Raw genomic sequence first — 55,461 nt, forward strand, 5'->3', positions numbered from 1 at the left:
TCCGCCGCGAACGGAGCGATCTTCGCCTCGGCCAGCGAACGCACCGCCTCACGGAGCATCTCGTGCTCCTCGGAGATACGGAAGAGATCGAAGTCAGCCGCCCCTGCGCTGCCCGCCATGATGCCTGCCTCGTCGTCCAGTGACCGAAGTCCAGTGACCGAAGTCGGATCCGGTCCGCTCGATCCGGTCCGATCGACGTCGAATCCGGGGTTAACTACCGTTCAGTAGAGATCCTAGGGCTCCGACCTGCGGCTGCCTAGCGCCCCGGGCGCGCGGGCGACCCCTGCACGCCCGGACCGGGCGGATAGCATCAGGGGCATCCGTACCGGTCGGATCCGCATCCGGACCGGTCGAGTCCGCCTCCAGGGAGAACCCGTGACCCTCCGCATCTCCGTGATCGGCACCGGCTACCTCGGCGCCACGCATGCCGCCGCCATGGCCGAGTTCGGCTTCGAGGTGCTGGGTCTGGACATCGACCCGGACAAGATCGCCATGCTCACCGCCGGCCGCGTCCCGATGTACGAGCCGGGCCTGTCCGAGCTGCTGCTCAAGCACGTGGCCGGGCACCAGGGATCGACCGGGCGACTGCGCTTCACCACCTCCGCCCAGGAGGCCGCCGAGTTCGGCGACGTGCACTTCATCTGCGTCAACACCCCGCAGCGCAAGGGCGAGTTCGCCGCCGACATGTCGTACGTCGACACCGCGATCGACGAGCTCGCCCCGCACCTGACCCGCCCCGCCCTGGTGGTCGGCAAGTCCACCGTCCCGGTCGGCTCGGCGGCCCGGCTGGCCGAGCGGCTGGCGGCGCTGGCGCCGGTCGGCGAGGGCGCCGAACTCGCCTGGAACCCGGAGTTCCTGCGCGAGGGCTTCGCCGTCCAGGACACCCTGCGGCCGGACCGGATCGTGGTCGGCACCCAGAGCGAGCAGGCCGAGCGGCTGCTGCGCGAGGTGTACGCGGAGCCGATCGCGGCCGGAGTGCCGTTCATGGCCACCGACTACGCGACGGCCGAGCTGGTCAAGGCGGCCGCCAACTCCTTCCTGGCCACCAAGATCTCCTTCATCAACGCGATGGCCGAGGTCTGCGAGGCGGCCGGCGCCGACGTCACCCAGCTCAGCAAGGCGCTGGCCTTCGACGAGCGGATCGGCGGCAAGTTCCTCAACTCCGGCCTCGGCTTCGGCGGCGGCTGCCTGCCCAAGGACATCCGCGCGTTCATGGCCCGGGCCGGCGAGCTCGGCGCCGACCAGGCGCTGACCTTCCTGCGCGAGGTCGACTCGATCAACATGCGGCGCCGCTCCCGGATGGTCGAGCTGGCCCGCGAGCAGTGCGGCGGCGGCTTCCTGGGCCGCCGGGTCGCCGTCCTCGGCGCCGCCTTCAAGCCCAACTCGGACGACATCCGGGACTCCCCGGCCCTCAACGTGGCCGCCCAGATCCAGCTCCAGGGCGCCCAGGTCACCGTCTACGACCCGAAGGCCGTGGACAACGCGCGCAAGATGTTCCCCTCGCTCGCGTACGCCGACTCCGCGATGGAGGCCGCTGAGGGCGCCCACGTCGTCCTCCACCTCACCGAGTGGGCCGAGTTCCGCGAGCTGGACCCGGCCGAGCTGGGCGCCGTGGTCGCCGAGCGCCGCCTCCTCGACGGCCGCAACGTCCTGGACGCCGAGGCCTGGCGCGCCGCCGGCTGGACCTACCGCGCCCTGGGTCGCCCCAGCTGACCCCCGCCTCCGGGCGCCCGTCCCCGACCCCGGGGGCGGGCGCCTTTTCCGGGCCCCGAACCGAGCAGGTTCGGATTCCCCGGGAGGATCACGTCGGGCTCCAGGCCTTCGACGCCTGAACCCCGGCCGGAATCCCGCGCCCCCGGCCGTCGTTGGTACCGGCATGACGAGCTACGGCGACGACACGACGGTCCGCGGGATCCTCACCGGCACCGGGGACACCTGGGCCGTGGTCGGCCTCTCCACCAACACCGCCCGCGCGGCCTACGGGGTGGCCCGGGTGCTGCAGCGTTACGGCAAGCGCATCGTGCCGGTCCACCCGAAGGCCGAGACGGTCCTCGGCGAGCAGGGCTACGCCTCGCTCGCCGAGATCCCGTTCCCGGTCGACGTGGTGGACGTGTTCGTGAACGGCGCGCTGGCCGGGGAGGTGGCCGACGAGGCGGTCGCGGTCGGGGCGAAGGCGGTCTGGTTCCAGCTCGGGGTGGTGGACGAGGCCGCGTACGAGCGCACCCGGGGGGCCGGGCTCGCCATGGTGATGGACAAGTGCCCGGCCATCGAGATCCCGCTGCTGGACTAGGAGCCCAACGGCTCAGGAGGTCCTGCCGTCCAGCCGGTCGATGGTGGCGATGGACGGGCGGCGGGTGGTGCGCAGTGTGGCGGCGACCGATTCGGCGTCGCGCAGGACGCGGACGGCGTTGTGCCAGGTGAGCTTGGCCAGGTCGGCCTCCGACCAGTGGCGGCGCAGGAGTTCGGCGAGCAGGTTGGGGTAGCCGGCCACCGAGTCCAGGCCGTCCGGCAGGAAGGCGGTGCCGTCGAAGTCGCCGCCGATGCCGATGTGGTCGATGCCGGCGACCTCGCGCATGTGGTCGAGGTGGTCGGCGACGGTGGCGGGGCTGGCGATCGGGCGCGGGTGCTCCGCCTCGAAGGCGTGCTGGCGCTCCATGGCCGCCGGGGTGGTGTCCAGCGGGTGGAAGCCGTGGGCGCGCATGTTCGCGTCGGCGGCGAGGGTCCACTCGATGGCGGCGGGCAGGATGAACTTGGGCACGAAGGTGGCCATCGCGACGCCGCCGTTGGCGGGCAGCTGGGCGAGCACGTCGTCGGGGATGTTGCGCGGGTGGTCGCAGACCGCGCGGGCGGAGGAGTGCGAGAAGACCACCGGTGCCTCGGTGACCCGCAGGGCGTCCCGCATGGTGTCGGCGGAGACGTGCGAGAGGTCGACCAGCATGCCGAGCCGGTTCATCTCCCGGACGACCTCCTCGCCGAAGCGGGTCAGCCCGCCGGCGACCGGCTTGTCGGTCGCCGAGTCGGCCCACGGCACGTTGTCGTTGTGGGTGAGCGTCAGGTAGCGCACGCCCAGCTCGTACAGGGCGCGCAGGGTGGCGAGCGAGCAGTCGATGGAGTGGCCGCCCTCGGCGCCCATCAGCGAGGCGATCCGGCCCTCCGCGCGGGCGGCCTCGATGTCGTCGGCGGTACGGGCGAGGCGGAGCCGGTCGGGGTAGCGCTCGACCAGGGCGTGGACGAAGTCGACCTGCTCCAGGGTGGCGCTCACCGCGTGGTCGCCGGCCAGCGAGGCGGGGACGTAGACGGACCAGAACTGCGCGCCGACCCCGCCCTCCGCGAGGCGGGTGAGGTCGGTGTGCAGGCGGGCGCTCTGGTCGGCGGCGAGGTCGAGCGCGCCGAGGTCGTACCCGGCCTGCTGGCGCATCGCCCACGGGAGGTCGTTGTGGCCGTCCACGACGGGGGCGGTGCGGAGCAGGGCGCGGGCGCGGTCCAGCGGGGTGGGGGAGTCCGTCGGAGAAGTCATACGGCTTGTTCTACCCCACCCCCACCAGCGGGATTACTTGCCGAAGCCGAAGGAGGTGGAACCGGCCACCTTGGCCCGGAGCTTCTTGCCCTTCTCGGTGGCCTGGCTGTTCAGCTCGGCCTGGAAGTCGGTCATCTTCTCGGCGAGTTCGGTGTCGAAGGCGGCGAGCATCCGCACCGCGAGCAGGCCCGCGTTGCGCGCGCCGGCCACCGAGACGGTCGCCACCGGGACGCCGGCGGGCATCTGGACGATCGACAGCAGGCTGTCCATGCCGTCCAGGTAGCGCAGCGGGACCGGCACGCCGATGACCGGCAGCGGGGTGACGGAGGCCAGCATGCCCGGCAGGTGGGCCGCGCCGCCGGCGCCCGCGATGATCGCCTTCAGGCCACGCTGGTGGGCGTTCTCGCCGTACGCGACCATCTCGCGGGGCATCCGGTGGGCGGAGACGACGTCCACCTCGTAGGGGATCTCGAACTCGTCCAGGGCCTGGGCGGCGGCCTCCATGACGGGCCAGTCGGAGTCCGAGCCCATGACGATGCCAACAACCGGGGATGTCATTCGGTGATCGTTCCTCGCAGGTAGGCGGCCGCGTGGCGGGCGCGCTCGCGGACGTCTTCGAGGTCGTCCCCGAAGACGTTGACGTGGCCGACCTTGCGGCCGGGCTTCACGTCCTTCCCGTACATGTGGATCCGCAGCCCGGGGTCGCGGGCCATGCAGTGCAGGAAGGCGTGGTACATGTCCGGGTAGTCGCCGCCGAGGACGTTGACCATGACGGTCCACTTGGCGCGCGGCCGGGGGTCGCCGAGCGGGAGGTCGAGGACGGCCCGCAGGTGGTTCTCGAACTGCGAGGTGACGGCACCGTCCTGGGTCCAGTGGCCGGAGTTGTGCGGGCGCATGGCCAGCTCGTTGACCAGGATCCGGCCGTCGCGGGTCTGGAACAGCTCGACGGCGAGGTGGCCGACGATGCCGAGGTCGCCGGCGATCCGCAGGGCGAGCTGCTGGGCCTCGTCGGACAGGGCCGGGTCGAGGTCGGGTGCCGGGGCGGTGACCTCGGCGCAGACGCCGTTCTCCTGGACGCTCTCCACGACCGGGTAGGCGACGGCCTGGCCGCTGGGCGAGCGCACGACGTTGGCGGCCAGCTCGCGGACGAAGTCGACCTTCTCCTCGGCCAGTACGGGGACGCCGGCCAGGAACGGGGCCTGCGCTTCCTGCTCGTCGTCGACGACCCAGACGCCCTTGCCGTCGTAGCCGCCGCGGACGGTCTTCAGGACGACCGGGTAGCCCGAGCCCTCCTCGGCGAACGCGGTGACGTCGGCCGGGTCGGCGACGATCCGGTGCCGGGGGCAGGGCACGCCGATGGAGTCCAGCTTGGCCCGCATCACGCCCTTGTCCTGGGCGTTGACGAGCGCGTCCGGGCCGGGGCGGACGGCGATGCCGTCGGCCTCGAGGGCCCGCAGGTGCTCGGTGGGGACGTGCTCGTGGTCGAAGGTGATCACGTCGCACCCGGCGGCGAAGCGCCGCAGGGTGTCGAGGTCGCGGTAGTCACCGAGGACGACGTCGGAGACCACCTGTGCGGCGGAGTCCTGGGGCGTGTCGGCGAGGAGTTTGAACCTGACCCCGAGCGGGATGCCCGCCTGGTGTGCCATGCGGGCCAGCTGCCCGCCACCGATCATGCCCACCACTGGAAAATTCACATTGCCCGGGGAAGTCACCCCGCCAGGATATCCGGGCCGGTGGGGGGCGGTGGAGCCGCCGGCGGGCCGCCGGGAGCGGACGCGCGTAGATGTCAAGTCGGACCCCTCGCGGCTGAGCCGTTCGGCGGAAGCGGGTAGCCTGGACGGCCAGGTCCTGGTCTACGCGGTCCGATCATGTGCGTGCACGCAGGGCTCAAGGGGCGGCCGCGCCGCTGCGATCAGCCCTTTCGACCCGCAGGCACATGGAGGCAGTCCGGTATGGCGACGACCGCAGCTTCGAAACCCTCACTCGCACGGAAACTGCGTGGGCTCAGGGGCGAAGTCGTGAAGTTCGGCATCGTCGGCCTGAGCGGCGTGGTGGTCAACTTCGCCGTCTTCTGGGTCTGCATCAACGGCCTGGGCCTGGCCTCGGTGCGGTCGAACATCGCGGCGACGGTGATCGCGATCGCGACCAACTACCTGGGCTACCGCTACTGGCTGTACCGGGACCGCGACGCCGCCTCCCGCAAGCGGGAGATCACCCTCTTCCTCGTCTACAGCGGCATCGGCATGCTGATCGAGACCGGCGTGCTCGGCTTCTCGGTGTACGTGCTGAAGCTCGACTCGCACTACGAGCAGCTGGGCGCCAAGGTGATCGGCCTCGCGGTGGCCACCGTGTTCCGTTTCGTCTCGTACCGGACCTGGGTGTTCAAGGCCGATCCGGAGCCGGCCGAGCTGCCGGCCCAGCAGCCGGTCGACGCCGCCAGCGGCCAGGAGCTGGCCGCCCAGGCCGAGCTGATGCTCGCCACCGAGCAGATCCGCTACGCCAAGGCCGAGTAGGCGCCCCCCGCGTACCCCCGCAGCCCCGGCAGGCCGACCCGGCCGCCGGGGCTCGCCGTTTCCCGGGCTCTCCGTTTTCCGGCTTGCTGTCCCCGCCACCGCCGGAGGAGAGTGGTTTCCGAGGGCGAGCGCGGTCGGCGAACGATCACGGCCGAGGGGGGTCCAGGAGGCTCGCCATGACGTTCGTCCAGATCATCGACTGCAAGACCGACAGGCTCGACGACCTCAACCGGCTGATGGACACCTGGGTCGAGGCGACCCGGGGCAAGCGGACCGCCTCGCACGCGTTGGTGGGCACCGACCGTTCCGACACCAAGCACGTGGTGGAGATCGTGGAGTTCCCCTCCTACGACGAGGCGATGAAGAACTCCCACCTGCCCGAGACCGATCGGATCTTCCGCGAGATGGTGGCGCTCTGCGACACGCCGCCGACCTTCACCGACCTCGACGTGGTCCGCGACGCGCGGTTCAACAAAACCACCGCGAGCCGGGTCCTGGAGGAGCTGTCCCGCGGCAACCTCGACATCATCGACGAGTGCATGACCGCCGACTACCGCGACCACGACTACGGCAGCGAGAGCGACGCGGTCGGCCCGGCCGCGTTCCGCGAGCGCTGCAGCGGCTACCTGGGCGCCTTCGACTTCACCTTCGACACCGAGGGCCAGATCGCCGAGGGCGACGAGGTGGCCACCCGGTGGACCTGGCACGCCACCCAGAAGGCCGACTTCATGGGCGTGCCGAACACCGGCAAGTCGGTGATCGGCCGCGGCACGACCACCTTCCGCTTCAAGGACGGGAAGATCTGCGAGGGCTGGTGGCAGTGGGACGTGATGGGCCTGATGCGCCAGCTCGGCGTGCTCCCCACCGCCTGAACCCGCGTGAACCCGCCTGAACCCGCCGAACCTCGCCGGACCCGCCTGGCCCGCCTGGCCCGGGGCCCGTCAGTCGTCGTGGCTGCGCCCGAGGAAGAGCGCGAACACCGCGGGCTTCAGCGAGAGCAGTTCGAGCCGCCCGCCGTCCGCCTCCGCGAGGTCGCGGGCGACGGCGAGGCCGATGCCGGTGGAGTTGCGGCCGCTGACCGCACGCTCGAACACCCGGTTGCCGAGGTCCGGCGGCACTCCGGCGCCCTGGTCCTGCACCTCGACCACCACCGAGGTGCCGGACGGCCGGACCCGCAGGGTGATCGTCCCGGCGCCGTGCATCAGGGAGTTCTCGATCAGGGTGGCCAACACCTGGGCGACCGTCCCCGGGGTGCCGACCGCGGTGATCCCGTGCAGGCCCTCCAGGGACAGCACCCGGCCCTTCTCGCGCAGCGTCGGCCCCCACTCCTCGACCTGCTGCTTGATGACCTCGTCGAGGTCGAAGGCGACGGCGGTGGGGCTGCGCGGGTCGCGCTGGGTGGTGAGCAGCCGCTGGACGACGTCGGTGAGCCGCTCGACCTGCTGGAGGGCGATGGCCGCCTCCTCCTTGACGGTCTCCGGGTCCTCGGCCACTGCGGTGATCTCCTCCAGCCGCATGGAGAGCGCGGTGAGCGGGGTGCGCAGCTGGTGCGAGGCGTCGGCGGCGAGCCGGCGCTCGGCGGTGAGCATCCGGGCGATCCGCTCGGCGCTGGTGTCCAGCACCTCGGCGACCCGGTCGAGTTCGGGGACCCCGTAGCGGCGGTCACGCGGGCGCGGGTCGCCGGAGCCGAGCCGTTCGGCGGTCTCGGCGAGGTCGGTGAGCGGGCGGGCGAGTCGCTTGGCCTGCCAGACCGCGAGTGCCACGGCGGCCTGGACGGCCAGCAGGGCGACCACGCCGAGCAGCAGCAGGTTGTTGGCGATCTCGTGGTCGACGTCCGCGCGGGACTGCTCGACGGTGACGGTCTCGCCGCTGTTGCCGCGCTCGACGGCCTTCAGCAGGTGGTCGCCGGCCGGGCGCTCACCCGCCGAGAGGACCGGCTGGCCGGGGACCTGCACCTCGACGTAGCTGCCCTCGGTGACCTGGCTCTCGAAGGCCCGCTCACTGGTGACCGACTCGCCCGCCGCGATCCGGCTCTCGACCAGGGCGAGCACCCGGACGGCGGCGGCGTCGACCCGGTCCTGGGCCGAGTTGACGATGGTGCGCTTCTCGACCAGGGCGAGCGGCACGCAGAACACCACGACCACCACCAGGACGACGCCCAGCAGCGAGTTGATCATCCGGCGTTTCACGCTGCCGCTCCCCGAGGTGTTCCGCTTCACCGGCCGTGGCCCGGTCCTGGTCTCCGTACGGGGCTAATTCTTCTCGAACCGGAACCCCACCCCGCGCACGGTGGCGATGTAGCGGGGGTTGGCCGCGTCGTCGCCGAGCTTCTTGCGGAGCCAGGAGATGTGCATGTCCAGCGTCTTGGTGGAGGTCCACCAGGTGGTGTCCCAGACCTGCCGCATGATCTCCTCGCGGGTGACCACCCGGCCGGCGTCCCGGACCAGGACGCGCAGCAGCTCGAACTCCTTGGCGGAGAGGGTGAGCTCCTCGTCGCCGAGCCAGGCGCGGTGGGACTCGATGTCGATCTTCACCCCGTGCGCGCCGGTGGTGAGCTGGTCGACGTTGCCACGCCGGAGCAGCGCCCGGACGCGGGCGAGCAGTTCGGCCAGGCGGAAGGGCTTGGTGACGTAGTCGTCGGCACCGGCGTCCAGGCCGACCACGGTGTCCACCTCGTCGGCGCGGGCGGTGAGCACCAGGACGGGGCAGCTCTTGCCGTCGGCGCGCAGTCGGCGGCAGACCTCGAGGCCGTCCATCTCGGGCAGCCCGAGGTCGAGGACGACGAGGTCGACCTCCTCGGTGAGGCCGGCGGCCAGTGCGGTCGGACCGTCCTCGCGGACGAGCACCTCATAGCCCTCGCGTCGCAGGGCCCGGGCGAGCGGTTCGGAGATCGCCGGATCGTCCTCGGCAAGCAGCACACAGGTCATGTGGTGATGGTAGTCCGCCGGGGTATACCCGGACGCCCTGTGAGGTAGTTCACAGAGCGTGATCGTTATACAAGCATTCAAGTGATCTCAACAGGGCGTTGCAGTCCGCCGGTTCAGTGCAGAATCCCCTTCTCGATCTTGAATCCGAAGGAAGACAACGCCATCTACCATGGATCGGCCGGGAAGATCTGTTGATCACTTTGCCATTGGCATACCTAATCCATGGCTTTTGTCATCTGATAGAGCCAAATATCGCCACGTAGAGTGGTTTCGTCCACGTCCGCCGCCACCCCCCTAGGCGGACGCTGTCAGGCAAGGAACCACTACTCATGGCGTCTACCACCCGGGCTGCCGACCTCGCGTCGGCCTCCCCCAGCGGCAAGACCTTCCTCGGGCACCCCCGAGGCCTCGCCACGCTGTTCATGACCGAGATGTGGGAGCGCTTCTCCTACTACGGCATGCGCGCCCTGCTCATCTACTACCTGGTCTCCGGCGGTGCCGACGCGGCAGCCGGCAGCCAGGGCGGCGGCCTCGCCATGAAGGCGACGATGGCGACGGCGATCTACTCCGTCTACGTCTCCATGGTCTACCTCATGGCCTACCCCGGAGGCTGGTTCGGCGACCGGGTCTGGGGCGCCCGCAAGACCGTCACCGTCGCCGGTTTCGTGATCATGGCCGGCCACCTCGCGCTGGCCGTCCCGGGCCAGGCGGCGTTCTTCGCCGGCCTGCTCCTGGTCGCGGTCGGCTCCGGGCTGCTGAAGGCCAACATCTCCACGATGGTCGGCCACCTCTACAACGGTCCCGAGGACCCGCGCCGCGACGGTGGTTTCACCGTCTTCTACATGAGCATCAACCTCGGTGCCTTCGCCGCCCCGTTCATCATCGGAACGGTCGGCAAGGAGTACAACTGGCACCTGGGCTTCGCGCTGGCCGCCGTCGGCATGGGCCTCGGCCTGCTCCAGTTCCTGCTGGGCACCCGCCACCTGAGCCCCAAGAGCAGCCTGGTCCCCAACCCGCTCATGCCCGCCGAGCGCAAGAGCCTGCTGACGAAGGCCGGTGCGAGCGTCCTCGCGATCGCCGTCTTCTACGGCGCCGTCGTCGCGCTGGGCGTCTACACGCTGAACTGGGCCCTGGTGCCGCTGACCATCGCCGGTCTGCTCATCCCGGTCGTCGTCCTGACCCGCATAAAGCGCGACAAGGACCTGAACGCCGGCGAGCAGTCCAAGATGTCCGCGTACATCTGGTTCTTCGCCGCGGCCGCCATCTTCTGGATGATCTACGACCAGGGCGGCTCGACCCTCTCCCTGTTCGCGGACAAGAACACCGCGGACACCCTGCTCGGCTTCGGCTTCTCGGCCACCTGGTACCAGTCGCTGAACCCGCTGTTCGTGATGGCGCTCGCGCCGGTCTTCGCCTGGCTGTGGCTGTGGCTGTCCCGCCGGAACAAGGAGCCCAACACCATCGTGAAGTTCGCGATGGGCCTGGTCCTGATCGGCGCCTCGTTCTTCATCTTCATCGTCCCGATGAACATGGCGGGCGACGGCAAGGTCTCCCCGATGTGGCTCGTCTCGATCTACATGATCCAGACCATCGGTGAGCTGTGCCTCTCCCCGGTCGGCCTCTCGGTCACCACCAAGATGGCGCCGCAGAAGTACGCCTCCCAGATGATGGGCGTCTGGTTCCTCGCCGTCACCGCCGGTGACTGCACCACCAGCCTGCTCTCGCTGGCCGGCGTCAACCTCGACGGCACCGGGATCATCGCGCTGCAGGCAGCACTCGCGACCCTGGCGGGCGTCGCGGTCTACATGGGCCGCAAGCGCGTCCAGTCGCTCATGGGCGGCGTCCACTGACGCCCGTCTGACCGGCCCACCGCCTCCGGGGCCGCCGTGGATTCCTGAGATCCACGGCGGCCCCGGTCGTTTTTGGCCTACGGCGCCCGGCAGCACCACCGACTCCCTGCCGCGCCTCCTCCCCCGGACCCGTGGTCCGCCCTGGGTGTGCCCGTCCAACCGGAGCCCTCTGCCGACGGCGCCACCGTGCTGTTCCTGCGCAGCCGCGGCGGCGACACGACGGACGCGCGGGGCCGTCGGCTGCCACGGCGACAGAGCACGAGTATCGCCCTGCCGAGGAACGCCTTCTGGCTGCCCAACGACGGACTGCTTCGTGCACCACTTCTCCGGGGGCTGTGCCGTGGTCGAGGACGAGATCGCGGCGGACCCGACGCCGTGAAACTGTGCGCCGCTGCGTTCGAAGCAGTCGGGAAGCGAGCGCCCCTCACCACGAGCGAACCGGCCGAGAGTGGCTAACGGCCGGCCCGAGGGACGTGTGAAGAGGCCGAGACCCAAGCGAACGAGGCAGGCCTGCGCGGTCTCAGAAGGAGCACAAAAGCCTTGTTTCGCCAGAACAAGACTAATCGTCCGATATTGACTGAGTATCTATACGGATAGGGATCGCTCGATCACCGAAGTAGTCTGCCTGCTGGTCGAACACCCGTTGGAAGGGGAAGGCAGTGGGCGATCTCAAGGTTGACCCGGGAGAGATCTACAAGTCCGCAGGTGTGGCACGGGCCATCGGCGAGGACTTCGCGAAGCCTTGTCAGGCAGCGGTTACCGCTGGCCAGACGGCCGCCGGCCAGCTGGCGGGCTGGTCGGTGGGCTCGCGGCTCGGCCAGGTCGCGACAGACTGGGCGCCCGTGTTGACGAGCGTCGGCGACCGGCTAAAGAAGACGGCCGACAACCTCACCTCCACGGCGCAGGCCTACACGAACAACGAGCACGCCAATGCCGAGGTCTGGCAGAAGCAGCGGATAGGCGAAGTGTGGGAGAAGCCGGGCCAATGAGCAACATGTTCGAGCTGCTGCTCGCTTTCAACCCGACGGGGCTGCACGACGCCGCCAAGGCGTGGCGTGACCTGTCCAACGGCGCCCAGTCTGCCGACAACAGGCATCGCAGCCAGGTGAACGGCCCCCTGCGGCAGGCGAAGTGGGAAGGGGACGACGCCCAGTCCGCTTTCTACGCTCTGGGCCGGACCGAGCAGATCCTGGAGATCGTGCGGGTCGAGTCCGCCGCTGTCGCGCTCACCCTGGACACCGTCGCCGACCGGATCACCCAGGCGCAGACCAATCTGAAGAATGCTGTGCACCGCGCCGAGGAGTGGGGTCTGACCGTCGGCCCCGACGGAACGGTGAATCTGCCGCCGCTGAGCAAGGGCGAGCAGAACGACCCCGAGGCCAGAGACGACCCCGAACGCAAGGCCCTGGCCACCCTGCGTGGGAACGTGCAGGACTGGATCAACAAGGCGCTGACCGACGCGAAAGAGGCGAGCGACAAGGGCGACCTCGCCCTCAGCCGCCTCGATGCCGACATCCTGACCCGGCCACGGGTGTTCGGCTCCACCGCCGAGACCGCCACCGATGTGAAGGACGTGACGAAGGACCTCGGGCTCGCCGATCCGCCTATCCCTGACAACAAGGACCCGCAGAAGTCCGCCGACTGGTGGAAATCGCTGACCCCTGAGCAGCAGAGCAGCTACCTCGCGCTCTACCCGGACAAGGTCGGAGGACTGGACGGCCTGCCCGCAACGGTCCGGGACGAGGCCAACCGGCTCTCCCTCGACCAGCAGCTGGACACACTGAAGGCCGGCGACGCACGCGGAAGCGGCATGACGTCCGGGGAGTACAACGCCCGCGAGCAGTCACTGATGAAGCTGAAGGACCAGCTCGACGCCCACGACACCAAGGCCGAGGACAAGCAGCTGTTCCTCCTCGGGTTCGACGCCAAGTCCTACGACGGTGACGGCAAGGTGGTCATCGCCATGGGGAACCCCGACACCGCCGACCACACCGCCGTCCTGGTGCCGGGGACGGGAACGACGATCGACAGCACGGGCGGGAACCTCGCACGCGTCAACGACATGCAGGAGGCCGCGAAGAGGGCGGCGAAGGGGACGAACGAGAAGGTGTCGGTGGTCTATTGGCTCGGATACGACGCCCCCGAGATCCCGGTTATGCAAGCGCCGAACCTCGCTGTCGGCGGCACCACCCGGGCCGAGGACGGAGCCGAGGCCCTGCGCCAGTTCACCCAGGGCACTCGGGTCGCCCAGGGCGACCACCACAGTCACCTCTCGGTCTTCAGTCACAGCTACGGGACGACGCTCGTCGGTGCGGCCGCCGCGGGTGGGAACGGACTAGGCGCTGACGACATCGTCGCCATCGCGAGTCCCGGAATGACTGTCGACCGTGCCGACCAGCTCCACATCGACCCGAGCCACTTCTGGACCGGCAGGGCGGCGGACGACCCGATCGAATATGCCACGGGACTCACTCTCGGCGACGACCCGATGATCGACCGGTTCGGAGGGAACAACTTCAAGGTCGACACGTCCGGGCACAGCGGGTACTGGGACGGCGGCGAGAGCCTTGCCAACCAGGGCCGCATCATCGTCGATGTGCCGCCGACCACGGTTCCCAAGGTGCACCCCAACGCATCGTCTGTCCGTGACCACTAGCGCCGGGCCGTCCACGGCCCGGCTGTACCGGTCCTCACCCCGTTCCGGCCGCAAGGATCCCACTGTGCCGTTCCCCCTTCAACGACTCGCCGCCAGCCGTCTCGGCGCCCGACACCTGGGCGCTGCCGCCCTGACCCTCTGCCTGCCCCTGATCCTCGGAGGATGCATGTCCACACCCGGCCCCAACGATCCTCTCCCCGTCAAGGCCCGCCAGGACGCCCAGGCCTGGGCCCAACATTTGACCGAGTACATGGCGCAGACCGCCGGAGTCACCCTCGACACCGGCAGCGTCGAACCGGTCTTCAACGACTGCGTCGGCAAACACGACGAGGTCCGGAAGGACGGCCGGTACAAGCTGTCGTACGCGGTCTACAGCTCCGCCCCACTCGAACAGCACCCTGAAGCCGTCCGCAAGGTCCGCGCGATGCTCGAACAGCAGGGCTTCAAGATCGACGGCTATCGGGAGACCGTCAACGACAAGGTGGACACAGTCCTCGACGCATCCCAGACATCGAGCCGATACCTGGTCACCGTCCAGACCACGAAGGGCGGACTTCTCAACTTCCAGGTCAACACCCCCTGCCTGATGCCCCCCACAGCTACAGAGACTCCTCACTGATTCCCGCGCTACCGAACGCCTCAGCCCGGTCACTGTCCACCCGGCTGGTACGCAGAAGGCACCTGGACGCGCAGGAAGTCGGCCCGGCCGACTTCCTGCGCCAGGGCAATCGGGGGCGGGCCTGTCTGTCGTTACGGCCGCCGCAGCGGGCACCCGTGGCGGTGTCTTGCCGTATCCGCACCGCGCCGTCGCCCGTCGCGCGGCCGACTGGTGAGCCAACTCGGCCCGCTCGGCGGGATCTCCGGCCACGTGCTCGTTCGGCGCCGGTCAGGAGGCGGTGAGTGATCGACTGAGGGTCAGTACGGGCGACGACTGATCCGGTGCCGGTACGATTCCTGCACTCCCTCGGGAAGTTCGTCCGGTGAGAGCCATCGAGCCTCCAGGATCTCGAACGACGCCGCCCTGACCTGCCCGGTGACGTACAAGGCCTCGTAGGCGACTTCGACGCGAAGTCGAAGCACGGTGACTGGATGCCGAACTACCGGGTCGTCCTGGAGCAACGGCAGTTTCCGCGATGTCCTCTTCGAGGGCACTCGGACAGGCAGTGCGCTCTTCCGCTACGCGAAGTTCAAGACGTGGTCTTCAGAGAGTGCAATCTCTCCCAGGCTGATTTTCAGTTCGCCGAGCTCCGCGACGTCCGATTCGAGAAGTGCGATCTCACCGGAGCGCAGTTCGCCAACGTCGTCATTCAGCCAGGTGTCAGTTTCGACAACTGGACGCTGGTTGACGTCGGAGGCGCCGCGCACCTCAAGGGCGCCACCGTGCGAGGCCCAGGGGGCTGGAGTTGGCCCTGAGCCTCGCCAGGGAGACCGGCATCGCATTCGAGTCCTAGACGGCGGCGGGCACCTCGTAGTGCGCGAACTCCAGACCCGAGATCGACCGAGTGACGAGATCGAATTCGATCGTCTCGGCGAAGTCCGCGAGTTCGCACACCATCCCCTGACATACGGCGTGAACAAGTCCAGCTTGCCGAGCAGGACATCCGCACGAGGTCCTGCCGATGCCCGGCTCCGGACACCGGTCCACCGACGAGGCGGTGACGGAGAACCAACTGCGGCATGACCTGGCCTTCCTGTGGCGGCTATGGGGCGCGGAATGAGCGGGTGGACCATCGGACGGGTGATGCGCACTTCGCTTGGTCCCGTCAAGCTGGATAGGCTCGACGGGGCGAAGCGACGGAACGATGTGCAGCGGGAATCTGCGGTCAGCCTCGGAGCGACGCCGGGCTCTCCGGACTGTCCAGCCACACGGTTTGGCCCTCGGGTCCGACCGTCAGGCCGAACCGGTCGAAACCGGGGCGGCCCTGGCCGTCCCACCATCGCCAGGCGGCCTCCACCTCGTCCCAGAGGTTCCGGGGGCCTGACATACACCTCAATCACCGGGCTTGTCGGCACCTACACCGACCCCCGGCACGTGATCGCCTACTCGGACGGCGAAGTACGACAGCAGTTCAACGTCTGCTTCACTGCCAGCATCACGGGCGGTGAACTGCGGATCTCGGACGAGTCCACCGACCTTCGGTTCGTCGCTCCAAGCGACGTAGAAGGGTTGCCGATGCACCACACTCAGCGCCTTCGGCTCCAGCACTTCCTGGAGCGCAGGGCGATCCCGTATCTCGGCTGACAGCGGACGCCCGCGAGGCCCTCGCCCGGGGTGGGCGAGGGCCTTCGCGTGTTTCAGTGCCGCTCGTCGGGCTCCTTGGGGTGGGGCATCCTGAGGGTCGCGATGACGCCGAGGGCGACGGTGGCAATCGCGAGGGCGAGGAGGGCGACGAGGACGGCACCGACGAAGAACTTCACCGGTACCACTGCTCGTCCCGCTCCAGGTCGCGAAGCAGGTGGAGGAGGTTGAGCAGAGTGCTGACGGGCGCGTTGCCGAAGTCGATCAGGATGCGGCCGTCGAGGGTGGTCTCCCCCGCCGAGGCGGAGCCCCAGAGGAGCCCGTGCGGCAGGCCGCGACGGTGCAACTCGCCGAGGAGAGCCGTGATGTGGGGCTCGGTGTAGTCGCGCGTCCGGGGGTCGTCCGGCGCGATGGGGTCGCGGGTCACGCGACGGAGTCCAGCTCGTACCAGGTGGTCTTGCCGCGCTTCTGCGGGTCGACCCCCCAGCGGTGGGTGAGGCCCTCCACGAGCTGGAGGCCTCGACCGCTCTCGGCGAGGCCGGAGGACGTTCGCGGCTGGGGCATGGCGTCGCTCTCGTCGGACACCGTGACCCGGAGGGTCCGGTCGAGGATGGAGAACCAGACGACGGGCGCGGGGGTGCCGCCGTGCCGCCAGGCGTTGGTGATGAGCTCCATCAAGGCGAGTTCGGCGTTGAAGATGGTCTCGGCGTCCCAGCCGTTGCGGGTCATGGCGTCCCGCAGGGCCTGCCGGGAGAGGATGAGCGAGGGGGTGTTACGGGTACACACGGGAACCTCCGTGAGGCTGTGGTGTGGGGAGAGGTGAGGACGGTCGTCACCGTGAGCCAGGCCGGGGCGGCGGCTGCTCTTCGGTGCGCGGGCAGCAGGCGCCTACTGCCATGGATGCAGGCATTACTGACGATCCGTCGGATCGAACTGGGGATGACGACAACTCAGATCCATGACAAAGTTTCCATGGAATCCAAATATTCCCTCGATCGTGGCTGCCTGCTTCAGATGGACCCATGTCAGGTCAGCGCGGCAGACTGGGACCACCCTCGCCCTGGAAGGAACCATGGCTCGTACGAACCCCACACTTCGTCAGCGCAGGATGGGAACAGAACTGCGGAGGATGCGAGAGCAGGTCGGCCTCGGCGGCAGCCAGCTCGGCCGAGCGGTCGGCATGAACCCGGCCCAGGTGACGCAGATGGAGGCGGGGAAGATCGGCATCAGCGTGGAGCGGTTGCACACGATCGCCACAACATGCATGTGCTCCAACCAGCCGCTGATCGACGCGCTCGCCGACATCATCACCGAGCGAGGCAAGCCCGGGTGGTGGGAGGAGTATCGGGAGACTCTGGCAACAGACTTCCTCGACATCGCCGAACTGGAGGGTCACGCCCGCCGGCTCTCGGTCTACGGAACCACCTTCGTGCCTGGTCTACTCCAGACCGGCGCCTACACGGCTGCGTTGTTCGCTCAGGCCTACCCGCCACCGCTGCGCCACGAGGTCGATCTCAAGACGGCGTTCCGCATGCAACGACAGCGCATCATCCGCTCTGGAGCAACGCCCTACTCGGCCTTCATCCACGAGGCAGCCCTGCGCATGCAGTTCAGCGATCCGAAGGTCAACATCGAGCAGATCGACGCACTCATCGCCGACTCGGTGCAACCCAGCATCTCGGTCCGAGTCGTACCGTTCGGTGCCGGCGCTGTACCAAGCCCGTGCGAGAACTTCACCTACGCTGATGGGCCGATAACGGACCTGGACGCTGCGCAGATGGACACAGGCCATGGCGGCCAGCTCTTCGACAGCCCAGCCCACCTCACAAGGTTCCGTGCCCTCCTTGCCATGATGGACTCCACGGCGCTCTCCGAGGAGAAGTCACGTGCCCTCATGCAGTCGATCAAGGATGAAATGGCAGGCCAGCATGTCTAGCTCCGCGTGGCAGAAGTCCAGCTACTCGGCCTCAAGCGACAACTGCGTCGAGGTGCGTTCCATCGACGGTTTGCTCGAAGTACGCGAGTCCGACGACGCAGACGTCATCGTCCGCACCACCCGCCCCAAGTTCGCCGCGTTTCTCCAAGGCGCCAAGGCCGGCGAGTTCGACCACCTGATCACCGGCACCTGAGCGAATCGTTCCGGCGGCCTCTTGCTTCCCGCAAGAGGCCGCCGTTGCCTAGCCTGAGTCCCATGACCAGCTCCGCGTGGCAGAAGTCCAGCTACTCCAGCTCGAACGACGAGTGCGTCGAGGTCCGTACGGTGGACGGCTTGGTCGAACTCCGCGAGTCCGACGACGGCGAGGTCACAGTCCGCACCACCCGCCTCACCTTCGCCGCGTTCCTCCAAGGCGCCAAGGCCGGCGAGTTCGACCACCTGATCACCGGCACCTGAGCGAATCGTTCCGCTAGCTTGGCTTCATGACCTGCACCGAGTGGCAGAAGTCCAGCTTCAGTGAGGCGAACAACAACTGCGTCGAGGTGCGTTCGATCGACGGTTTGCTCGAACTCCGCGAGTCCGACGACGGCGAGGTCACAGTCCGCACCACCCGCCTCACCTTCGCCACCTTCCTCCAGGCCTCCAAGGCCGGCGAGTTCGACCACCTCACCACGAACGCCTGAGCGGGAGGCCCCTGCGCCCGCCACCCCGGGGGCGCGGGGGCCTCCCGCCGTCCAAATGGGTCAGACCTCGCGGATGCCCGCGCGCCAGACCGCCGCCGTCAGCGGCACGCCCGGCCGGTAGGCCAGGTGCACGTGCGAGGGCGCGTCGAGCAGCAGCAGGTCCGCCTGCGAGCCGACCGCGATCGTGCCCACGTCGGTGCGCCGCAGCGCGTGGGCGCCACCGGCCGTAGCCGCCCAGACGGCCTCGTCCGGCGTCATCCCCATCTCCCGGACCGCGACCGCGATGCAGAACGCCATCGAACTGGTGAAGCTGGAGCCCGGGTTGCAGTCGGTCGAGAGCGCCACCACCGCCCCCGCGTCCAGCAGCCGGCGTCCGCTCGGGTACTCGGCCCGGGTGGAGAACTCCGCCCCCGGCAGCAGGGTCGCGACCGTCGCCGAGCCGGCCAGCGCCGCCACGTCCTCGTCCGTCAGGTGGGTGCAGTGGTCCGCGGAGGCGGCCCCCAGCTCGACGGCGAGCTGCACGCCGGGCCCGTACGTCAGCTGGTTGGCGTGCACCCGGGGGGTGAGGCCGCGCTCGATGCCGGCCGTCAGTACCGCCCGCGCCTGGTCGCCGTCGAAGGCGCCCTTCTCGCAGAACACGTCCACCCAACGGGCGTGCGGGGCGCAGGCGTCCAGCATCTCGCCGGTCACCAGGTCGACGTACCCCGCCGGGTCCTCGGCGTACTCGGGGGCGACCACGTGCGCGCCCAGGTACGTCGTCTCCGGGGTGTGGGCAGCGGCGATCCGCAGCGCCCGGGCCTCGTCCTCGACCGTCAGCCCGTAGCCGGACTTGCACTCGATGGTGGTGGTGCCCTGCCGCAGCGCCTCCCGGATGAACCCGGCCACATTCGCGTCGAGTTCGGCATCGCTCGCGGCCCGGGTGGCCGCCACCGTCGTCCGGATCCCGCCCGCCGTGTACGCCTGCCCGGACATCCGGGCATTGAACTCGGCCGTACGATCCCCCGCGAACACCAGGTGGGCGTGCGAGTCGACGAAGCCGGGCAGCAGCGCCCGGCCCTCGGCGTCGAAGCGCTCGTCCGCGGCCGGGGCGGCGGCGGCCGGACCGACCCAGGCGACGGTGTCGCCGTCCAGCACCACGGCCGCGTCGGTGAGCAGGCCGAGCGGCCCGCCGCCCTGCCCGGGGTCGTTGGTGACCAGGCTGCCGATGCCCGTGATCAAGGTGCTCAAGACAACGCCTTCCGAAGAGAGTCGAACAGAGGAATCAGCAGTCCAGCGCGCCGATGGCGGACCGCAGCGCGCCGGGCACGTCGGCCACCAGCTGGTGCGCGCCGTCCCGCACGACGTGCCGGCCGCCGACCACCACGTGCCGCACGTCCGCCGCCGAGGCGGCGAAGACGGCGATCTCGGCGCCGAGCCGGGGCGGCGGGCCCGCGGTGCGAACCGTGTTCAGCGCGATCACCGTGAAGTCGGCCAGCGCCCCGGCCTCGACCCGCCCGGCCTCCGGCCAGCCGAGCGAGGCGTGCCCGTCCTCGGTGCCGGCCCGCAGCAGCGCGTTGGCCGTCCAGTGGCCGCGGGTCCGGGTGCGCAGCCGCTCGTCCAGCTCCAGCGCGCGGGCCTCCTCGAACGGGTCGATGACCGCGTGGCTGTCGCTGCCCAGGGTGATCGGGCAGCCCGCCGAGGCGAGCCGGCGGGCCGGGCCGATGCCGTCCGCGAGGTCCCGCTCGGTGGTGGGGCACATGCAGACGGTCGTGGAGGAGTCGGTGAGGAGCTTGACGTCCTCGTCGGTGAGGTGGGTGGCGTGCACGACCGAGGTGCGCGGGCCGAGCGCGCCGTGGTCGGCGAGCAGCCGGGTCGGGGTGACGCCGTGCGCGGTCAGGCAGGCGTCGTTCTCGGCGGTCTGCTCGGACAGGTGGACGTGCAGCGGCGCCTTGCGCATCGCCGCCCAGTGCGCGACGGTGCCCAGCTGCTCGGCCGGGACGGCCCGGACCGAGTGGATGGCGGCGCCGATCCGGGCGTGCTCGCGGGGCTTGAGCGCGTCCGCCCGCTCGGCCCACGCCTGCGCGTCACCGTCGCTGAACCGCTGCTGCGGCTTGGTCGGCTCGGCGCCGAAGCCGGCCGACAGGTAGCAGGTGTCCAGCAGGGTGATCCGGATGCCGGCCCGGGCGGCGGCCTCGATCAGCGCCTCGCCCATCGCGTTCGGGTCGGTGTAGCGGGCGCCGCCGGGCGCGTGGTGCAGGTAGTGGAACTCGCCGACGGCGGTGATCCCGGCCAGCGCCATCTCGGCGTAGACGGCGGTGGCGAGCTCCAGGTAGGTGTCCGGGTCGAGCGCGCCGGCGAACCGGTACATGGTGTCGCGCCAGGTCCAGAAGGTGCCGGAGCCGACCTGCACGTGCCCGCGCAGCGCCCGGTGGAAGGCGTGCGAGTGGGCGTTCGCCTGGCCGGGCAGCAGCAGCCCTTCGAGCCGGACGGCGCCGGGCGGGCAGGGCCCGCTGTCCGGCGTCACCGAGGTGATCAGGCCGCCGGGGCCGGCGGCGATCAGCACGTCCCGCTCGACCACCGGCCCGTTGGGGTGCGGCAGCCAGGCGTACTGCGCCCAGTAGGTCACTGCGGTCACTGACACGCGAGGTCCTCCAGTACGTCGGCGAGGGCGGTGACCCCGGCCAGGCAGTCGTCCACCTCGGCGTGTTCGGCCGGGGAGTGGGAGACACCGCTGGGGTTGCGCACGAACAGCATGGCGGTCGGGATCGCGGACGCCAGGATCCCGGCGTCGTGTCCCGCGCCGGTGGGCAGCACCGGGGCGTCCAGCAGCTTGGCGAGCCGGTCGCGCAGCGGCCCGTCGAAGTCCACCACCGGGGTGTAGGACTCGCGGGTCAGTTCGACCCGGACACCGTCGCGCCCGCCGCGCTCGGCGGCGGCCTGCTCGATCTCGGCAACCAGCGCGGTGAGGGTGCGCTCGTCGGCCGCCCGGGAGTCCAGCCAGCCGCGCACCAGCGAGGCGATCGCGTTGGTGCCGTTGGGCTCGACGGCGACCTTGCCGAAGGTGGCCAGCGCGCCCGCCTGCTTCGCCTTCTTGCGGGCGGCGAGCACGGTGTTGGCGTAGGTCAGCATCGGGTCGCGGCGGTCCTCGATCCGGGTGGTGCCCGCGTGGTTGGCCTCGCCGTGGAAGTCGAACCGCCAGCGGCCGTGCGGCCAGATCGCGCCCGCCACACCGACCGGCTGCCCCTCGGCGAGGTAGCGGCCCTGCTCGACGTGGAGTTCGACGAAGGCGCCGATCCGGGCCAGCCGGTCGTCGTCCGCGCCGATCCCGGTCGGGTCGTAGCCGGCCTTCTCCATCGCGTCGGGCAGCCGGACGCCGGCGGCGTCGCGCAGCTCGTACGCGGCCTCGGGGGAGAGCACGCCGGCGGTCAGCCGGGAGCCGATGCAGGCCACGCCGAACCGGGCGCCCTCCTCGTCGCCGAAGTTGACGATCGCCAGCGGCCGGGTGAACTCCGTTCCCCGGGCGCGGAGTTCGTCCAGCGCGGCGAAGGAGGAGACCACCCCGAGCGGGCCGTCGAAGGCGCCGCCGTCCGGGACGGAGTCCAGGTGCGAACCGGTGACGACGGCCCCGCCGGCCTGCGGATCGCCCAGCCAGGCCCACTGGTTGCCGTTGCGGTCCAGCTCGTACGCCAGACCGCGGTCGCGGGCCTGCTGCTCGAACCAGGCGCGGCACTCGGCGTCGGCGGAGTTCCAGGCGAAGCGGCGGTAGCCGCCGGAGGAGGCGGAGCGGCCCACGGGGAGCAGCTCCGCCCACATCTCTTCGAACGACGAGGTCACAGCTCACCCATGGGGACGCGGACGCCACGCTCGGCGGCGACCTCGTCGGCGCGGTCGTAGCCGGCGTCCACGTGCCGGATGACGCCCATGCCCGGGTCGTTGGTGAGCACCCGGCGGATCTTCTCCCCGGCCAGCGCGGTGCCGTCGGCGACGGTGACCTGGCCGGCGTGGATCGAGCGGCCGATGCCGACGCCGCCGCCGTGGTGGATGGAGACCCAGGAGGCGCCGGAGGCGACGTTGACCATGGCGTTGAGCAGCGGCCAGTCGGCGATCGCGTCCGAGCCGTCCAGCATCGCCTCGGTCTCCCGGTACGGGGAGGCGACCGAGCCGCAGTCCAGGTGGTCACGGCCGATGACGATCGGCGCGGACAGCTCGCCGGAGGCGACCATGTCGTTGAAGCGCTCGCCGGCCTTGTCGCGCTCGCCGTAGCCGAGCCAGCAGATGCGCGCGGGCAGGCCCTGGAAGTGCACCTTCTCCTGGGCCATCTTGATCCAGCGGTGCAGCGACTCGTTCTCCGGGAAGAGGTCGAGGACGGCCTTGTCGGTCTTGTGGATGTCCTGCGGGTCGCCGGACAGCGCGGCCCAGCGGAACGGGCCCTTGCCCTCGCAGAACAGCGGGCGGATGTACGCGGGGACGAAGCCGGGGAAGGCGAAGGCGCGGTCGTAGCCGGCCAGCTGGGCCTCGCCGCGGATCGAGTTGCCGTAGTCGAAGACCTCGGCGCCGCGGTCCATGAAGCCGACCATGGCCTCGACGTGCCTGGCCATCGACTCGCGGGAGCGCTGGGTGAACTCGGCGGGCTTCTCGGCCGCGTAGGTCGCCATGTCGTCGAAGGCGACGCCGACCGGCAGGTAGCTCAGCGGGTCGTGGGCGCTGGTCTGGTCGGTGACGATGTCGATCGGCGCGTCCATCGCGAGCAGCTGCGGGAAGAGCTCGGCGGCGTTGCCCAGCAGGCCGATGGAGAGCGGCTGCTTCTTGTCGCGGGCGGCGGTGGCCAGCTCCAGCGCGTGGCTGAGGTCCTTGGCCTCGACGTCCAGGTAGCGGTGCTCGATCCGGCGGGAGATGCGGGACGGGTCGCAGTCGATGCAGATCGCCACGCCGCCGTTCATGGTGACGGCCAGCGGCTGGGCGCCGCCCATGCCGCCGAGGCCGGCGGTGAGGGTGATCGTGCCCTCCAGCGTGCCGTTGAACCGCTTGTTGGCGACGGCGGCGAAGGTCTCGTAGGTGCCCTGGAGGATGCCCTGGGTGCCGATGTAGATCCAGGAGCCGGCCGTCATCTGGCCGTACATGGTGAGCCCGAGGCTCTCCAGTCGGCGGAACTCCTCCCAGTTGGCCCAGTCGCCGACCAGGTTGGAGTTGGCGATCAGCACCCGCGGCGCCCACTCGTGGGTCTGCATCACGCCGACCGGGCGGCCGGACTGGACCAGCATGGTCTCGTCCTGCTTCAGGCCCTGCAGCGTCTTCACCATGGCGTCGAAGGAGCGCCAGTCCCGCGCGGCCTTGCCGGTGCCGCCGTACACGACCAGCTTCGACGGGTGCTCGGCCACCTCGGGGTCGAGGTTGTTCATCAGCATCCGCAGGGCGGCCTCCTGCTGCCAGCCCTGCGTCGTGAGCCCCGTGCCACGCGCCGCACGTACCTCGCGCGGCCCGCTCGCCTGCTGCTGCACCATAGTCCCGGCCTCCCTGCGGATGGATTCATTCAAGGTCTGTTCGACTGAATATAACTAAACAAGAGGGTTTCGACCAGACCCCGGAACAATCCGATCAGCCACGGCACCGGCTGACTCGGCGCGCTAGCCTGAACCCGGCGAACACCAGCCACTCGGCCCAGCGCCAAGGAGCGGAGGAGACGATGACGGCCATCACCGTGCGGCCCGGCAGACTCCGGGATGTGGCGGAGGAGATCGAGCAGTGCACGGGACTACGCGTCCAGATCATCGGCGGAACCCTGGTGATGCCCCCGACCCCCCGCGGCAAGCACGCGGGGACCGTGCGGCGGCTGCGCATCCAGCTGGACCCGAAGCTGCCGGCCGACCTCGGCGCCTACGAGGTGTCGTCCGTCTACATGCCGGGCAACGACGAGGACTACGCCACACCGGACCTGATCGTCCTCCCCGTCGACTGGGAGGACGACGACAGGTGGCTCGCCGACCCGCACGAGGCGGCCCTGGTCGTCGAGGTGATCTCCAACTCGGAGGGCGTGAAGGCCGTCGCCACGAAGACGGACTGGTACGCCAGCGCCGGCGCGCCCGTCCTGCTCGCGCTCGACCCTCGCAACGGCACCTGGACCCTCCACACCCACCCCCGCGACGGCGCGTACCAGGGCGTCCTGCACGGCAAGTACGGCGAGGCCGTTCCGCTGGCCCCGCCACTGCCCGCCGAGTTGGACACCTCCGGGCTTCCGCTGTACGCACCCCGCAGCTGAGTCAGGCCGCCGCGCCGCCGTCCCAGTCGATGCCGATCTCGGCGAGCCAGCGGCGGTCGTCGGCGTCGGGGGCGGGCGGGGACGGCGGGCGGGGGATGTTCTGGACGGGGCCGAGGCCGTACTTCTCGGCGGCCGCGGCGGCGCGGGCGTCGGGTTCGATGACGCCGACGTGGACGGCGGACTCGTCGCCAGGGTCGAGGACGGTCAGTTCGGGCTCGGGCAGGCGCCGCAGGGTGACGCGGCGTCCGCAGGCGGGGCAGGACCATTCGTCGGCACCCGAGGACAGGCGGGCGACGAACTTCATCTCGTGGATGACGCGCATGGGTGACACCCCCTGCAGGAGGGGATGCCCGGGTTTGTGACGGCTACTCCCCCGCCGCCACTTCGAGCCGCACCTGTTCCGAGCGGCCGCTACTCCAGGAACAACCCGCGCGCCGCCGCCGATTGTTCGATCGCCTCCAACCGGGCTTCCGCTCCCGGGAGTTCGTCGCACATGGCCTGCAGCAGCACCCGACCGAGCATCATCGGCGCGCACGCGGTGTCGAAGACCAGCCCGGTGCCGACGGCGGCCGGCAGCATCAGGTCGGAGAGCTTGGCGACCGGCGCGAAGGCGCTGTCGGCGACGGTGAGCACGGTCAGCCCGCACTCGCGGGCCACCGCCAGCGCGTCCATCAACTCCCGCGGGTAGCGCGGCAGCGCGAAGCAGAGCAGTGCGGAGGCCCCGGCCGCGGCGGCCTGCTCGACGCGGTCGGCGAGCATGCTGCCGCCCTCGTCCAGGAGCCGGATGTCCGGGTGCACCTTGGCGGCGAAGTAGGCGAAGCCGCGGGCCTGCGCCGAGGCGGCCCGCAGGCCGAGCACGGGCAGCGGGCGGGAGGCGGCGAGCAGCCGGGCCGCCCGGATGATCGGCTCCGGGTCGGCGAGGAGTTCGGCGAGGTGGCGCAGGTGCGCGATCTCGGCGAGCACGGCCTGCTGGTGCTCGTTGCGCACCGCGTCGTCCGGGGTCTCCGGCGCGGCCGGCTCTCCCCCGCCGAGTTCGCGCAGCTGCTTGCGCAGCGCCGGGTAGCCGTCGTACCCGAGGGCGACCGCGAAGCGGGTGACGGAGGGCTGGCTGACGCCCGCGAGTTCGGCGACCTCGACGCTGGACAGGAACGGCGCCTCGGTGGCGTGCCGCACCAGGGAGTGCGCGATCCGGCGCTGGGTCGGCGTCAGCCGGTGGCCCTCGAAGAGCTGGAGCAGCCGGGCGGAGGGGCCGACGCTGCCGGTGTCGTCGGTGGCGGTCATCAGCGGTACCTCCGGGTGCGAGCGGTTCGGACGACGACTGTGCAGCAGCGGGCCGCGCCTGGCAAAGACGTCTCGTACGGCGGGACGCCCCGTGAGACGTCCCGCGGATCGGACCGGATCGAACAGTATCCGGACGCTTCCGAGCCGGGTCCGGCGGTCACCGGGTCCGGCTCGGGACCGGGTCCGGCTCGGGGTAACCCTGATTTGTCCCTGAGCCCGCCCGGATTCCCCCCGCGAACGGATGGACCGGGTGTCACCGCGGCGTCACGCTTACCCCATGGACACTCGCCAGGACGAACTGCGGCGCGACCTCGACGCCACCCTGCAGGCCCGCAAGGAGCTCGGCAAGGAGTACGAGGACGAGCTCGTCGACTCCTTCATGAAGCGCCTCGACGCCCGTCTGGACGCGCGGGTCGAGCGCTCCGTGGCCCAGCGGATGGACGACCACGAGCCGGGCCCGTACCGCGAGCGCCACCAGCGGTCCCGCCGCCAGGGCTGGACCAAGCGCTCCGGCAGCGGGCTCGCGGTGGTCTCGATGGCCTTCGGCATCCCGTTGACCGCGATCGCCAGCAACCCGACGAACGGCGGCTTCGCCGGCCTGCTGGTCTGCTGGGCGGGCATCGTCGGGGTCAACTTCGCCGCCGCGTTCGGCGAGCGCCGCAGCCGCGAGGACCGACGGCCGCGGAGCGACTGGGACTGAGCCCCGGTCGCCCCGCGTCGGCGGTGCGTCAGGCCAGCGGGCCGGTGACCTGCTCGACCGCGCGCACCAGCTCGCCGGAGGCGACCAGCGCCGCGGCCGCCTCCAGGTCCGGCGAGAGGAAGCGGTCGCGGCCGGCGCCGCCGACCCCCGCCTCCCGGGCGACGGCCAGCGCGGCCGCACTGGCCGGGGCGATCCGGCCGGCCGAGTCGGCCTGCTGACGGATCTCCAGCGCGCGGGCGGCGGCGGTGAGTTCGACGGCGAGGATCCGGCCGAGGTTCTCGACGGCCTGGCGCAGCTTGCGCGCGGCCGACCAGCCCATCGACACGTGGTCCTCCTGCATCGCGGAGGACGGGATCGAGTCGACCGAGGCCGGGACGGCGAGCCGCTTGTTCTCGCTGACCAGCGCCGCCTGGGTGTACTGGGCGATCATCAGGCCGGAGTCCACGCCCGGGTCGTCGGCCAGGAAGGCCGGCAGACCGTGCGAGCGGGCCTTGTCGAGCAGGCGGTCGGTGCGGCGCTCGGAGATCGAGCCGAGGTCGGCGGCGGCGATGGCGAGGAAGTCCAGCACGTACGCGACCGGGGCGCCGTGGAAGTTGCCGTTGGACTCCACCCGGCCGTCCGGCAGCACCACCGGGTTGTCCACCGAGGCGGCGAGCTCGCGGGAGGCGACCAGCTGGGCGTGCGCCAGGGTGTCGCGGCCGGCGCCGGCCACCTGCGGGGCGCAGCGGATCGAGTACGCGTCCTGGACGCGCGGCGCGTCGTCCTGGTGGTGGCCGGTGAGGCCGGAGTCCTTGAGGACGGCCAGCATGTTGGCGGCGCTCAGCGCCTGGCCCGGGTGCGGGCGGATCGGGGCGTGCAGCTCGGGGGCGAGCACCTTGTCGGTGCCGAGCAGCGCCTCCAGGGTCATCGCGGCGGTGATGTCGGCGGTGGTGAACAGCCGCTGCAGGTCGGAGATGGCCATCACCAGCATGCCGAGCATGCCGTCGGTGCCGTTGATGAGGGCCAGGCCCTCCTTCTCCAGCAGCTCGACCGGCTCGATCCCGGCGGCGGCGAGCAGCTCGGCGGCGGGCTTCTCCACGCCGTCCGGGCCGGTGGCGGTGCCCTCGCCCATCAGGACCAGCGCGCAGTGCGACAGCGGCGCGAGGTCGCCGGAGCAGCCGAGCGAGCCGAACTCCCGGACCACCGGGGTGATGCCGGCGTTGAGCAGGGCGGCCATGGTCTGGGCGACCAGCGGGCGCACCCCGGTACGGCCGGAGGCCAGCGTCTTCATCCGCAGGAAGACCAGCGCGCGAACCACCTCGCGCTCGACGGCCGGGCCCATGCCGGCGGCGTGCGAGCGCACCAGCGACCGCTGCAGCTGCGCGCGCAGCTCGGGGCTGATGTGCCGCACGGCGAGCGCGCCGAAGCCGGTCGACACGCCGTAGACGGGACGCGGCTCGGCCGCGAGGGCGTCGATCCGCGCACGGGCGGCCGCCATCTCGGCCTGCGCGTCGGGACCGATCTCGACCCGGGCGTTGCCCCGGGCGACGGCCAGAACGTCCTCGGCACTGACGTCGGCCTTGCCGACCAGGACCAGCGGAGCGTCGGGGGCCACAGCACTGTGCATATCCATATACACCATCACATCAGGTGAATGAAGATATGACAACAGGTGCTCGCCATTCGGATTCTCCGGCTTCGGGATCCGCACCGCACGCCGCGCCCCCGACTCCCCCGCCCCCGCACCCCCTGGCTCCCCCAACCGGCGCTCCCCTACGACCCCAGCTCCGCCTCGATCAGGTCGACCGCCCGGCCGGTGCCGCCCTCGGCCCGTCCGGCGGCGGACAGCCCCCGCAGCCGCTCGGCCACCGCCGGGTCGCCGACCAGTTCCAGCAGTGCCGCCCGCAGCGCCTCCGGGGTGGCCTCTTCGGTGTCCAGCCGGCGGGCGACGCCGAGGCCCACCAGCGCGTCCGCGTTGGCGAACTGGTCGACGGCCTGCGGCACCGCGATCATCGGCACCGCGTGGAACAGCCCCTCGCTGGAGCCGCCCATACCCGCGTGGGTGACGAAGGCGTCCGCCTGGGCGAGCACCGACAGCTGCGGCACCCACCGGTGCACCTCGACGGTGTCCGGCACCTCGCCGAGCTCGGCCGGGTCGGTGTGCGCCCCGATCTGCAGCACCGTGTGCCAGCCCGGCAGGTCGCCGAAGGCCCGGACGCAGGACCGGTAGAACGCCGGGTGGTGGGTGAACGCCGAGCCCAGCGAGACCAGCAGCACCTTCTCGGCGTCGGCCGGCCGCTGCCACCGCCCCTGGTGGGCGCGGTCGCCGAAGCAGGGCCCGACGAAGCTGATCCGCCGCTCGTCGACCCGCTCGGCATTGGGCTGCAGGGCGCGCGGGACCAGCGCGATCGCCCGCTCCGGGCGGTTCTTGAAGGCGTCCACGTCGCGCTGCACCGCACCGGCCTCGGCGAGCCAGTCGGCGAACCGGCGGTAGTGCTCGGCGCCGCCCGGGCAGCTGCGGATCGCCTCCAGGGCCTCCGCGAGGTCCTGCTCGAAGCCTTCCCAGCCGACGAAGGTGGACGACAGCTGCACGACCGGGACCCCCAGCCGCTCGCCGAGCGCCCGGCCCGCGAAGCCCGCGATGTCGTAGAGCACCAGGTCGGGCCGGTCGTCGGCGAAGGCCTCCAGCAGGACGGGCCACATGGAGAGCGTGTCGTCCAGGAACAGTTCCTGGATCGCGACCGGGTCCTCCGCCCAGCCGTCGGGATCGTCGGCGAGCGGCAGCTTCGTCGGGTACGGGACGAAGGCGGCGCCGGTGGACTCGACGACGTCCCGGAAGGAGGCGTCGTTGACGTAGCTGACCCGGTGCCCCCGGGCGACCAGCTCGGTGATCACGGCGAGGCTCGGGTTGACGTGCCCGTGGGCCGGGACGGAGACCATCAGGATGTGGGCGGGGCGGTTCACGGGCACCTCCGGGTGCAGCGATTGAGACGAGACGTACCGTCTCGCTTCGACATGAGAAGACAATACGTCTCGTCTCGCAATTTCGCCTAGGATTTTCTCCATGACCTCCAGAACCGCCGCCGACCCCGCCCGCCGCAGCGAACGCTCGCGCACCGCCGTCCTCACCGCCGCCGCCGAACTCGTCGCCGAGATCGGCTACGGCAAGCTGACCATCGAGGCGATCGCCGCCCGCGCCGGGGTCGGCAAGCAGACCATCTACCGGTGGTGGCCGTCGAAGGGAGCCGTGGTCTTCGACGCCTTCCTCGCCGCGAGCGGGCAGGAGGGCACCCTCGCCCTCCCCGACACCGGCGACCTCGCCGCCGACCTGCGGACCGTCCTGCGCGCCAGCTCCGACGAACTCGCCGACCCGGCCACCGACCGCACCTTCCGCGCCCTCGGCGCCGAGATCCTCAACGACCCCGCGCTGCACGCCGAGTACCGCACCCGCCTGCTGGACCCGTTGCTGGAGATCACCCGCGACCGCCTCCGCAGCGCCCGCGAGGCCGGCCAGATCGCCCCCGACGCCGACCTCGACCTGGCCCTCGAACTCCTCTACGGCCCGCTCCACTACCGCTGGCAGTACCGGCTCGGCCCGCTCGGCCACGACCACGCCGACCGCCTGGTCGACGCCGCACTGCGCGCCCTCGACCCGTCTGCCGCTAGCGGCGGTTCGAACGCCTGACCCAGAGGACGACCAGGACCGTCACCAGCAGAGCGACGAGCAGGGCCGTGGTCAGCCACCCGAGGAAGCCGTGGAAGAACCCGTGGAAGAAGCCCTTCTTCACCTTCTTCTTCGTCTTCGACTTCGACTTCGACCCGGCGAGCTGGGCGATCCGGTGCGCCCCGACCCCGTCCCGCACCTGCGGCGCCCGCTGCGGCGCCGTCCGCGCCGCCCCCGCCGTCCGCACCACCGGCACCGCCGACGCCGGAGCGGCCACCGCCACCCCGCCCCCGAGCACCAGCACCCCGGCCACCGCCGCACCCACCAACCGTCTGCCCACGCCCCGCCCCGTTCCCGCTCGACCGGCCACCCACCATCCCACCGCCGCACCCCCGGCGACACCCCCGGCCCCCGAACGCGACCCACCCGCGACACACCGGTCACCGAACCGGAACACGCCCGCGGCCGACCGCCGATCGCGCGCTCACACCGCCAGGGGGCGCGCTCACACCACCGGGGGCGAGGCCGCGCCCGCCAGGGCGACGGCGGCCAGGGCGCGCATGGCGCAGGCGGCCTGGCCGAGGGGGAGGGTGGCGTCGTCGGCGAAGAGTTCGACGAGCCAGCCGCCGGCCGCGTTCTGGCCGCCGGCGGCGACCATGCCGCGGTAGCCGGAGACGACGAGCATGGCCTCCTCCGCCGGGTCGTTGCCGGCGGCGCCGGCCCGCAGGGCGAAGGCGCCGCCGCGGACGGCGCGGCGGGTCATCGGGTAGTGGCGCAGGTCGAAGACGGCGTCGGGGGCCTCGATCTGGGCGCGCTGGGTCTCGGCGCGGGTGCTGCTGGGGCCGCTGGTCATCCGGTAGACGGCGTGCTGGGCGGTGCGCATGAGGTGGGAGCCGGGCGGGACGTACGAGACCCACCAGCCGACGGCGTCGAGCAGCCGGGCGGAGGTCTCGGCGACGACGACGAGCTTGCCGAGGGTGTCGGCCGGGTGGACGGCCCGGGCCGCGGCGGCCTGGTCGAGGGCGGCGAGGACGGCGGTGAGCAACTGGCCCGGGTCGGCGCTGTGGGCGGCGCCGCGGAACCGCCGCCGGTCGCCCGTACCGGCCCGGCCGTTCGGCCCGCGCCGTCCGTCGGCCCGGTGGTGCGGGTCGGCGGCGTCGGCGAGCAGCACGGTGGGGTCGGGCGAGAAGCCGGGGCCGTGGCTGCGCCCGGCGACCACGGGGTGGGCGGCGCGGGCGGCCTTGGCCCGGTACTGGGCGGCGTCGGCGAGCCGGAAGAGCCGGTCGGGGGTGGTGACCGGACCGATGGAGTCCCCGGTGGAGGCGACGCCGCAGGCCACGCCCTCGCCTTCGGACAGCGCGAGCGCCCGGGCGCACAGCTCCTCGGCGACGGCGACCACCTCGTCGGCCTTCTGCCCCTCCACCAACAGGCAGAACTCGTCGCCGCCGAGCCGGGCGGCGAGGCTGCCGGGGAGTTTGGCGGCGGCCAGCGAGAGCTGGTGGGCGAACCGTTCCAGCAGCCGGTCGCCCATCTCGTGGCCGAGCTGGTCGTTGACCCGCTTCAGCCCGTTGACGTCGCAGACGACCAGCGAGACCACGGTGTTGTGCCGGTTGTGCGCCTCCAGCGCGCTCTCCAGCCGGGCGTCGACGGCGCGCCGGTTGGCGAGCCCGGTGAGCGGGTCGGAGAAGGCGAGCCTGCGCAGGTCGGCGAGGCGCTCGGTCTGGGCGAGCCCGGCGGAGACCTGGGCGGCGAGCAGGGTCGCGTAGTCGGCGTCGGCCTCGGTGAACTCGGGCATCCCGACCGACCGGGCGAGGTACAGCTCGCCCCAGGCCTGCCCGTGCAGCACGATCGGCGCGACCACGCAGCAGGCCCGTCCGCGCCGGCGCAGCGCCGCGGCGCGTTCCCGGCAGTACGCGCCGGCGGTCGGGTGCGTGTGACCGGCGTGCGGTTCGCTGTCCTCGGCGCTCTGCAGCCAGGCACGCGGCAGCCGCCCGGTGGTCCAGCGCTCCTCCAGGTACGTGACGATCTCGGGAAAGTCGGCGACGGGGTACGACTCGTCCTCTGGCAGTTCCTCCTCGCCGGGGGCGAGTTCGCCGTGGTTGACCAGGACCCGCAGCCGACCGGACTCGCGGTCCCAGACCGAGACGGCCGCCATGGTGGCGCCGAGCGCCTCGGTGGCCCGGGTGGCGGCGGCCCGGACGGCCTCCAAGGGAGTGAGCGCGCCGGCCATGTCCTGGGCCAGCTCGACCACGGACTGCAGTCTCAGGTCGGGCAGCGGGTCGCGGTGCCGCGAGCCGCCGCAGTCGCAGCCGCGGTCCGTCACGATCGCCTCACTGCTCACCGGCTCGCCTCGCTCCCTGTGCTCGGTCCTGCCAGACCCCCGTCGCCCGGTCGCACCCGACCGGCCGCTTGCACCAAGACTATGGCGGTTTCGTTCGGTTATGCCCCGTTTGCCCGGATGGACCATGGCAGAGCCGTACGGGTTTCAACCGTTCGGCACCTGCAGACCGACGACCGAATCCCGCACGACGGAACCCGACGGAACCCGACGAACCGATGAACCCGACGCCCCCGGCCGAACGGCTCCTACGCTTCCGGCTACCCCGGCTCTCCGCCGCCTACTCCGCCTTCCCGGTGCCGCGCACTCCGCCGCCCCGCCACCCCGCCGCTCCGCTACTCCGCCTTCAGCCGCCGGGTGAGCAGCCACGGCTCGACCAGCCCGAGCCCCCGCACCGGCCGCCGCCACATCGGCTGCAGGTGGAAGCGGGCGCCGGCGTCCGGCCCCGGCATCGGCAGCCCGGAGGCGGGCATCCCGGCGGCTGCCGACAGCGCCTCGGCCAGGCCCGGCCCCTCCGAGTCGGCCGGGGCGACGCTGCCGTTCTGCTCCAGCGCGGCGGCGAACTCGCCGTCGATCAGCACCGCGTCCTTGGGCGCGATCGAGGTCAGCCGGCTCGCCAGGTTGACGGTGGTGCCGAAGACGTCACCCATCCGCGAGGTGACCGTGCCGAAGGCCATCCCGACCCGCAGCGGCGGGATGGCGTCGTCCCCGGCCAGCGCCTCGATCAGGCTGAGCGCGATCTCGGCGGCGGTCGCCGGGTCCTCGGAGACGTAGAGGATCTCGTCGCCGAGGGTCTTGATCACCCGGCCGCCCTGTCCGGCGATCAGGTCGGAGCAGGTGTTCTCGAAGGTCTCGACGAGTTCGCCGAGCTCCTCCTCCTCCAGCCGCCGGGACAGCCGGGTGAAGCCGACCAGGTCGGCGAAGCCGACGGCGAGCCGCCCGCTGGTGATCTCGTGGTCCTCGGCGGCCTGCACCACCCGGCCGGTGACCGCGGCCAGCTGGCGCCGCCAGACGTACACCAGGAACTGCTCCAGCTCCGGCAGCAGCAGCTCGACCAGCGGGTAGGCGACATCGGCGCGGGTCAGCCCGGGTTCGACGGACTGGGTGAGGTTCTCCAGGAAGGTGTCCATCTGCCAGCCGGCCAGCCGGGCCGTGGTCTGGCCGGTGGACCGGGCCACCTGGATCGCCATGGACTCGCTCAGCAGCCCCGACTCGACCAGGCCGGCGAGGCGCCGCAGCGCGATCACGTCGCCGTCGGTGAGCGCCCTGGACTGGCCGATGTCGGGGAAGCCCATGGCCCGCCAGAACCGGGTGGCCAGCTCCATCGGGACGTCGGCGGCGCGCGCGGCCTGGTACGGCGTGTAACGGCGCGGCGCGTCCAGGATCAGGCGTTCCAGTTCGAGCGCGACCGTGGGGTCGTGGCTGCCCGCCGTCGTGCCGCTGCTGCCGTCCTCTGCCACCGGTCCGTCCCCGTGCGGTCGCCGCACTCGCCTCGTGTCCTACCTGTCCGGGCGCACCGCCCGCCACCCAGGCGGGCAGTGGCGCGCCTCACACCGCTGCCAGGTGGAATGTTCGCACGGAATCGCCGGATCCGGGGCATCAGCCCGGGTCAAGGAGAGGTGAAGACTGCCGTTCAGCGGGGCTCGAGGCGCACGTGGACGACGTCGCCCGCACCGACCGCCCGGCGTACGCCGTCGGGCGTACGAACCACCAGCCGGCCGTCGCCGTCCACCGCCACCGCCTCGCCGGCCAGCTCGGTGTCACCGGGCAGGTGGACCTTCACCTGGCGGCCGAGCGTGGTGCAGCGGTCCACGTAGGCGCGCAGCAGGTCGCTGGCGTGTGGGTCGCCGGCGGCGGCCGTCCACTCGCGGTACAGCTCGGCGAGCTCGCGCAGCAGGGCCCGCAGCAGGGTGCCCCGGTCGGTGGTGGCGGCGCCGGCCAGCGCGAGCGAGGCGGCGGTGGGGACGGGCAGCTCGTCGGCCCGCAGCGAGACGTTGAGGCCGAGGCCGACCACCACCGCGCCGCCGGCCAGTTCGGTGAGGATGCCGCCGACCTTGCGCTCCGCGCCGTCGATCTCCACCTGCAGGTCGTTGGGCCACTTCAGCCCGACCTCGACCTCGGCGATCCGGCCGAGCGTGCTCGCCGCGGCCACCCCGACCAGGATCGGCAGCCAGCCGTAGCGCTCGACCGGCACCTCCTCGGGCCGCAGCAGGACGGACAGGAACAGTCCGGAGCGGGCCGGGGCGGTCCACTGCCGGTCCAGTCGGCCGCGCGCGGCGCTCTGCGCCTCGGCCACCAGCACCGCGCCCTGGGCGGCACCGGCCTTGGCCCGGGCGGCGAGGTCACTGTTGGTGGAGCCGGTCTCGGTGACGACGTCCAGGGAGGTCCAGAGCCCGCCCGGGACGAGCAGGTCGTGGCGCAGCGCCTCCTCGTCGAGCGGCGGACGGTCCAGGTCGGTCCACGGCGACGGCCCGGTGTGGCCGAAGCCGCGCAGTCCGCTGCGGCGGGGGGTGTCGGACGCGCTCATGCGCCCACCTCGCTGCGCTCGGCGAGGGCATTCGCCCACGCGCACCCCTCAACGACTCGCTCGCTCCACTCGCTCATGCGGGCAACCCTAGGGCGTGGCTCGTGGATTTCGCGGACCCGGCGGGGATTCGCAGGACGCGGCTCCGGTTGGTGGGCGCGGCCGGGGTGTAGGCCGCCCCATCGTCCCGCAGAACGGCCGTCAACAAAACTGTGTCGATGGCCATAACGCCAGGACGTGCCGGATTGCCCTCCGCGCTGGCTACGCTACCCAGCGGTAGTTCGTAGCGCCGCCCTGCCCTCATGCGCGGGCCCACCACCCGGCCCGCGCGCACTCGAACAGGTCGCGGCCAAGGATCAGGGAGAGCCACCGGATGACCGAGGCGCCGTACGACCCCCACACGACCGCCGGCAAGCTCGCCGACCTGCGGCGCAGGCTGGACGAGGCGGTGCACTCCGGCTCGGCCAAGGCCGTGGAGAAGCAGCACGCCAAGGGCAAGCTGACCGCCCGCGAGCGGGTCGTGGAGCTGCTGGACGAGGACTCCTTCGTGGAGTTCGACGAGTTCGCCCGGCACCGCTCGACCAACTTCGGCCAGGAGAAGAACCGCCCGTACGGTGACGGCGTGGTGACCGGCTACGGCACCGTCGACGGCCGTCAGGTCGCGGTCTTCGCCCAGGACTTCACCGTCTTCGGCGGCTCGCTCGGCGAGGTCTTCGGCGAGAAGATCGTCAAGGTGATGGACTTCGCGCTGAAGACCGGCTGCCCGGTCATCGGCATCAACGACTCCGGCGGCGCCCGGATCCAGGAGGGCGTGGTCTCGCTCGGCCTGTACGGCGAGATCTTCCGCCGCAACGTGCACGCCTCGGGCGTCATCCCGCAGATCTCGCTGATCATGGGCCCCTGCGCCGGCGGCGCGGTGTACTCCCCCGCGATCACCGACTTCGTGGTGATGGCCGACCGGACCTCGCACATGTTCATCACCGGCCCGGACGTGATCAAGACCGTCACCGGCGAGGACGTCGGCATGGAGGAGCTGGGTGGCGCGCGCACCCACAACACCAAGTCCGGCAACGCGCACTACCTGGCCGCGGACGAGAAGGAGGCGGTCGAGTACGTCAAGAGCCTGCTCTCGTACCTGCCCTCCAACAACCTGAGCGACCCGCCGGCCTACCCCGAGCAGGCCGACCTCACGGTCACCGACGAGGACCTCGAACTCGACACGATCGTGCCGGACTCGGCGAACCAGCCGTACGACATGCGCAACGTGATCGAGCACATCGTCGACGACGGCGAGTTCCTGGAGACCCAGCCGCTGTACGCCGGCAACATCATCACCGGCTTCGGCCGGGTCGAGGGCCAGTCGGTCGGCATCGTCGGCAACCAGCCGATGGACCTGGCCGGCTGCCTGGACATCAACGCCAGCGAGAAGGCCGCCCGCTTCATCCGCACCTGCGACTCGTTCAACATCCCGGTGCTGACCTTCGTGGACGTGCCCGGCTTCCTGCCCGGCACCGAGCAGGAGTGGGACGGCATCATCCGCCGCGGCGCCAAGCTGATCTACGCCTACGCCGAGGCCACCGTCCCGCTGATCACCGTGATCACCCGCAAGGCCTTCGGCGGCGCCTACGACGTCATGGGCTCCAAGCACCTGGGCGCCGACCTCAACCTGGCCTGGCCGACCGCCCAGATCGCCGTCATGGGCGCGCAGGGCGCGGTCAACATCCTGCACCGCCGGGAGATCGCCGAGGCCGAGGCGGCCGGGAACGTCGAGGAGAAGCGGGCCGAGCTGATCGCCTCGTACGAGGACACCCTGCTGAACCCGTACCTGGCGGCCGAGCGCGGCTACGTCGACGCGGTCATCGCGCCGAGCGAGACCCGCCGGCACATCGTCCGGGGCCTGCGGGCGCTGCGCGGCAAGCGCGAGGTGCTGCCGCCGAAGAAGCACGGCAACATCCCCCTGTAGGCCCCATCCCTGTCGGGAGAGAACCAGCCATGTCCCCGATCCACGTGCTGCACGGGCAGCCGACCCCCGAGGAGCTGGCCACCGTTCTGGCGGTGGTCCAGGCCCGGGCCGCCGCCGCGCAGGCCGCCGCCGAGGCGGCGCGTCAGGCCGGCGCCGGCCCGGCCTCCCCCTGGAACGACCGCTCCCGTCTGCTCCGCCCCGCTCTCCGTCCGGGCGTCAACGCCTGGCGGACGTCGGGCTGGGCGCGCTGAGCCGAAGCTACCGCACGCGGAGCAGGAAGTCGGCCCGTCCGACCTCCTGCTCCGCCGTCGTCTGCCGTCCGCCTGCCCCGGAGCGGGCGGAGCGGCGCAGCGCGCCCGAGCAGCGCACACGCCGGAGCACGGGACGCGCCGGAGCGGCGGACGCGCCCGGATCGCCGTCAACCTGAGTACGGATACTCAGGCGTCCGGGCCCGGCGCGGCGCACTCTGGACGGGTGCTCTGGTCAGACCCCCGTGACGAGCCCTCGCCCGAGGCCCGTCGAATGCAGGAACGGATGCAGCGGGCCGGCAAGGTGCTCGCCGCCATCGTGCTGGTGGGCTCCGTCCTGATCATGATCGCCCGGTTGTTCACCTGAACGGCGGACACCGGCATCCCCGGGACCGGCACCCCCTACGCTGGTGGCCATGACCGCCCAGCGCACCCTCGTCCTCGCCTCCGCCTCCCCCGCCCGCCTCGGGCTGCTGCGCCAGGCGGGTCTCGACCCGCGCGTGGTGGTCAGCGGCGTCGACGAGGACGCGATCAGCGCCGCCTCGCCCGCCGAGCTCGCGCTCGTCCTGGCCGAGGCCAAGGCGAAGGCCGTCGCCGCCGACCTCGCCGAAGGCGAGCTGGTGATCGGCTGCGACTCCGTCCTGGAGCTGGACGGCCGGGCGCTCGGCAAGCCGGCCGACGCCGCCGAGGCGGTGGCCCGCTGGCAGTCGATGCGCGGCCGCGCCGGGGTGCTGCGCACCGGCCACTGCGTGATCGACACGGTGACCGGCCGGCAGTCCTCGGCCACCGCCTCCACCACCGTCCGCTTCGGCACCCCGGACGACGACGAGATCGCCGCGTACGTGGCCTCCGGCGAGCCGCTGCACGTGGCCGGGGCGTTCACCCTGGACGGCCGCTCGGCCCCGTTCGTCGACGGCATCGACGGCGACCCCGGCAACGTCATCGGCCTCTCCCTGCCGCTGCTGCGCCGCCTGCTCGCCGACCTCGACGTCCGGATTGTCGACCTCTGGGCCTGAGTCGCCCTCCGGGCCGGACGCCGCGCGACCAGCCTGCCGCCCGATCCGTGGATCAACCGACCTGCCGCACCCGCCCGTTGGCCCTCTAAGCTGACGGGCATTTCGAGCGGGGAGGGACGCGGCGATGAACGACAGCGTGCTCAACGTGGTGCTGGGCCTGGTGGCCAGCGCCATCAGCGCCGGCCTCGGCTGGCTCGCGCAGGCCCTGCGGCGGAGACGACGGCTGGAGCGGGTCCGCGCGTTCTTCGGCATGCCGCCCGGGGGCGAGTGCCTGCTGGTGGTGAACCGGCACACCGCCTCGGCCAGCGGCAAGAGCGTCTCGCGCAACGACGTGTTCGCACTCATGGAGTTGGCCTCGCTGGTCAAGGAGTGCGGGGCCCAGGCCGACCTGGTCGGCCACGAGGACGTCCGCCAGGGCCTGGGCCACAAGGCCGAGTTCTGCATCGGCGGCCCGTCCAGCAACGACCGGACGGCGGCGCACCTGGCCTCCTGGCTGCCCGGGGTGACCTTCACGGATGTGGGCGGTAGCGCCCCGGAGCTGTCGCTCGCGGTGGGCGCCGAGGAGTACCGGTACGAGCCGGGGGCCGCGCCCTCCGGCGGCCAGGCCTTCGCCCTGCTCGCCCGGCTGCACCCTTCGCCTGACGGCCGGCCCGCCTTCCTGGTGTCCGGGCAGACCGCGGTCTCCAACCACGCCGCCGTCCGCTACCTGGTCGCCAACCACCGCCGACTCGCCCGGCGGTACGGTGAGACCGGCACCTTCGCCCTCGTCCTGCGGGTCGTCAACCCCAAGGCGTACGGGCCGGACGTGGTGGAGCTGGTGGCCGACGTGACGGCCGAGGCGAAACAGCGGCCCGCCGCCCGCTCAGGCGTCGCTTGAGCGGTCCGGGCGAGAGTGTGGCCCATGCCACCGTCCCGCCACGCCGCCGCTCCGTCACCCCCCGTGGCCCCCGGCGCTCCGGCCCCACCCGGCGCGACCTGCGGAGTCTCCGTACCGGCCGGTATCGGGGGGTCGAAAGCCATCACCGAGCGTGTGGGATAGTTCACAACCCGGGGCTACTCGCCGGTACTGCCCAGGAATCCATAAACTCAACGAGGTTCAAGAAGGGAGCCACAGTGCGCAAGGTGCTCATCGCCAACCGCGGGGAAATCGCAGTCCGCGTCGCTCGGGCCTGCTCGGACGCCGGTATCGCCAGCGTCGCCGTCTACGCCGAGCCGGACCGGGATGCGCTGCACGTCCGCGCGGCCGACGAGGCTTACGCGCTGGGCGGTGACACCCCCGCTACCAGCTACCTGGACATCGCCAAGGTCCTGAAGGCGGCCGCCGACTCCGGCGCCGACGCCGTCCACCCCGGCTACGGGTTCCTGTCGGAGAACGCCGACTTCGCCCAGGCCGTCCTCGACGCGGGTCTGATCTGGATCGGCCCGCCGCCGCAGGCCATCCGCGACCTCGGCGACAAGGTGACCGCCCGGCACGTGGCGCAGCGCGCCGGTGCCCCGCTGGTCGCCGGTACGCCGGACCCGGTCTCGGGCGCCGACGAGGTCGTCGTCTTCGCCCGGGAGCACGGCCTGCCGGTCGCCATCAAGGCGGCCTTCGGCGGCGGCGGCCGCGGCCTCAAGGTCGCCCGCACCCTGGAGGAGATCCCGGAGCTGTACGAGTCCGCGGTGCGCGAGGCGGTCGCCGCCTTCGGTCGCGGCGAGTGCTTCGTCGAGCGGTACCTGGACAACCCGCGGCACGTCGAGACCCAGTGCCTCGCCGACAAGCACGGCAACGTGGTGGTCGTCTCCACCCGTGACTGCTCGCTGCAGCGCCGCCACCAGAAGCTGGTCGAGGAGGCGCCCGCGCCGTTCCTGACCCCCGAGCAGAACGCCGAGCTGTACCGGGCGTCCAAGGCCATCCTGAAGGAGGCCGGCTACGAGGGCGCCGGGACCTGCGAGTTCCTGGTGGCGCTGGACGGCACGATCTCCTTCCTGGAGGTGAACACCCGTCTGCAGGTGGAGCACCCGGTCACCGAGGAGGTCACCGGCCTCGACCTGGTCCGCGAGATGTTCCGGATCGCCGACGGCGAGGAGCTCGGCTACGGCGACCCGGAGGTGCGCGGCCACTCCTTCGAGTTCCGCATCAACGGCGAGGACCCGGGCCGTGGCTTCCTGCCCGCGCCCGGCACCGTGACGCTGTTCGCCCCGCCGTCCGGCCCGGGCGTGCGCCTGGACTCCGGCGTGGAGACCGGCTCGGTCATCGGCCCGGCCTGGGACTCCCTGCTGGCCAAGCTGGTCGTCACCGGCCGCGACCGCAAGCAGGCCCTGGAGCGGGCCCGCCGCGCGCTGACCGAGTTCAAGGTGGAGGGCATGGCCACCGCCATCCCGTTCCACCAGGCGGTCGTCACCGACCCGGCGTTCGCGCCCGAGGTGCACGGCAGCGACGAGCCGTTCAAGGTCTTCACCCGGTGGATCGAGACCGAGTTCGACAACACCATCCCGCCGTTCGCCGGTGCGGCCGGCGACGGCGAGGAGGCCGAGGGCCGGGAGACCGTCGTGGTCGAGGTCGGCGGCAAGCGGATCGAGGTCTCGCTGCCGTCCTCGCTGGGCGTCTCGACGGCCCCGGCGGCGGGTGCGGCAGGTGCCGCCAAGGCCAAGCGCCGGGTGGGCGCCAAGAAGGCCGGCTCGGCCGTCAGCGGTGACACCCTCGCCTCGCCGATGCAGGGCACCATCGTCAAGGTCGCCGTGGAGGAGGGCCAGGTCGTCGCCGAGGGCGAGCTGATCGTGGTCCTGGAGGCGATGAAGATGGAGCAGCCGCTGAACGCCCACAAGGCGGGCACCGTCGTCGGCCTCAAGGCCGAGGTGGGCGCGAGCGTCAGCAGCGGTGCCGCGCTCTGCGAGATCAAGGACTGACCCTGATCGAGGACTGACCCGCCCTGTCGGGCAGCGACCGGTCCGTACACCCCTCGGGGTGTGCGGACCGGTCGCTTTCCGTAGGCGGCCCGGGGCGGGCAGGTCGCGTTCCGCAGGGCCGGTCGCCCTCCGCGGGGCCGGTCGCCCTCCGCGGGGCCGGTCGCTCTCCGCGGGGCCGGTCGCTCTCCGCGGGGCCGCTCAGCGCCCGCGCGGCAGGCCCAGCTCGGCCAGCCGGACCGGCAGCCCGCCGGGGCCGACCGGCCCGCCCGGGCCACCGTGGGCACCGGGGCGGCGCTGGCCGGGCAGCGGGGCGCCACCGGGCGGCGGGCCGGCGCGGCGGGCCATCGGGCCGGGCTGGGTCTGGTGGACGGGGCCGCTGCCGGTGCCGTGCACCGGGGCGTCGCCGCTCGGGGCCGCCCCGATCGGCGCCAGGTCGATCTGCACCCCGCAGTCGGCGAGCGCGTCCAGCTCGCGGGCGGTGCCGTCGTCCGCGGTGGCCTGCTCGTCGGTGACCAGGCGGGTGATCGTGTCGGTGGCGACGGTCTGGAACATGCCGGCCGCGCCGAGCTTGGTGTGGTCGGCGAGGACGATGACCTCGGCGGCCGCCAGCACCATGGCCCGGTCCACGCTCGCGGACAGCATGTTCGCGGTCGACAGCCCCCGCTCGGCGGTCAGCCCGCTGCCGGAGATGAAGGCCTTGGTGACCCGAAGCCCCTGCAGCGACTGCTCGGCACCACTGCCCACCAGGGCGTAGTTGGAGCCGCGCAGGGTGCCGCCGGTCATCACCACCTCGACCCGGTTGGCGTGCGCCAGCGCCTGGGCCACCAGCAGCGAGTTGGTGACCACCGTCAGGCCGGGCACCCGCGCCAGCCGGCGGGCCAGCTCCTGGGTGGTGGTGCCGGCGCCGACCACCACCGCGTCGCCCTCCTCCACCAGGCCGGCGGCGAGGTCCGCGATGGCGCTCTTCTCCGCCGCGGACAGGTGGGTCTTCTGCGGGTAGCCGGGTTCGCGGCTGAAGCCGCCGGGGAGCACCGCGCCGCCGTGCCGGCGGTCGAGGAGCCCTTCTGCCTCCAGCGCCCGCACGTCACGGCGCACGGTCACTTCGGAGGTCTGGACGACGCGGGCCAACTCCCGGAGCGAGACGGCTCCGTTGGCGCGCACCATTTCGAGGATCAACTGGCGACGTTCTGCAGCAAACACAGAACCGACGGTAACCTGCGTGACCGTCTGCTTTCAGGCGTTTGCAGCTAGTAGCGGGAATTGCTCGCGCACGAGCGGCGCGTGACCGTACAATACGCGCCGTCAATAGCCCGGGACTGCGCCCGCCGTCCGGGTGACGGTCGATCATGCGCGAGGGGCGGTCGCCGATCGGCGACCGCCCCTCAACTGTGCGCCGGACGCTCAGGATTCGCCGTCGGCCCGCTTGCGGATGTGCAGCTGCCGGGCGGCCTCGGCAGTCGAGCCGGAGACGGACGGGTAGACGGTGAAGGCGCTGGCCACCTGTTCGACCGTCAGATTGGCGTCCACCGCGAGCGAGATCGGGTGGATCAGCTCGCTGGCGCGCGGGGCGACGACCACGCCGCCGACCACGATGCCGGTGCCCGGGCGGCAGAACAGCTTCACGAAGCCGTCCCGGATGCCCTGCATCTTCGCCCGAGGGTTGCCGCGCAGCGGGAGCTTGACCACGACGGCGTCCATCTTGCCGCACTCCACGTCGGCCGCGGTGTAGCCGACGGTGGCGATCTCCGGGTCGGTGAAGACGTTGGAGGCCACGGTCTTGAGGTTCAGCGGCTGCACCGCGTCACCGAGCGCGTGGTACATGGCGATCCGGCCCTGCATGGCCGCCACCGAGGCGAGCATGAAGACGCCGGTGCAGTCGCCGGCCGCGTACACGCCGGGAGCGGTGGTGCGGGAGACCCGGTCGACCTGGATCTGGCCCCAGTCGTTGAGCTTGACCCCGGCCTCCTCCAGGCCCATCTCGGCGGTGTTGGGGATCGAGCCGACCGCCATCAGGCAGTGCGTGCCCTCGATCACCTTGCCGTCGGCCAGGGTCACCTCGACCCGGTCGCCGATCCGCTTGACGCTCTCGGCCCGCGAACGGCCCATCACGTTCATGCCGCGGCGGCGGAAGACGTCCTCCAGCACCTCGGCGGCGTCGGGGTCCTCGCCCGGCAGCACGCGGTCGCGGCTGGAGACCAGGGTGACCTTGGAGCCGATCGCCTGGTACGCACCCGCGAACTCGGCGCCGGTCACACCGGAGCCGACCACGATCAGCTCGCGGGGCAGCTCCTCCAGGTCGTACACCTGGGTCCAGGTCAGGATCCGCTCGCCGTCCGGCTGGGCGTCCGGCAGCTCGCGCGGGTGGGCGCCGGTGGCGATCAGCACCGCGTCGGCGCGCAGCGAGTGCACGGTGCCGTCGGGCGCGTCCACCAGGACCTCGCGGGAGCCGTCCACGGCCTGCCCGCCGGTGCCGAGCCGGCCGCGGCCGCGCAGCACGGTGACGCCGGCCCGGGTGACGGACTGGGTGATGTCGTGGGACTGCGCGATCGCCAGGCGCTTCACACGGCGGTTGACCTTGCCCAGGTCCACGCCGACGACCCTGGCTGCCTGCTCGTTGGGGGGCGTGTCGTCGGCGACGATGATGCCGAGTTCCTCGTACGAGCTGTCGAAGGTGGTCATCACCTCCGCGGTCGCGATCAGCGTCTTCGACGGAACGCAGTCCGTGAGCACCGCCGATCCGCCCAGACCGTCGCGGTCGACGACGGTCACCTCCGCGCCGAGCTGTGCGGCGACCAGGGCCGCCTCGTAGCCGCCGGGTCCGCCACCGATGATCACGATCCGAGTCACGCTCCCCATTGTCCCGCACGCCCGGAGCGCCGCCACGCCGGGGTCCGGGCTTCCGTACCTTCGTCCAGTAGCCCGGTCCGACCGCCGCCCCGGCTACGCTGGCCCCCATGCCCCTTTACGCCGCGTATGCCACCAACCTCGATGCCCGGCAGATGACCCGCCGAGCCCCGCACTCCCCGCTGCGCGGCACGGGGTGGCTGGACGGCTGGCGGCTCACCTTCGGTGGCGAGCAGCTCGGTTGGGAGGGCTCGCTGGCCACCGTCGTCGAGGACGAGAAGGACCAGGTCTTCGTCTCGCTGTACGACGTCTCGCCGATGGACGAGGACGGCCTGGACCGCTGGGAGGGCGTCCAGCTCGGCATCTACCGCAAGATCAAGCTGCGCGCGCAGACCCTGGACGGCTCCATCCCGGTCTGGACGTACGTGCTCAACGACTACGAGGGCGGCCTGCCCGCGGCCCGCTACCTCGGCCTGGTCGCCGACGCCGCCGAGAGCGCCGGCGCCCCGCACGACTACGTCATGGACCTGCGCCGCCGCCCCTGCTAGCCCCTCCCTGCTGGTCCCCCGTCAGGGCCGCACGCCGCCCCAGCTGCGCGCGGTCTCGGCCAGCACCCCGGCCACCACCGCGCGCCGGGCCGGCTCGGTGCGCAGCCCGTTGCCCAGTTCGACGTGCAGCCACGGCACCCCGACGCCGGCCGCGAACCGGCCCTCGACGTTGGTGGTGCCCTCCAGCTGCCCGCACTTGTCCCGCCAGGCCCGGCAGACCGCGTACCCGGCCCGGCCCAGCCCGGCGGCGGTGAGCTCGGCGGCCGGTCCGGCCGGTCCTGTGCCGCTGGAGACCACCGCGTCCTGCCCGGGCAGGCTGCCCTCGTCGAAGCCGTGCACCTGGATGCCGGGCAGGCCACGGCCGGTGAGCGCCTCGACCACGGCGGCGAAGACGGTGTCGGAGCGGTGCGCGACGTCCGAGGAGCCGTCCGCCCCGGCCCGGCGGTGCGCCCCGGCGAGCACCAGCACGCCGCCCGGCGCGGCCCGGAACAGCTCCACGCCGAGCGCCTCGGTGCGGGCGTCCGACACCGGGTGGGGCACCTGCACCGACCAGTTCGGCCGGGCCGAGAGGTCCAGGTAGACCCGGCCCCAGCCGCGGGCCCCGTCCGCCGTGCCGTCGGCGATCTCGGCCACCCGTCGGCCGGTCGCGGCCTCGGTGAACTCGGTGAGCCGGTAGCCGACCCGGGCCAGCGCCCGGCCCGCCTGCTCGGACTGCCCGTCCAGTGCGCCGAGCACGCCGTCGGCCACCGCCCGGCGCTGCGCCGCGTCCGGCGCGGCGTACGGACCGTCGGACGCGAAGTCGGCGGTGTACTCGTCCACCCGGGCCGCCAGGTCCACCGGCGCCGGGCCGGAGGGCGCCGGCCGGACCGCCCGCGGCCGCCCGGCATCGCCGCGCGCGGCGAGGGTCAGCACCCCCGCGAGCGCCGCCAGCACCAGCAGCACCGCCACCGGCAGCAGCAGTGAGCGTCGCGAACCCCGAGTCTCCATGGCGGTCGAACCTACCGTGCCCGCCGCCGCGCCCATGATCCACGCCGTGACCGGCCGGATCGACACCCAAGCGGCACCGGATCGCAACCGATATGTGACAGCTTTCCGCGAACCGCTTCGTACGCTGGTTCGGCTTGACCAGTTCTTGATCATCGCTTGACCGGGAAAGGCCTGCCACCGCCTCCCGGAGCCGGCACGGCGAGCCCGGAGGAGAACGAGGCCCCTCGTGAGCACGGCACCCAACCCGCCGCGGCAGCACCGCTACCGCCGCCGGGCCGACATGCCGCTGCTCGGGGGCATCCGCCCGCCCATCGCGCTGCTGCTGGTCCTGCTGCTCGCGGTCGCCGCGATCACCGCACTGGCCGTCGGCGGACTGCGCGTCGACGACACCCCGCAGGCCGTCCGCGAGTCCCACCAGTACGCCGCCGAGGACACCGCCGCCTCGCTGCGGGCCGGACTGCACGAGAGCGCCACCGACCTGCGCCGGGCCGCCGCCCGCTACGAGAACGCGCCCGCCGAGCCCGCCGCCGTGCTGACCACGCTCGGCCAGGCGTACCACAAGTGGCGCGGCACGGTGGTGGTCCGCCCCGACACCGGCCGGCTGCTGGCCGCCCGCGGCGAGACCGTCCCGCTGGCCGGCCTGGACCTCACCAAGGTCACCGACACCGCGCCCGCACCCGTCCTGGTGCCCTCCACCGCCGGCACCCGGCTGCTCACCTTCGCGCTGGTCGCCACCAAGGCCGACGGACGCGCCCTGCTGGTCGCCTCCGACAACCTGCGGCTGCCCGGCATCTCCACCCGCAAGGAACAGACGATCCAGGTCCTGGACGCGACCGGAGCCGTCCTGGACACCACCGGCGCGGCGCTCACCGCCGACGGCGACCGCAAGGTGGTCACCACCGCCCGCGAGCGCGCCGCCCGCCAGCACCCGGCCCCCGGCGAGACGGCCTCCGGCAGCCTGGCCGGCAGCCCGGACGCCAAGGGCGAGCGCCGGGTCGCCGGCTGGGCCGCCGTCGCCACCCCCGGCGGGCACGACCCGGCCACCCCGCTCGGCCTGACCGTGGTGTCCACCAGCACCGTCGACGGCAAGCCCGGCAACCTGCGCCACCCCATGCTCGGCCTGGCCGCCGCCGGCGCCCTGATCGTCCTGGCCCTGCTGCTCGCCTGGTACCTGATCCGCAGCCTCCAGCGCCCGCTGCTGGGCCTGTTCCTGGAGTCCCGCCGGCTCACCCGCGGCGACCGCCTGGAGCAGCCGATCCGCGGCCCGAAGCGGGGCGAGGCCGGCCGGATCGCCCGTGCCCTGGAGGAGCTGCGGCTCCAGCTCCTGGACCCGGCCCGCCCGCCGGCCGCCGCCCCCGCCCGCGGGCGTCGCCCCGGCACCGCGCTGCCGCTCGCGCTCTGCGCCGTCCTGGTGCTCGGCTGGTCCGGCCCGCTGCTGTTCCTCGGCGGCAACGACCCGACCGTACGGGTGCCCACCCAGGTGGTGGCCGGCCAGCGCGACCGCACCGACACCGCCGCCGACCGGATCCGCCAGGCGCTCAACGAGGGCTACGCGGACCTGCGTTCGATCGCCCCCTCGCTCACCGAGACCTCCGTCGGCAAGGCCGAGACCCTGCTGCGCGACACCCTCGCCGAGCACGACCGCTACCGCTCGCTCTACGTCCTCGGCGCGAACGGCGAACTCCTCGCCCACGCCGGCGAGACCCCGCACCGCACCGGCCCGGAGGCCCTCGGCCCGAGCGGGGTGCTGCTGCTCAACAGCTCCGGCAAGGAGCCCCGGATCGCCGCCCGCGCGGCCCTCACCGCCGCCCCGGCCGACGCCGAGGCGGACGGCGCGCCCGAACCCAAGGGCCCGGTCCTGGTCGGCGAGTTCAAGACCGACTTCCTCAGCGGCCTGCTGGTCCGCCCCGGCCTCGGCCGGGTCTGGCTGGTCGACGACCGGCAACGGGTGCTCGCCGCCAACGAGGGCTACAGCTCCTTCGGCGAGCTGCCGGACGGCCGCGGCCGGACGATCCTCGACGGCGCCAAGAAGTCCGCCGCCGCCGACGTGCTCCGCGACGGCGGCGCCCCGGCCCTGCTCGCCGCCGCCCCGCTCGGCGGCAACGGCAGCGTCGCCAAGCTCGGCTGGTCCGTGGTCACCGCCAACCAGGTGGCCTGGCTGCACCTCGACCAGAACCGGGCCGACCGGCGCGCGATCCTGGCCGGCATGCTCGGCCTGGCCGCCGCCGCGCTCTGCCTCGGCTGGCTGTACATCGCCGTCGGCCTGCCGCTGCGCCGCCTCGCCGCGAGCGCCGAGGCGCTGACCGCCGGGGACCGCCGCACCGTGCTCTACCCCGTCCACCACGACGAGGTCGGCGCCGTCGCCCGCAGCCTGGAGCTGATCCGCCAGGAACTGGTGCGCGCCGAACTCGCCGAGCGCGCCGTCCGCCGCACCCCCGCAACCGCCCACTGAGCCCCGCCCGAAGGACCTCCCGTGCTCTTCCTCTACGTCGTGCTACTGGTGTGCTGCACCGTGCTGCTGGTGGCCGGCATCGTCGAGCAGCGCCGGCACTTCACCGCGCTGGAGCAGATCCCGACCCGGGTCCTGGTCAACGGCATCCGCGGCAAGAGCTCGATCACCCGGCTGTGCGCGGGCGCCCTGCGCGGCGGCGGGCTGGTGACGGTCGCCAAGACCACCGGCACCGCGGCCCGGTTCATCCACCCGGACGCCACCGAGGAGCCGGTCTACCGCAAGTTCGGCATCGCCAACGTGGTGGAGCAGATCGGCATCGTCCGCCGCGCCGCCACCTACCGGCCGGACGCCCTGGTGATCGAGTGCATGGCCGTCATGCCGGCGCTGCAGGAGGTCAACCAGACCAAGCTGATCCGCTCCACCATCGGCGTGCTCTGCAACGTCCGCGAGGACCACCTGGCCGAGATGGGACCGACCCTGGACGACGTCGCGCGCTCGCTGTCGCGCTCGATGCCGGTCGGCGGGGTGTGCGTCACCGCCGAGCAGGAGCGGGTGCACATCCTGCGCGAGGAGGCGGCCAAGCGGGACTGCCGGCTGATCGTGGTGGACCCGGAGACGGTCTCCGACGAGGAGCTGCGCGGGTTCAGCTGGTTCACCTTCAAGGAGAACGTGGCGATCGCCCTCGCCGTCGCCGAACTCCTCGGCGTGGAACGGCAGACCGCGCTGCAGGGCATGTGGGCGGCCCCGCCGGACCCGGGCGTGCTGTCCGTCGAGCGCTACCTCACCGCGGACGGCAAGCGGCTGCGCTTCGCCAACGTCTTCGCCGCCAACGACCCCGAGTCCACGCTGATGAACGTCCGCCAGCTGGAGGACCTCGGCGCGATCCACCGCCCGCTCAACGTGGTGATCAACTGCCGCCCGGACCGGGTCGAGCGCAACGGCCAGATGGGCCAGATCGTCCCGGACCTCGACCCGGACACGGTCTTCCTGATCGGCCACCCCACCAAGAGCGCCCGCGACGGCATCCCGGCCGGCTGGTCGGGCCGCGTCGTCGACCTCGGCGGCGACAAGCGGGACCCGGAGCGGCTCACCGCCGAACTGCTGGCCGAACTCGGGCCGGACTCCTCGCTGGTGGCCGTCGGCAACATCCACGGCCAGGGCGAGCTGTTCCTGGAGGAACTCGCCCGGCTCGAACCCGACGAGGCCCCGGACGCGCCGGGGACCCCGGAGTACGCGTACCACGAGCCCGAACCGCTCTACCCGGAGCCGGACTACCCCGAACCCGCGTACGACGCCAGCCTGTACCCGTACCCCGACCCGACGCCGTACCCCGACCGGCACGCGTACCCGGCCCGGTCCCCGTACGCCTCAGGGCCCCCACCCACCGAGTCGGTCTACCGCCCCGCACCGCTCCCCGACTCCTGGTACGACGCCCCCCACCGCACCACCGCCCCCTACGGAGACCAGCAGTGATCCCCACCGAGCTCACCCCCGAGATCGCCGCCATCGGCATCGCGCTCGGCCTGGTCTTCTCCCTGGTCTGCTACCTGACCACCAACCTCTCCCCCGGCGGCATGATCACCCCCGGCTGGCTGGCCCTCACCCTGGTCGAGTCCCTCCAGCGGGTGGCCATCGTGATCGGCGTGACGGTGCTGACCTACCTCGCCATCCGGGTCGTCCAGAAGCTGGTGATCCTCTACGGCAAGCGGCTGTTCGCCGCCGTGGTGCTGATCGGTGTGCTGCTGCAGGCCACCGTGATGCTGGTCCTGCAGCGCGAGCTGCCCACCCTGTACGCCAACCAGACGCTCGGCTTCATCGTCCCCGGCCTGATCGCCTACCAGCTGGTCCGCCAGCCCCGGGCGGCCACCTTGATGGCCACCAGCACGGTGACGCTCGCCAACTACGTCGTCCTCACCGCCGGCGTCCTGCTCGGCGCCCTGCCCGGCACCTGATCCCGACGGGAACCCCCATGCCAGTGACCCGCAAGTCCCTGCTCAGCGGCGGCCTCGCCGTGACCCTGCTGGCCGCCAGCGGCTACCTCACCGTCCAGTTGCGGGACCGCGGCGGGCAGCCGGCCGCCGGCAGCAGCGCACCGCTGATCACCGCCGCCGTGCCGTCCCCCACCGCGGACGCCGACACCGCCCGGGCCGCCTCCCCCGCCCAGTACCGCTACGAGCGGCTGGCCGGGCCGGACCGCACGGTGGTCCGGGACGCCCGGGGCGGCGTGGTCGCCACGCTGACCGACAGCGCGCGCACCGCCGTGCTGGCCGGCCCCAGCCGGACCTTCGCCGAGCCGGGCACCACCGCCGCCACCGTGGTGACGGACAGCTGGGTCCGGCTGATGCCGCAGGCCTGGAAGCCGGGCGCCGAGCAGGAGGCCTGGTTCCGCACCTGGTTCCAGCAGGCGCTCGGCTCCACCGCCGACGACGTCCTGGCGGCGGCCACCCAGTACGTGGCCGGGGCGCCGGCCGAGAAGGACGCCAAGGGCGTGCGCTTCAAGGGCGACGCCTCCTTCGGCCCGCTCAATCCCAACGGTTCGGTCGGCAACGACCTGCGGCTGGAGCAGACCGACTTCTTCGACTACCTCGGCGTTCCGTACACGTTCGCCGACAAGGTCACCCGGCAGCCCGACAAGACCCGCTACGGCGCCTTCGACTGCTCTGGCTTCGTCCGGATGGTGTACGGCTACCGCTCCGGCTACCCGCTGCTCTCCAAGGACGCGGCCGGACCGGGGCTGCCGCGCAGCGCCAACGGCCTGGCCCGGCTCGGCCCCGGTGTCCCGGTGATCCCGCTGACCACCGCCGCCGGCTCGGACACCACCCTGCGCCCGGCCTCGATCGACCCGCTGCAACCCGGCGACCTGGTGTTCTTCGAGATCGACGCCCGCACCGGCGCCCGCCTCGACCACACCGGCATCTACCTGGGCCTGGACACCGACGGCCACCCCCGGTACATCTCCAGCCGGGAGGAGGCGGACGGCCCGACCTTCGGCGACAAGGGCGGCACGGCACGGCTGGACGACAACGGCATGTACGCGAAGGGGTTGCGCAGCGCGAAACGGCTCTGATCGGCCGTGTGTGTGGAAACCGACAAGGAGGGTCACCCGGACAGCGCCACCCAGCTGTGCTTTCGGGTCAACCGGGTAACGATCCGGCATGCCGCGGCGGTTTTTCTACGCGCGTAGTCGAATCCCGTCTATCCTCGGACCCGTGAACGCTTCTCCTCAGTCGGTCGTCTCCGCCGACCCCTACGCCGCCGCCCAGGCCGCCGCCGAGCGCCTGCGCGAGCTGACCGGTGCCGAGCGGCACGACGTCGCCCTGGTGATGGGCTCCGGCTGGGTGCCGGCCGCCGACGCCCTGGGCGAGACCGTGGCCGAGTTCCCGGTCACCGAGCTGCCCGGCTTCCCCGCCCCCGCCGTCGCCGGCCACGCCGGCAAGATCCGCTCGGTGAAGATCGGCGACAAGCGCGCCCTGATCTTCCTCGGCCGCAACCACTACTACGAGGGCCACGGCGTGGCCACCGTCGTCCACGGCGTGCGCACCGCCGTCGCGGCCGGCTGCGGCATCATCGTGCTGACCAACGGCTGCGGCGGCCTGCGCCAGGGCTGGACCCCGGGCCAGCCGGTCCTGATCAGCGACCACATCAACCTGACCGCGGACTCCCCGATCGTCGGCGCCAACTTCGTCGACCTCACGGACCTGTACTCCAAGCGCCTGCGCACGCTGTGCCGCGAGGTCGACCCGACGCTGGACGAGGCCGTCTACGTCCAGTTCCGCGGCCCGCACTACGAGACCCCGGCCGAGGTCAACATGGCCCGGGTGATCGGCGGCGAGCTGGTCGGCATGTCCACCACCCTGGAGGCCATCGCCGCCCGCGAGGCCGGCGCCGAGGTGCTCGGCATCTCCCTGGTCACCAACCTGGCCGCCGGCATGACCGGCGAACCGCTCAACCACGAAGAGGTGCTGGAGGCCGGCAAGGCCTCCGCCGAGCGCATGGGCGAGCTCCTGGCGAAGGTCCTTGAGCGGATCTGACGCCCACCAGGCGCAGAATCATGAGTGACGGGGCCCGCAGGCGGTCGTGATCCGCTGATCACACCCGCCTGCGGGCCCCGTCCGCATGTGCACACCTCTTCTCCCTTCGCGCGGAACCCTCCGGCCGACACACCGACGCACTTCCCGATGGAGCAGGCACTATGACGCAGGCACCCACCACCGACCTCCTCACCCGGGCCCGGGCCTGGCTGGCCGAGGACCCCGACCCGCAGACCCGCGACGAGCTCGGCGCACTGCTGGCCCGCGCGGAGGGCCCGGAGGCCGAGTCGGACAGCAAGCTCGCCTGGTCGGAGCTGGCCGAGCGCTTCGCCGACCGCCTCCAGTTCGGCACCGCCGGCCTGCGCGGCGAACTCGGCGCCGGTCCGATGCGGATGAACCGCGCCGTGGTGATCCGGGCCGCCGCCGGCCTGGTCTCGTACGTCAGGCAGCAGGGCCTGGGCGACCTGGTCGTCATCGGCTACGACGCCCGCCACAAGTCGTACGACTTCGCCCGTGACACCGCCGCCGTGGTGGTCGGCGCCGGCCTGCGCGCCGCCCTGCTGCCGCGCCCGCTGCCGACCCCGGTGCTCGCCTTCGCCGTCCGCCACCTGGGCGCGGCCGCCGGTGTCACCGTCACCGCCAGCCACAACCCGCCGCAGGACAACGGCTACAAGGTCTACCTGGGCGACGGCTCGCAGATCGTCCCGCCGGCCGACGCCGCGATCGCCGCCGAGATCGACGCGATCGGCTCGCTGGACGAGGTCCCGCGCGCCGAGGACGGCTGGGAGGTGCTCGGCGAGGACGTCGTCGACGCCTACCTGGCCCGCGCCGTGTCCATCGTGGACCCGCACAGCCCGCGCGACCTCGACGTCGTCTACACCCCGATGCACGGCGTCGGCCGTGACACCCTGGTCGCCGCCTTCCGCCGGGCCGGCTTCCCCGCGCCCACCGTGGTCGCCGAGCAGGCCGAGCCCGACCCGGACTTCCCGACCGTGGTCTTCCCCAACCCGGAGGAGCCGGGGGCGATGGACCTCGCCTTCCGCACCGCCGCCTCGGTCGGCCCGGACATCGTGATCGCCAACGACCCGGACGCCGACCGCTGCGCGGTGGCCGTGCCCACCAACGGCAACGCGGCCGGCAGCGGCAGCGACGCCGTCGGCTGGCGGATGCTGCGCGGCGACGAGGTCGGCGCGCTGCTCGGCTCGGCCCTGGTCGCGAAGAAGGCCGAGGGCACCTTCGCCACCACCATCGTCTCCGCCACCCTGCTCGGCCGGATCGCGGAGGCGGCGAACCTGGGCTACGCCGAGACGCTGACCGGCTTCAAGTGGATCTCCCGCGCCGAGGGCCTGCGCTACGGCTACGAGGAGGCGCTCGGCTACTGCGTCGACCCGCAGGGCGTCCGGGACAAGGACGGCATCACCGCCGCCCTGCTGGTCGCCGAGCTCGCCGCCACCCTCAAGAAGTCCGGCCGCACCCTGTCCGACCTGCTGGACGACCTGGCGCTGGAGCACGGCCTGCACGCCACCGACCAGCTGTCCGTCCGGGTCCAGGACCTCTCGCTGATCGCCGACGCCATGCGCCGGCTGCGCGAGCAGCCGCCGACCGTCCTGGCCGGCCTGACCGTCACCCGCGCCGACGACCTCGCGGCCGGCTCGGCCGAGCTGCCGCCCACCGACGGCCTGCGCTACTACCTGGCCGGCGAGGCCGTCCGCTCGGCCCGCATCGTGGTCCGCCCCTCCGGCACCGAGCCCAAGATCAAGTGCTACCTGGAGGTCGTCCTCCCGGTCGCCTCGGCCGCCGACCTCGCCGCCACCCGGGAGCGCGCCGCCGCCCTCCTCGCCGGCATCAAGCAGGACCTCGCCGCGGCCGCCGGCATCTGATCGCCGCACACGCGGACGGGCCCGCCGGTCGGCCGACCGGCGGGCCCGTCGTCCTACGGGGGCGCGGGCTCAGGCCGCGATGACCGCGATCAGCGCCACCAGGCCGACCAGGGCGGGGGCGATCACCCACCAGCACCAGCGCACCTCGACCGGGCCGGCGGCCTCGGGTCGGCGGGCGTTGCGTTCGGCCATCTGCGTCAGCACCTCGGTCACCTGGTCGGACCAGGCGCGGGTGGGGTCCGACGAGCCCTGGACGACCGGGTTGGTCCGGGAGGCGAGGCCCATCCCCAGCCCGGTCCGGGAGGCGTGCTCGGCGTTGCCGCGGCTCTGGGCGCGGTTCGCGCGCTTGCGCTGGCGCAGCGACACCGGCACCGCCCAGACCTGGTACTTCTTGTCGCCCGCGAGCAGTTCGACCGAGTACCCGGCGCGCAGCGCGTCCACCGAGGCCCACGGCGCGGTGATGGTCCGCCACGGGTTGCGGACGACCAGCCCGCTGCTCGACGCGCGCACCACCGGGCGCAGCGTGTAGGCGATCACCGGGAAGGCGAACACCGGGAAGGCGGCGAGCGCGACGTACGGGGTCTTGCCGGTACCGGTCACCGCCGCGTCGCCGATCAGCCAGGTGGCGAGGGCGAGCAGGAGCACGCCGGAGATCACGCCGGGGACGGAGCGGTACACGCGGTCCGCGTACGCGGGTTCCCCGTCGGGGGCGGCCGGGCCCCGGGGGGGCGTACCGTCGGAATCGGTCATGGCGTCGATTCTGCCCCATGCCCCGTGCGGCGAGGTCTCGGTCCGGCCACGAAAGGTGGCCGCTCTGGCGGACTACTACGCGCGTAGATATGCTGGTCTGGTGACTATGTCCACTGTTGCAGCCAATGCCCTCGGCGTTGCGGGCAGCGGCCTTCAGGACGTTGCGGCGTCCGAGGCCTCGCTCCGCCGCTTCCTGCACGGCCTGCCCGGCGTCGACCAGGTCGGCCTGGAGGCGCGTGCCGCCACCCTCGGTACCCGCTCGATCAAGACCACGGCGAAGGCGTACGCCATCGACCTGGCGATCTCCATGATCGACCTGACCACGCTGGAAGGCGCGGACACGGTCGGCAAGGTGCGCGCGCTGTGCGCCAAGGGCAGGACCCCCGACCCGACCGATCCGAGCACCCCCCGCGTCGCCGCCATCTGTGTCTACCCGGACATGGTCGCCACCGCGAAGGACGCCCTGCGGGGCACCGACATCCAGGTCGCCTCGGTGGCCACCGCCTTCCCGGCCGGCCGCGTCGCCCTCCCGGTCAAGCTCGCCGACACCGCCGACGCGGTCGCCGCGGGCGCCGACGAGATCGACATGGTGATCGACCGCGGCGCCTTCCTCTCGGGCCGCTACTTCGACGTCTACAACGAGATCGTCGCCGTCAAGGAGGCGTGCAAGCGCCCCGACGGCAGCTACGCCCACCTCAAGGTGATCTTCGAGACCGGCGAGCTGCAGACCTACGACAACGTCCGCCGGGTCTCCTGGCTGGCGATGCTGGCCGGCGCCGACTTCATCAAGACCTCCACCGGCAAGGTCGCC

53 protein-coding genes and 4 pseudogenes (1 of these 57 only partly in view) are annotated in these 55,461 nt (G+C 72.2%); 31 read left to right on the forward strand and 26 right to left on the reverse strand.

Annotation, left to right across the window (positions count from 1 at the left end; translation table 11 throughout):
* Nucleotides 1-119 (reverse strand): annotated as a pseudogene (locus ABTY56_RS25015) (acyl-CoA dehydrogenase); the annotation flags it as partial.
* A 256-nt stretch (nt 120-375) separates the two neighbouring features.
* Here ABTY56_RS25015 and ABTY56_RS25020 point away from each other — a divergent pair.
* Both ABTY56_RS25020 and ABTY56_RS25025 read left to right on the forward strand, forming a co-directional pair.
* Nucleotides 376-1,713: a UDP-glucose dehydrogenase family protein gene (locus ABTY56_RS25020; protein WP_350631367.1), complete on the forward strand. Its 1,338-nt coding sequence runs from the start codon at nt 376-378 to the stop codon at nt 1,711-1,713.
* 163 nt (nt 1,714-1,876) lie between these two features.
* A complete protein-coding gene (locus ABTY56_RS25025) occupies nt 1,877-2,290 on the forward strand; it encodes a CoA-binding protein (RefSeq protein ID WP_350631369.1) in 414 nt (137 codons plus the stop codon).
* A gap of 12 nt (nt 2,291-2,302) precedes the next feature.
* Here the strand turns inward: ABTY56_RS25025 and ABTY56_RS25030 are convergent, their stop codons facing one another.
* Genes ABTY56_RS25030 through ABTY56_RS25040 form a run of 3 tightly spaced genes read right to left on the reverse strand, consistent with a single transcriptional unit; the run spans nt 2,303 to nt 5,211 of the window.
* Complete coding sequence (locus ABTY56_RS25030) at nt 2,303-3,517, reverse strand: dipeptidase (RefSeq protein ID WP_350631371.1); 1,215 nt, start codon at nt 3,515-3,517, stop codon at nt 2,303-2,305.
* A gap of 33 nt (nt 3,518-3,550) precedes the next feature.
* The gene (purE, locus tag ABTY56_RS25035) at nt 3,551-4,075 is read right to left on the reverse strand and encodes a 5-(carboxyamino)imidazole ribonucleotide mutase (protein ID WP_350631373.1); all 525 of its coding nucleotides are present in this window, start codon (nt 4,073-4,075) and stop codon (nt 3,551-3,553) included.
* Nucleotides 4,072-5,211 (reverse strand): 5-(carboxyamino)imidazole ribonucleotide synthase, encoded by a 1,140-nt coding sequence (locus tag ABTY56_RS25040; protein ID WP_350631375.1) that lies wholly within the window; start codon nt 5,209-5,211, stop codon nt 4,072-4,074. The genes purE and ABTY56_RS25040 overlap by 4 nt, the downstream gene beginning before the upstream one ends.
* Nucleotides 5,212-5,535: 324 nt before the next feature.
* On the opposite strand from ABTY56_RS25040, the gene ABTY56_RS25045 reads away from it, so the two are divergent.
* A complete protein-coding gene (locus tag ABTY56_RS25045; RefSeq protein WP_350631376.1) occupies nt 5,536-6,030 on the forward strand; it encodes a GtrA family protein in 495 nt (164 codons plus the stop codon).
* A gap of 176 nt (nt 6,031-6,206) precedes the next feature.
* The gene (locus ABTY56_RS25050; RefSeq protein ID WP_350631378.1) at nt 6,207-6,902 is read left to right on the forward strand and encodes an ester cyclase; all 696 of its coding nucleotides are present in this window, start codon (nt 6,207-6,209) and stop codon (nt 6,900-6,902) included.
* 69 nt (nt 6,903-6,971) lie between these two features.
* On the opposite strand, the gene ABTY56_RS25055 is transcribed toward ABTY56_RS25050, so the two are convergent.
* Together ABTY56_RS25055 and ABTY56_RS25060 are read right to left on the reverse strand one after the other, a co-directional pair.
* The gene (locus ABTY56_RS25055; protein ID WP_350631380.1) at nt 6,972-8,219 is read right to left on the reverse strand and encodes a sensor histidine kinase; all 1,248 of its coding nucleotides are present in this window, start codon (nt 8,217-8,219) and stop codon (nt 6,972-6,974) included.
* A gap of 63 nt (nt 8,220-8,282) precedes the next feature.
* Nucleotides 8,283-8,957: a response regulator transcription factor gene (locus ABTY56_RS25060; protein ID WP_030058577.1), complete on the reverse strand. Its 675-nt coding sequence runs from the start codon at nt 8,955-8,957 to the stop codon at nt 8,283-8,285.
* A gap of 329 nt (nt 8,958-9,286) precedes the next feature.
* Between ABTY56_RS25060 and ABTY56_RS25065 the strand changes: the two genes are divergently transcribed.
* The 5 genes from ABTY56_RS25065 to ABTY56_RS25085 all read left to right on the forward strand — a co-directional run bounded on the left by ABTY56_RS25065 (nt 9,287) and on the right by ABTY56_RS25085 (nt 14,876).
* Complete coding sequence (locus tag ABTY56_RS25065) at nt 9,287-10,807, forward strand: peptide MFS transporter (RefSeq protein ID WP_350631382.1); 1,521 nt, start codon at nt 9,287-9,289, stop codon at nt 10,805-10,807.
* A 659-nt stretch (nt 10,808-11,466) separates the two neighbouring features.
* Nucleotides 11,467-11,796, forward strand: a complete 330-nt coding sequence (locus ABTY56_RS25070) for a hypothetical protein (RefSeq protein ID WP_350631384.1) — start codon at nt 11,467-11,469, stop codon at nt 11,794-11,796.
* Nucleotides 11,793-13,463 carry an alpha/beta hydrolase gene (locus tag ABTY56_RS25075; protein WP_350631386.1) on the forward strand — a complete coding sequence of 557 codons (1,671 nt, stop codon included), beginning with the start codon at nt 11,793-11,795 and terminating at the stop codon, nt 13,461-13,463. The genes ABTY56_RS25070 and ABTY56_RS25075 overlap by 4 nt, the downstream gene beginning before the upstream one ends.
* Nucleotides 13,464-13,527: 64 nt before the next feature.
* On the forward strand, nt 13,528-14,082 hold the full coding sequence (locus ABTY56_RS25080) for a hypothetical protein (RefSeq protein WP_350631388.1): 555 nt from the start codon (nt 13,528-13,530) through the stop codon (nt 14,080-14,082).
* 470 nt (nt 14,083-14,552) lie between these two features.
* Entirely contained in the window at nt 14,553-14,876 is a 324-nt protein-coding gene (locus tag ABTY56_RS25085) for a pentapeptide repeat-containing protein (protein WP_350631390.1), read from the forward strand.
* 410 nt (nt 14,877-15,286) lie between these two features.
* Here ABTY56_RS25085 and ABTY56_RS25090 read toward each other — a convergent pair.
* A pseudogene (locus ABTY56_RS25090) lies at nt 15,287-15,445 on the reverse strand (methyltransferase domain-containing protein); the annotation flags it as partial.
* A gap of 11 nt (nt 15,446-15,456) precedes the next feature.
* Between ABTY56_RS25090 and ABTY56_RS25095 the strand changes: the two are divergent.
* A pseudogene (locus tag ABTY56_RS25095) lies at nt 15,457-15,705 on the forward strand (NUDIX hydrolase); the annotation flags it as partial.
* 53 nt (nt 15,706-15,758) lie between these two features.
* Here ABTY56_RS25095 and ABTY56_RS25100 read toward each other — a convergent pair.
* Genes ABTY56_RS25100 through ABTY56_RS25110 form a run of 3 tightly spaced genes read right to left on the reverse strand, consistent with a single transcriptional unit; the run spans nt 15,759 to nt 16,488 of the window.
* The gene (locus ABTY56_RS25100) at nt 15,759-15,881 is read right to left on the reverse strand and encodes a hypothetical protein (RefSeq protein ID WP_350631391.1); all 123 of its coding nucleotides are present in this window, start codon (nt 15,879-15,881) and stop codon (nt 15,759-15,761) included.
* A complete protein-coding gene (locus tag ABTY56_RS25105; protein ID WP_350631393.1) occupies nt 15,878-16,129 on the reverse strand; it encodes a hypothetical protein in 252 nt (83 codons plus the stop codon). Before ABTY56_RS25105 ends, ABTY56_RS25100 begins: the two co-directional genes overlap by 4 nt.
* Nucleotides 16,126-16,488, reverse strand: a complete 363-nt coding sequence (locus ABTY56_RS25110) for an ATP-binding protein (protein WP_350631394.1) — start codon at nt 16,486-16,488, stop codon at nt 16,126-16,128. Before ABTY56_RS25110 ends, ABTY56_RS25105 begins: the two co-directional genes overlap by 4 nt.
* 322 nt (nt 16,489-16,810) lie before the next feature.
* On the opposite strand from ABTY56_RS25110, the gene ABTY56_RS25115 reads away from it, so the two are divergent.
* From ABTY56_RS25115 to ABTY56_RS25130, 4 genes are all read left to right on the forward strand, one after another.
* Nucleotides 16,811-17,638, forward strand: coding sequence for a helix-turn-helix domain-containing protein (locus tag ABTY56_RS25115; RefSeq protein ID WP_350631396.1), 828 nt, complete (start codon nt 16,811-16,813; stop codon nt 17,636-17,638).
* Complete coding sequence (locus tag ABTY56_RS25120; protein ID WP_350631398.1) at nt 17,631-17,831, forward strand: DUF397 domain-containing protein; 201 nt, start codon at nt 17,631-17,633, stop codon at nt 17,829-17,831. The genes ABTY56_RS25115 and ABTY56_RS25120 overlap by 8 nt, the downstream gene beginning before the upstream one ends.
* A gap of 62 nt (nt 17,832-17,893) precedes the next feature.
* Nucleotides 17,894-18,094, forward strand: a complete 201-nt coding sequence (locus ABTY56_RS25125; protein ID WP_350631400.1) for a DUF397 domain-containing protein — start codon at nt 17,894-17,896, stop codon at nt 18,092-18,094.
* Nucleotides 18,095-18,120: 26 nt separating this feature from the next.
* A complete protein-coding gene (locus ABTY56_RS25130; RefSeq protein WP_350631401.1) occupies nt 18,121-18,321 on the forward strand; it encodes a DUF397 domain-containing protein in 201 nt (66 codons plus the stop codon).
* 60 nt (nt 18,322-18,381) lie between these two features.
* On the opposite strand, the gene hutI is transcribed toward ABTY56_RS25130, so the two are convergent.
* Genes hutI through hutU form a run of 4 tightly spaced genes read right to left on the reverse strand, consistent with a single transcriptional unit; the run spans nt 18,382 to nt 23,801 of the window.
* Nucleotides 18,382-19,548 carry an imidazolonepropionase gene (gene hutI, locus ABTY56_RS25135; protein WP_350631402.1) on the reverse strand — a complete coding sequence of 389 codons (1,167 nt, stop codon included), beginning with the start codon at nt 19,546-19,548 and terminating at the stop codon, nt 18,382-18,384.
* Nucleotides 19,549-19,582: 34 nt separating this feature from the next.
* The gene (locus tag ABTY56_RS25140) at nt 19,583-20,935 is read right to left on the reverse strand and encodes a formimidoylglutamate deiminase (protein ID WP_502893178.1); all 1,353 of its coding nucleotides are present in this window, start codon (nt 20,933-20,935) and stop codon (nt 19,583-19,585) included.
* Entirely contained in the window at nt 20,932-22,113 is a 1,182-nt protein-coding gene (locus tag ABTY56_RS25145; RefSeq protein WP_350631470.1) for an allantoate amidohydrolase, read from the reverse strand. Before ABTY56_RS25145 ends, ABTY56_RS25140 begins: the two co-directional genes overlap by 4 nt.
* Nucleotides 22,114-22,130: 17 nt before the next feature.
* Nucleotides 22,131-23,801: a urocanate hydratase gene (gene hutU / locus ABTY56_RS25150; protein ID WP_350631406.1), complete on the reverse strand. Its 1,671-nt coding sequence runs from the start codon at nt 23,799-23,801 to the stop codon at nt 22,131-22,133.
* Between the two features lie 182 nt (nt 23,802-23,983).
* Between hutU and ABTY56_RS25155 the strand changes: the two genes are divergently transcribed.
* Nucleotides 23,984-24,556, forward strand: coding sequence for a Uma2 family endonuclease (locus tag ABTY56_RS25155; RefSeq protein ID WP_350631408.1), 573 nt, complete (start codon nt 23,984-23,986; stop codon nt 24,554-24,556).
* 1 nt (nt 24,557) lies between these two features.
* Here the strand turns inward: ABTY56_RS25155 and ABTY56_RS25160 are convergent, their stop codons facing one another.
* Nucleotides 24,558-24,878, reverse strand: coding sequence for a hypothetical protein (locus ABTY56_RS25160; RefSeq protein ID WP_350631410.1), 321 nt, complete (start codon nt 24,876-24,878; stop codon nt 24,558-24,560).
* Nucleotides 24,879-24,967: 89 nt separating this feature from the next.
* Entirely contained in the window at nt 24,968-25,837 is an 870-nt protein-coding gene (locus tag ABTY56_RS25165; protein ID WP_350631412.1) for a MurR/RpiR family transcriptional regulator, read from the reverse strand.
* Between the two features lie 277 nt (nt 25,838-26,114).
* Between ABTY56_RS25165 and ABTY56_RS25170 the strand changes: the two genes are divergently transcribed.
* The gene (locus ABTY56_RS25170; protein WP_350631413.1) at nt 26,115-26,537 is read left to right on the forward strand and encodes a hypothetical protein; all 423 of its coding nucleotides are present in this window, start codon (nt 26,115-26,117) and stop codon (nt 26,535-26,537) included.
* A 28-nt stretch (nt 26,538-26,565) separates the two neighbouring features.
* Here the strand turns inward: ABTY56_RS25170 and hutH are convergent, their stop codons facing one another.
* Both hutH and ABTY56_RS25180 read right to left on the reverse strand, forming a co-directional pair.
* On the reverse strand, nt 26,566-28,143 hold the full coding sequence (gene hutH, locus ABTY56_RS25175) for a histidine ammonia-lyase (RefSeq protein ID WP_350631415.1): 1,578 nt from the start codon (nt 28,141-28,143) through the stop codon (nt 26,566-26,568).
* Between the two features lie 146 nt (nt 28,144-28,289).
* The gene (locus ABTY56_RS25180) at nt 28,290-29,456 is read right to left on the reverse strand and encodes a macrolide family glycosyltransferase (RefSeq protein ID WP_502893179.1); all 1,167 of its coding nucleotides are present in this window, start codon (nt 29,454-29,456) and stop codon (nt 28,290-28,292) included.
* 124 nt (nt 29,457-29,580) lie between these two features.
* Here ABTY56_RS25180 and ABTY56_RS25185 point away from each other — a divergent pair, with 124 nt between their 5' ends.
* Nucleotides 29,581-30,201, forward strand: coding sequence for a TetR/AcrR family transcriptional regulator (locus ABTY56_RS25185; RefSeq protein ID WP_350631418.1), 621 nt, complete (start codon nt 29,581-29,583; stop codon nt 30,199-30,201).
* On the opposite strand, the gene ABTY56_RS25190 is transcribed toward ABTY56_RS25185, so the two are convergent.
* The 4 genes and pseudogenes from ABTY56_RS25190 to ABTY56_RS25205 form a co-directional block, all read right to left on the reverse strand.
* Nucleotides 30,179-30,520, reverse strand: a complete 342-nt coding sequence (locus tag ABTY56_RS25190) for a hypothetical protein (protein ID WP_350631419.1) — start codon at nt 30,518-30,520, stop codon at nt 30,179-30,181. The two genes, ABTY56_RS25185 and ABTY56_RS25190, sit on opposite strands and share 23 nt — an antisense overlap.
* A gap of 732 nt (nt 30,521-31,252) precedes the next feature.
* Nucleotides 31,253-32,410, reverse strand: a pseudogene (locus ABTY56_RS25195) (GGDEF domain-containing protein); the annotation flags it as partial.
* A gap of 443 nt (nt 32,411-32,853) precedes the next feature.
* Nucleotides 32,854-33,978, reverse strand: a complete 1,125-nt coding sequence (locus tag ABTY56_RS25200; RefSeq protein ID WP_350631420.1) for an adenylate/guanylate cyclase domain-containing protein — start codon at nt 33,976-33,978, stop codon at nt 32,854-32,856.
* 173 nt (nt 33,979-34,151) lie between these two features.
* Nucleotides 34,152-35,045: a biotin--[acetyl-CoA-carboxylase] ligase gene (locus tag ABTY56_RS25205; RefSeq protein ID WP_350631421.1), complete on the reverse strand. Its 894-nt coding sequence runs from the start codon at nt 35,043-35,045 to the stop codon at nt 34,152-34,154.
* A gap of 370 nt (nt 35,046-35,415) precedes the next feature.
* Between ABTY56_RS25205 and ABTY56_RS25210 the strand changes: the two genes are divergently transcribed.
* The 6 genes from ABTY56_RS25210 to ABTY56_RS25235 all read left to right on the forward strand — a co-directional run bounded on the left by ABTY56_RS25210 (nt 35,416) and on the right by ABTY56_RS25235 (nt 41,158).
* Entirely contained in the window at nt 35,416-37,005 is a 1,590-nt protein-coding gene (locus ABTY56_RS25210; RefSeq protein ID WP_350631423.1) for an acyl-CoA carboxylase subunit beta, read from the forward strand.
* Between the two features lie 29 nt (nt 37,006-37,034).
* Nucleotides 37,035-37,256 carry an acyl-CoA carboxylase subunit epsilon gene (locus ABTY56_RS25215; RefSeq protein ID WP_350631424.1) on the forward strand — a complete coding sequence of 74 codons (222 nt, stop codon included), beginning with the start codon at nt 37,035-37,037 and terminating at the stop codon, nt 37,254-37,256.
* A gap of 223 nt (nt 37,257-37,479) precedes the next feature.
* The gene (gene mmpB / locus ABTY56_RS25220; protein WP_350631425.1) at nt 37,480-37,620 is read left to right on the forward strand and encodes a morphogenic membrane protein MmpB; all 141 of its coding nucleotides are present in this window, start codon (nt 37,480-37,482) and stop codon (nt 37,618-37,620) included.
* A gap of 49 nt (nt 37,621-37,669) precedes the next feature.
* Nucleotides 37,670-38,269 (forward strand): nucleoside triphosphate pyrophosphatase, encoded by a 600-nt coding sequence (locus tag ABTY56_RS25225; protein ID WP_350631426.1) that lies wholly within the window; start codon nt 37,670-37,672, stop codon nt 38,267-38,269.
* 124 nt (nt 38,270-38,393) lie between these two features.
* Entirely contained in the window at nt 38,394-39,146 is a 753-nt protein-coding gene (locus ABTY56_RS25230) for a hypothetical protein (RefSeq protein WP_350631427.1), read from the forward strand.
* Nucleotides 39,147-39,382: 236 nt separating this feature from the next.
* The gene (locus ABTY56_RS25235; RefSeq protein ID WP_350631428.1) at nt 39,383-41,158 is read left to right on the forward strand and encodes an acetyl/propionyl/methylcrotonyl-CoA carboxylase subunit alpha; all 1,776 of its coding nucleotides are present in this window, start codon (nt 39,383-39,385) and stop codon (nt 41,156-41,158) included.
* Nucleotides 41,159-41,356: 198 nt separating this feature from the next.
* On the opposite strand, the gene ABTY56_RS25240 is transcribed toward ABTY56_RS25235, so the two are convergent.
* Both ABTY56_RS25240 and ABTY56_RS25245 read right to left on the reverse strand, forming a co-directional pair.
* Complete coding sequence (locus ABTY56_RS25240; protein ID WP_502893180.1) at nt 41,357-42,322, reverse strand: DeoR/GlpR family DNA-binding transcription regulator; 966 nt, start codon at nt 42,320-42,322, stop codon at nt 41,357-41,359.
* Between the two features lie 237 nt (nt 42,323-42,559).
* Nucleotides 42,560-44,014, reverse strand: a complete 1,455-nt coding sequence (locus ABTY56_RS25245; protein ID WP_350631431.1) for an NAD(P)H-quinone dehydrogenase — start codon at nt 44,012-44,014, stop codon at nt 42,560-42,562.
* Nucleotides 44,015-44,112: 98 nt separating this feature from the next.
* On the opposite strand from ABTY56_RS25245, the gene ABTY56_RS25250 reads away from it, so the two are divergent.
* A complete protein-coding gene (locus ABTY56_RS25250; RefSeq protein WP_350631433.1) occupies nt 44,113-44,550 on the forward strand; it encodes a gamma-glutamylcyclotransferase family protein in 438 nt (145 codons plus the stop codon).
* Between the two features lie 21 nt (nt 44,551-44,571).
* Here the strand turns inward: ABTY56_RS25250 and ABTY56_RS25255 are convergent, their stop codons facing one another.
* On the reverse strand, nt 44,572-45,537 hold the full coding sequence (locus ABTY56_RS25255) for a hypothetical protein (RefSeq protein ID WP_350631435.1): 966 nt from the start codon (nt 45,535-45,537) through the stop codon (nt 44,572-44,574).
* 226 nt (nt 45,538-45,763) lie between these two features.
* On the opposite strand from ABTY56_RS25255, the gene ABTY56_RS25260 reads away from it, so the two are divergent.
* From ABTY56_RS25260 to ABTY56_RS25285, 6 genes are all read left to right on the forward strand, one after another.
* Complete coding sequence (locus ABTY56_RS25260; RefSeq protein WP_350631437.1) at nt 45,764-47,989, forward strand: HAMP domain-containing protein; 2,226 nt, start codon at nt 45,764-45,766, stop codon at nt 47,987-47,989.
* Nucleotides 47,990-48,010: 21 nt separating this feature from the next.
* On the forward strand, nt 48,011-49,462 hold the full coding sequence (gene pgsB / locus ABTY56_RS25265) for a poly-gamma-glutamate synthase PgsB (protein WP_350631439.1): 1,452 nt from the start codon (nt 48,011-48,013) through the stop codon (nt 49,460-49,462).
* A complete protein-coding gene (locus ABTY56_RS25270; protein ID WP_189916166.1) occupies nt 49,459-49,941 on the forward strand; it encodes a poly-gamma-glutamate biosynthesis protein PgsC/CapC in 483 nt (160 codons plus the stop codon). The genes pgsB and ABTY56_RS25270 overlap by 4 nt, the downstream gene beginning before the upstream one ends.
* Before the next feature lie 17 nt (nt 49,942-49,958).
* Nucleotides 49,959-51,056 (forward strand): C40 family peptidase, encoded by a 1,098-nt coding sequence (locus ABTY56_RS25275; protein ID WP_350631440.1) that lies wholly within the window; start codon nt 49,959-49,961, stop codon nt 51,054-51,056.
* Between the two features lie 142 nt (nt 51,057-51,198).
* Nucleotides 51,199-52,020 (forward strand): purine-nucleoside phosphorylase, encoded by an 822-nt coding sequence (locus tag ABTY56_RS25280; RefSeq protein ID WP_350631441.1) that lies wholly within the window; start codon nt 51,199-51,201, stop codon nt 52,018-52,020.
* Nucleotides 52,021-52,181: 161 nt separating this feature from the next.
* Nucleotides 52,182-53,900, forward strand: coding sequence for a phospho-sugar mutase (locus ABTY56_RS25285; protein WP_350631443.1), 1,719 nt, complete (start codon nt 52,182-52,184; stop codon nt 53,898-53,900).
* Between the two features lie 69 nt (nt 53,901-53,969).
* On the opposite strand, the gene ABTY56_RS25290 is transcribed toward ABTY56_RS25285, so the two are convergent.
* Nucleotides 53,970-54,650, reverse strand: a complete 681-nt coding sequence (locus ABTY56_RS25290; RefSeq protein WP_350631445.1) for a PH domain-containing protein — start codon at nt 54,648-54,650, stop codon at nt 53,970-53,972.
* Nucleotides 54,651-54,756: 106 nt separating this feature from the next.
* On the opposite strand from ABTY56_RS25290, the gene deoC reads away from it, so the two are divergent.
* Nucleotides 54,757-55,461 carry the 5' portion of a deoxyribose-phosphate aldolase gene (deoC, locus tag ABTY56_RS25295; RefSeq protein WP_350631447.1) on the forward strand. The gene runs 282 nt beyond the window's last position, so the window shows 705 of its 987 coding nt (coding positions 1-705); it begins with the start codon at nt 54,757-54,759; its stop codon lies off the right edge, out of view.

The organism is Kitasatospora sp. NPDC097691, from assembly GCF_040302665.1.
Lineage (GTDB): Bacteria > Actinomycetota > Actinomycetes > Streptomycetales > Streptomycetaceae > Kitasatospora.

Bases quoted from the DNA above. Each gene is read 5' to 3' on its own strand.
- ABTY56_RS25025 (WP_350631369.1), top strand. From the start codon at position 1,877: ATGACGAGCTACGGCGACGACACGACGGTCCGCGGGATCCTCACCGGC.
- ABTY56_RS25030 (WP_350631371.1), bottom strand. From the start codon at position 3,517: ATGACTTCTCCGACGGACTCCCCCACCCCGCTGGACCGCGCCCGCGCC.
- purE (WP_350631373.1), bottom strand. From the start codon at position 4,075: ATGACATCCCCGGTTGTTGGCATCGTCATGGGCTCGGACTCCGACTGG.
- ABTY56_RS25050 (WP_350631378.1), top strand. From the start codon at position 6,207: ATGACGTTCGTCCAGATCATCGACTGCAAGACCGACAGGCTCGACGAC.
- ABTY56_RS25060 (WP_030058577.1), bottom strand. From the start codon at position 8,957: ATGACCTGTGTGCTGCTTGCCGAGGACGATCCGGCGATCTCCGAACCG.
- ABTY56_RS25065 (WP_350631382.1), top strand. From the start codon at position 9,287: ATGGCGTCTACCACCCGGGCTGCCGACCTCGCGTCGGCCTCCCCCAGC.
- ABTY56_RS25075 (WP_350631386.1), top strand. From the start codon at position 11,793: ATGAGCAACATGTTCGAGCTGCTGCTCGCTTTCAACCCGACGGGGCTG.
- ABTY56_RS25085 (WP_350631390.1), top strand. From the start codon at position 14,553: ATGCCGAACTACCGGGTCGTCCTGGAGCAACGGCAGTTTCCGCGATGT.
- ABTY56_RS25115 (WP_350631396.1), top strand. From the start codon at position 16,811: ATGGGAACAGAACTGCGGAGGATGCGAGAGCAGGTCGGCCTCGGCGGC.
- ABTY56_RS25120 (WP_350631398.1), top strand. From the start codon at position 17,631: ATGTCTAGCTCCGCGTGGCAGAAGTCCAGCTACTCGGCCTCAAGCGAC.
- ABTY56_RS25125 (WP_350631400.1), top strand. From the start codon at position 17,894: ATGACCAGCTCCGCGTGGCAGAAGTCCAGCTACTCCAGCTCGAACGAC.
- ABTY56_RS25130 (WP_350631401.1), top strand. From the start codon at position 18,121: ATGACCTGCACCGAGTGGCAGAAGTCCAGCTTCAGTGAGGCGAACAAC.
- ABTY56_RS25145 (WP_350631470.1), bottom strand. From the start codon at position 22,113: ATGTGGGCGGAGCTGCTCCCCGTGGGCCGCTCCGCCTCCTCCGGCGGC.
- hutU (WP_350631406.1), bottom strand. From the start codon at position 23,801: ATGGTGCAGCAGCAGGCGAGCGGGCCGCGCGAGGTACGTGCGGCGCGT.
- ABTY56_RS25155 (WP_350631408.1), top strand. From the start codon at position 23,984: ATGACGGCCATCACCGTGCGGCCCGGCAGACTCCGGGATGTGGCGGAG.
- ABTY56_RS25160 (WP_350631410.1), bottom strand. From the start codon at position 24,878: ATGCGCGTCATCCACGAGATGAAGTTCGTCGCCCGCCTGTCCTCGGGT.
- ABTY56_RS25165 (WP_350631412.1), bottom strand. From the start codon at position 25,837: ATGACCGCCACCGACGACACCGGCAGCGTCGGCCCCTCCGCCCGGCTG.
- ABTY56_RS25170 (WP_350631413.1), top strand. From the start codon at position 26,115: ATGGACACTCGCCAGGACGAACTGCGGCGCGACCTCGACGCCACCCTG.
- hutH (WP_350631415.1), bottom strand. From the start codon at position 28,143: ATGCACAGTGCTGTGGCCCCCGACGCTCCGCTGGTCCTGGTCGGCAAG.
- ABTY56_RS25180 (WP_502893179.1), bottom strand. From the start codon at position 29,456: ATGGTCTCCGTCCCGGCCCACGGGCACGTCAACCCGAGCCTCGCCGTG.
- ABTY56_RS25185 (WP_350631418.1), top strand. From the start codon at position 29,581: ATGACCTCCAGAACCGCCGCCGACCCCGCCCGCCGCAGCGAACGCTCG.
- ABTY56_RS25205 (WP_350631421.1), bottom strand. From the start codon at position 35,045: ATGAGCGCGTCCGACACCCCCCGCCGCAGCGGACTGCGCGGCTTCGGC.
- ABTY56_RS25210 (WP_350631423.1), top strand. From the start codon at position 35,416: ATGACCGAGGCGCCGTACGACCCCCACACGACCGCCGGCAAGCTCGCC.
- ABTY56_RS25215 (WP_350631424.1), top strand. From the start codon at position 37,035: ATGTCCCCGATCCACGTGCTGCACGGGCAGCCGACCCCCGAGGAGCTG.
- ABTY56_RS25225 (WP_350631426.1), top strand. From the start codon at position 37,670: ATGACCGCCCAGCGCACCCTCGTCCTCGCCTCCGCCTCCCCCGCCCGC.
- ABTY56_RS25230 (WP_350631427.1), top strand. From the start codon at position 38,394: ATGAACGACAGCGTGCTCAACGTGGTGCTGGGCCTGGTGGCCAGCGCC.
- ABTY56_RS25240 (WP_502893180.1), bottom strand. From the start codon at position 42,322: ATGGTGCGCGCCAACGGAGCCGTCTCGCTCCGGGAGTTGGCCCGCGTC.
- ABTY56_RS25245 (WP_350631431.1), bottom strand. From the start codon at position 44,014: ATGGGGAGCGTGACTCGGATCGTGATCATCGGTGGCGGACCCGGCGGC.
- ABTY56_RS25250 (WP_350631433.1), top strand. From the start codon at position 44,113: ATGCCCCTTTACGCCGCGTATGCCACCAACCTCGATGCCCGGCAGATG.
- ABTY56_RS25255 (WP_350631435.1), bottom strand. From the start codon at position 45,537: ATGGAGACTCGGGGTTCGCGACGCTCACTGCTGCTGCCGGTGGCGGTG.
- ABTY56_RS25275 (WP_350631440.1), top strand. From the start codon at position 49,959: ATGCCAGTGACCCGCAAGTCCCTGCTCAGCGGCGGCCTCGCCGTGACC.
- ABTY56_RS25285 (WP_350631443.1), top strand. From the start codon at position 52,182: ATGACGCAGGCACCCACCACCGACCTCCTCACCCGGGCCCGGGCCTGG.
- ABTY56_RS25290 (WP_350631445.1), bottom strand. From the start codon at position 54,650: ATGACCGATTCCGACGGTACGCCCCCCCGGGGCCCGGCCGCCCCCGAC.